60 protein-coding genes and 1 tRNA gene (1 of these 61 running past the window's edge) are annotated in these 57671 nt (G+C 36.9%); 28 read left to right on the top strand and 33 right to left on the bottom strand.

Annotation, left to right across the window (positions count from 1 at the left end; all coding sequences use genetic code 11):
• Window positions 1-113 precede the first annotated feature (113 nt).
• From dnaA to gyrB, 4 genes are read left to right on the top strand one after another with little or no spacing between them, the layout of a single operon-like run.
• Window positions 114-1475 carry a chromosomal replication initiator protein DnaA gene (gene dnaA / locus M9C83_00005; GenBank protein ID URQ67414.1) on the top strand — a complete coding sequence of 454 codons (1362 nt, stop codon included), beginning with the start codon at window positions 114-116 and terminating at the stop codon, window positions 1473-1475.
• A gap of 7 nt (window positions 1476-1482) precedes the next feature.
• The gene (gene dnaN / locus M9C83_00010) at window positions 1483-2583 is read left to right on the top strand and encodes a DNA polymerase III subunit beta (GenBank protein URQ66619.1); all 1101 of its coding nucleotides are present in this window, start codon (window positions 1483-1485) and stop codon (window positions 2581-2583) included.
• On the top strand, window positions 2583-3653 hold the full coding sequence (recF, locus tag M9C83_00015; protein URQ66620.1) for a DNA replication and repair protein RecF: 1071 nt from the start codon (window positions 2583-2585) through the stop codon (window positions 3651-3653). Before dnaN ends, recF begins: the two co-directional genes overlap by 1 nt.
• Before the next feature lie 20 nt (window positions 3654-3673).
• On the top strand, window positions 3674-6154 hold the full coding sequence (gene gyrB, locus M9C83_00020) for a DNA topoisomerase (ATP-hydrolyzing) subunit B (protein URQ66621.1): 2481 nt from the start codon (window positions 3674-3676) through the stop codon (window positions 6152-6154).
• A 6-nt stretch (window positions 6155-6160) separates the two neighbouring features.
• Here gyrB and M9C83_00025 read toward each other — a convergent pair whose 3' ends face one another.
• Genes M9C83_00025 through def form a run of 8 tightly spaced genes read right to left on the bottom strand, consistent with a single transcriptional unit; the run spans window position 6161 to window position 14008 of the window.
• Window positions 6161-6817 (bottom strand): 1-acyl-sn-glycerol-3-phosphate acyltransferase, encoded by a 657-nt coding sequence (locus M9C83_00025; protein URQ66622.1) that lies wholly within the window; start codon window positions 6815-6817, stop codon window positions 6161-6163.
• Between the two features lie 35 nt (window positions 6818-6852).
• Complete coding sequence (gene gmhB, locus M9C83_00030) at window positions 6853-7401, bottom strand: D-glycero-beta-D-manno-heptose 1,7-bisphosphate 7-phosphatase (protein ID URQ66623.1); 549 nt, start codon at window positions 7399-7401, stop codon at window positions 6853-6855.
• Window positions 7402-7407: 6 nt separating this feature from the next.
• Entirely contained in the window at window positions 7408-8757 is a 1350-nt protein-coding gene (locus M9C83_00035) for a glycine--tRNA ligase (GenBank protein URQ66624.1), read from the bottom strand.
• A gap of 29 nt (window positions 8758-8786) precedes the next feature.
• Window positions 8787-9650 carry a lysophospholipid acyltransferase family protein gene (locus M9C83_00040; protein URQ66625.1) on the bottom strand — a complete coding sequence of 288 codons (864 nt, stop codon included), beginning with the start codon at window positions 9648-9650 and terminating at the stop codon, window positions 8787-8789.
• Window positions 9651-9670: 20 nt separating this feature from the next.
• Window positions 9671-11080, bottom strand: a complete 1410-nt coding sequence (locus M9C83_00045) for a TrkH family potassium uptake protein (GenBank protein ID URQ67415.1) — start codon at window positions 11078-11080, stop codon at window positions 9671-9673.
• Window positions 11081-11124: 44 nt separating this feature from the next.
• Window positions 11125-12492 (bottom strand): Trk system potassium transporter TrkA, encoded by a 1368-nt coding sequence (gene trkA / locus M9C83_00050; protein URQ66626.1) that lies wholly within the window; start codon window positions 12490-12492, stop codon window positions 11125-11127.
• Between the two features lie 58 nt (window positions 12493-12550).
• The gene (fmt, locus tag M9C83_00055) at window positions 12551-13501 is read right to left on the bottom strand and encodes a methionyl-tRNA formyltransferase (protein ID URQ66627.1); all 951 of its coding nucleotides are present in this window, start codon (window positions 13499-13501) and stop codon (window positions 12551-12553) included.
• Between the two features lie 3 nt (window positions 13502-13504).
• Complete coding sequence (gene def / locus M9C83_00060; protein URQ66628.1) at window positions 13505-14008, bottom strand: peptide deformylase; 504 nt, start codon at window positions 14006-14008, stop codon at window positions 13505-13507.
• Between the two features lie 48 nt (window positions 14009-14056).
• Between def and purE the strand changes: the two genes are divergently transcribed.
• The 7 genes from purE (at window position 14057) to M9C83_00095 (ending at window position 20256) form a co-directional block, all read left to right on the top strand.
• Window positions 14057-14551 carry a 5-(carboxyamino)imidazole ribonucleotide mutase gene (gene purE / locus M9C83_00065; GenBank protein URQ66629.1) on the top strand — a complete coding sequence of 165 codons (495 nt, stop codon included), beginning with the start codon at window positions 14057-14059 and terminating at the stop codon, window positions 14549-14551.
• 4 nt (window positions 14552-14555) lie between these two features.
• Window positions 14556-15089, top strand: a complete 534-nt coding sequence (locus tag M9C83_00070; GenBank protein ID URQ66630.1) for a Sua5/YciO/YrdC/YwlC family protein — start codon at window positions 14556-14558, stop codon at window positions 15087-15089.
• A gap of 2 nt (window positions 15090-15091) precedes the next feature.
• On the top strand, window positions 15092-15907 hold the full coding sequence (aroE, locus tag M9C83_00075; protein ID URQ66631.1) for a shikimate dehydrogenase: 816 nt from the start codon (window positions 15092-15094) through the stop codon (window positions 15905-15907).
• A gap of 124 nt (window positions 15908-16031) precedes the next feature.
• Window positions 16032-17180: a cytochrome c oxidase subunit II gene (gene coxB, locus M9C83_00080; GenBank protein ID URQ66632.1), complete on the top strand. Its 1149-nt coding sequence runs from the start codon at window positions 16032-16034 to the stop codon at window positions 17178-17180.
• A 12-nt stretch (window positions 17181-17192) separates the two neighbouring features.
• Window positions 17193-18779 carry a cytochrome c oxidase subunit I gene (ctaD, locus tag M9C83_00085; GenBank protein URQ66633.1) on the top strand — a complete coding sequence of 529 codons (1587 nt, stop codon included), beginning with the start codon at window positions 17193-17195 and terminating at the stop codon, window positions 18777-18779.
• Window position 18780: 1 nt separating this feature from the next.
• The gene (locus tag M9C83_00090; protein URQ66634.1) at window positions 18781-19329 is read left to right on the top strand and encodes a cytochrome c oxidase assembly protein; all 549 of its coding nucleotides are present in this window, start codon (window positions 18781-18783) and stop codon (window positions 19327-19329) included.
• A gap of 12 nt (window positions 19330-19341) precedes the next feature.
• On the top strand, window positions 19342-20256 hold the full coding sequence (locus tag M9C83_00095; GenBank protein ID URQ66635.1) for a cytochrome c oxidase subunit 3: 915 nt from the start codon (window positions 19342-19344) through the stop codon (window positions 20254-20256).
• Between the two features lie 4 nt (window positions 20257-20260).
• Here the strand turns inward: M9C83_00095 and M9C83_00100 are convergent, their stop codons facing one another.
• Entirely contained in the window at window positions 20261-20458 is a 198-nt protein-coding gene (locus M9C83_00100; GenBank protein ID URQ66636.1) for a DUF2909 domain-containing protein, read from the bottom strand.
• A gap of 42 nt (window positions 20459-20500) precedes the next feature.
• Here M9C83_00100 and M9C83_00105 point away from each other — a divergent pair, with 42 nt between their 5' ends.
• The 8 genes from M9C83_00105 (at window position 20501) to M9C83_00140 (ending at window position 27441) form a co-directional block, all read left to right on the top strand.
• On the top strand, window positions 20501-21193 hold the full coding sequence (locus tag M9C83_00105) for an SURF1 family protein (GenBank protein ID URQ66637.1): 693 nt from the start codon (window positions 20501-20503) through the stop codon (window positions 21191-21193).
• 2 nt (window positions 21194-21195) lie between these two features.
• Window positions 21196-21780 (top strand): hypothetical protein, encoded by a 585-nt coding sequence (locus M9C83_00110; protein URQ66638.1) that lies wholly within the window; start codon window positions 21196-21198, stop codon window positions 21778-21780.
• A gap of 2 nt (window positions 21781-21782) precedes the next feature.
• Window positions 21783-22760, top strand: coding sequence for a COX15/CtaA family protein (locus M9C83_00115; GenBank protein ID URQ66639.1), 978 nt, complete (start codon window positions 21783-21785; stop codon window positions 22758-22760).
• A gap of 3 nt (window positions 22761-22763) precedes the next feature.
• Window positions 22764-23639 carry a heme o synthase gene (cyoE, locus tag M9C83_00120; protein ID URQ66640.1) on the top strand — a complete coding sequence of 292 codons (876 nt, stop codon included), beginning with the start codon at window positions 22764-22766 and terminating at the stop codon, window positions 23637-23639.
• Window positions 23636-24262, top strand: a complete 627-nt coding sequence (locus M9C83_00125; GenBank protein URQ66641.1) for an SCO family protein — start codon at window positions 23636-23638, stop codon at window positions 24260-24262. Before cyoE ends, M9C83_00125 begins: the two co-directional genes overlap by 4 nt.
• Window positions 24263-24283: 21 nt before the next feature.
• Window positions 24284-24562 carry a hypothetical protein gene (locus tag M9C83_00130; protein URQ66642.1) on the top strand — a complete coding sequence of 93 codons (279 nt, stop codon included), beginning with the start codon at window positions 24284-24286 and terminating at the stop codon, window positions 24560-24562.
• A gap of 43 nt (window positions 24563-24605) precedes the next feature.
• Window positions 24606-26855 (top strand): TonB-dependent receptor, encoded by a 2250-nt coding sequence (locus tag M9C83_00135; GenBank protein ID URQ66643.1) that lies wholly within the window; start codon window positions 24606-24608, stop codon window positions 26853-26855.
• Window positions 26856-26985: 130 nt separating this feature from the next.
• The gene (locus M9C83_00140; protein URQ66644.1) at window positions 26986-27441 is read left to right on the top strand and encodes a regulator; all 456 of its coding nucleotides are present in this window, start codon (window positions 26986-26988) and stop codon (window positions 27439-27441) included.
• Between the two features lie 17 nt (window positions 27442-27458).
• On the opposite strand, the gene M9C83_00145 is transcribed toward M9C83_00140, so the two are convergent.
• The 16 genes from M9C83_00145 to yihA form a co-directional block, all read right to left on the bottom strand.
• Window positions 27459-27902 carry a DoxX family protein gene (locus tag M9C83_00145; protein URQ66645.1) on the bottom strand — a complete coding sequence of 148 codons (444 nt, stop codon included), beginning with the start codon at window positions 27900-27902 and terminating at the stop codon, window positions 27459-27461.
• Between the two features lie 28 nt (window positions 27903-27930).
• Window positions 27931-29130: a saccharopine dehydrogenase NADP-binding domain-containing protein gene (locus M9C83_00150; protein URQ66646.1), complete on the bottom strand. Its 1200-nt coding sequence runs from the start codon at window positions 29128-29130 to the stop codon at window positions 27931-27933.
• A 9-nt stretch (window positions 29131-29139) separates the two neighbouring features.
• The gene (locus tag M9C83_00155; GenBank protein ID URQ66647.1) at window positions 29140-29433 is read right to left on the bottom strand and encodes an antibiotic biosynthesis monooxygenase; all 294 of its coding nucleotides are present in this window, start codon (window positions 29431-29433) and stop codon (window positions 29140-29142) included.
• Window positions 29434-29579: 146 nt separating this feature from the next.
• A complete protein-coding gene (locus M9C83_00160) occupies window positions 29580-29846 on the bottom strand; it encodes a metal-sensitive transcriptional regulator (protein URQ66648.1) in 267 nt (88 codons plus the stop codon).
• Window positions 29843-30208, bottom strand: a complete 366-nt coding sequence (locus M9C83_00165) for a hypothetical protein (protein URQ66649.1) — start codon at window positions 30206-30208, stop codon at window positions 29843-29845. Before M9C83_00165 ends, M9C83_00160 begins: the two co-directional genes overlap by 4 nt.
• Complete coding sequence (locus M9C83_00170) at window positions 30208-30612, bottom strand: cation transporter (protein URQ66650.1); 405 nt, start codon at window positions 30610-30612, stop codon at window positions 30208-30210. Before M9C83_00170 ends, M9C83_00165 begins: the two co-directional genes overlap by 1 nt.
• Window positions 30613-30620: 8 nt before the next feature.
• Window positions 30621-31133, bottom strand: a complete 513-nt coding sequence (locus tag M9C83_00175) for a hypothetical protein (protein ID URQ66651.1) — start codon at window positions 31131-31133, stop codon at window positions 30621-30623.
• Between the two features lie 188 nt (window positions 31134-31321).
• On the bottom strand, window positions 31322-33106 hold the full coding sequence (typA, locus tag M9C83_00180) for a translational GTPase TypA (protein ID URQ66652.1): 1785 nt from the start codon (window positions 33104-33106) through the stop codon (window positions 31322-31324).
• A gap of 46 nt (window positions 33107-33152) precedes the next feature.
• Window positions 33153-33614 (bottom strand): sel1 repeat family protein, encoded by a 462-nt coding sequence (locus M9C83_00185; protein ID URQ66653.1) that lies wholly within the window; start codon window positions 33612-33614, stop codon window positions 33153-33155.
• A gap of 6 nt (window positions 33615-33620) precedes the next feature.
• Complete coding sequence (locus tag M9C83_00190; protein URQ66654.1) at window positions 33621-34613, bottom strand: NADPH:quinone oxidoreductase family protein; 993 nt, start codon at window positions 34611-34613, stop codon at window positions 33621-33623.
• 55 nt (window positions 34614-34668) lie between these two features.
• Window positions 34669-36225 carry a glutamate--cysteine ligase gene (gshA, locus tag M9C83_00195; GenBank protein URQ66655.1) on the bottom strand — a complete coding sequence of 519 codons (1557 nt, stop codon included), beginning with the start codon at window positions 36223-36225 and terminating at the stop codon, window positions 34669-34671.
• A 6-nt stretch (window positions 36226-36231) separates the two neighbouring features.
• A complete protein-coding gene (locus M9C83_00200; GenBank protein URQ66656.1) occupies window positions 36232-37761 on the bottom strand; it encodes a phosphoenolpyruvate carboxykinase in 1530 nt (509 codons plus the stop codon).
• Between the two features lie 43 nt (window positions 37762-37804).
• Window positions 37805-38326 (bottom strand): disulfide bond formation protein B, encoded by a 522-nt coding sequence (locus M9C83_00205; GenBank protein URQ66657.1) that lies wholly within the window; start codon window positions 38324-38326, stop codon window positions 37805-37807.
• Entirely contained in the window at window positions 38323-41004 is a 2682-nt protein-coding gene (polA, locus tag M9C83_00210) for a DNA polymerase I (protein URQ66658.1), read from the bottom strand. Before polA ends, M9C83_00205 begins: the two co-directional genes overlap by 4 nt.
• Complete coding sequence (locus M9C83_00215; protein ID URQ66659.1) at window positions 40997-41653, bottom strand: FkbM family methyltransferase; 657 nt, start codon at window positions 41651-41653, stop codon at window positions 40997-40999. The genes polA and M9C83_00215 overlap by 8 nt, the downstream gene beginning before the upstream one ends.
• A 328-nt stretch (window positions 41654-41981) precedes the next feature.
• A complete protein-coding gene (gene yihA, locus M9C83_00220) occupies window positions 41982-42581 on the bottom strand; it encodes a ribosome biogenesis GTP-binding protein YihA/YsxC (GenBank protein ID URQ66660.1) in 600 nt (199 codons plus the stop codon).
• A gap of 81 nt (window positions 42582-42662) precedes the next feature.
• Between yihA and M9C83_00225 the strand changes: the two genes are divergently transcribed.
• The 7 genes from M9C83_00225 to M9C83_00255 all read left to right on the top strand — a co-directional run bounded on the left by M9C83_00225 (window position 42663) and on the right by M9C83_00255 (window position 49059).
• The gene (locus M9C83_00225) at window positions 42663-43259 is read left to right on the top strand and encodes a c-type cytochrome (GenBank protein ID URQ66661.1); all 597 of its coding nucleotides are present in this window, start codon (window positions 42663-42665) and stop codon (window positions 43257-43259) included.
• Window positions 43225-43914 carry a thiol:disulfide interchange protein DsbA/DsbL gene (locus M9C83_00230; protein ID URQ66662.1) on the top strand — a complete coding sequence of 230 codons (690 nt, stop codon included), beginning with the start codon at window positions 43225-43227 and terminating at the stop codon, window positions 43912-43914. The genes M9C83_00225 and M9C83_00230 overlap by 35 nt, the downstream gene beginning before the upstream one ends.
• A gap of 17 nt (window positions 43915-43931) precedes the next feature.
• Entirely contained in the window at window positions 43932-44753 is an 822-nt protein-coding gene (locus M9C83_00235) for a CoA ester lyase (GenBank protein URQ66663.1), read from the top strand.
• Between the two features lie 7 nt (window positions 44754-44760).
• Window positions 44761-45279 (top strand): MaoC family dehydratase, encoded by a 519-nt coding sequence (locus M9C83_00240; GenBank protein URQ66664.1) that lies wholly within the window; start codon window positions 44761-44763, stop codon window positions 45277-45279.
• Between the two features lie 118 nt (window positions 45280-45397).
• A complete protein-coding gene (locus M9C83_00245) occupies window positions 45398-46747 on the top strand; it encodes a carotenoid oxygenase family protein (GenBank protein URQ66665.1) in 1350 nt (449 codons plus the stop codon).
• A gap of 13 nt (window positions 46748-46760) precedes the next feature.
• A complete protein-coding gene (locus tag M9C83_00250) occupies window positions 46761-48389 on the top strand; it encodes an acyl-CoA synthetase (protein URQ66666.1) in 1629 nt (542 codons plus the stop codon).
• A gap of 10 nt (window positions 48390-48399) precedes the next feature.
• Window positions 48400-49059 (top strand): nitroreductase, encoded by a 660-nt coding sequence (locus tag M9C83_00255; protein ID URQ66667.1) that lies wholly within the window; start codon window positions 48400-48402, stop codon window positions 49057-49059.
• A gap of 4 nt (window positions 49060-49063) precedes the next feature.
• On the opposite strand, the gene M9C83_00260 is transcribed toward M9C83_00255, so the two are convergent.
• Window positions 49064-50704: an amidohydrolase family protein gene (locus tag M9C83_00260; protein URQ66668.1), complete on the bottom strand. Its 1641-nt coding sequence runs from the start codon at window positions 50702-50704 to the stop codon at window positions 49064-49066.
• Between the two features lie 101 nt (window positions 50705-50805).
• Window positions 50806-50880: transfer RNA gene (locus M9C83_00265), tRNA-Arg, on the bottom strand.
• Between the two features lie 87 nt (window positions 50881-50967).
• Here M9C83_00265 and M9C83_00270 point away from each other — a divergent pair.
• Complete coding sequence (locus M9C83_00270; protein URQ66669.1) at window positions 50968-52149, top strand: acyl-CoA dehydrogenase; 1182 nt, start codon at window positions 50968-50970, stop codon at window positions 52147-52149.
• Between the two features lie 73 nt (window positions 52150-52222).
• Window positions 52223-52810, top strand: a complete 588-nt coding sequence (locus M9C83_00275) for a pseudoazurin (GenBank protein URQ66670.1) — start codon at window positions 52223-52225, stop codon at window positions 52808-52810.
• On the opposite strand, the gene M9C83_00280 is transcribed toward M9C83_00275, so the two are convergent.
• From M9C83_00280 to argH, 6 genes are all read right to left on the bottom strand, one after another.
• Window positions 52807-53499 (bottom strand): HAD family hydrolase, encoded by a 693-nt coding sequence (locus M9C83_00280; protein ID URQ66671.1) that lies wholly within the window; start codon window positions 53497-53499, stop codon window positions 52807-52809. The genes M9C83_00275 and M9C83_00280 overlap by 4 nt on opposite strands.
• A complete protein-coding gene (gene xerC, locus M9C83_00285) occupies window positions 53489-54400 on the bottom strand; it encodes a tyrosine recombinase XerC (protein ID URQ66672.1) in 912 nt (303 codons plus the stop codon). The genes M9C83_00280 and xerC overlap by 11 nt, the downstream gene beginning before the upstream one ends.
• The gene (locus tag M9C83_00290) at window positions 54401-55063 is read right to left on the bottom strand and encodes a DUF484 family protein (protein ID URQ66673.1); all 663 of its coding nucleotides are present in this window, start codon (window positions 55061-55063) and stop codon (window positions 54401-54403) included.
• A complete protein-coding gene (dapF, locus tag M9C83_00295; protein ID URQ66674.1) occupies window positions 55063-55854 on the bottom strand; it encodes a diaminopimelate epimerase in 792 nt (263 codons plus the stop codon). Before dapF ends, M9C83_00290 begins: the two co-directional genes overlap by 1 nt.
• 6 nt (window positions 55855-55860) lie before the next feature.
• The gene (gene lysA, locus M9C83_00300; protein URQ66675.1) at window positions 55861-57084 is read right to left on the bottom strand and encodes a diaminopimelate decarboxylase; all 1224 of its coding nucleotides are present in this window, start codon (window positions 57082-57084) and stop codon (window positions 55861-55863) included.
• A gap of 108 nt (window positions 57085-57192) precedes the next feature.
• Window positions 57193-57671, bottom strand: the 3' portion of a protein-coding gene (gene argH / locus M9C83_00305) for an argininosuccinate lyase (protein URQ66676.1). 928 nt of this gene lie beyond the right edge of the window; only the last 479 of its 1407 coding nucleotides appear in the window; the start codon falls outside the window, past its right edge — the gene reads right to left on this strand; its stop codon occupies window positions 57193-57195.

Genomic DNA, 57671 nt, shown 5'->3' on the forward strand with positions numbered 1-57671 from the left:
TAAGACAAGCAAAATAATTAAAACAATATATTAACAAGTTATCCACAATAAAAATCTGTGTTTATACTGTGGATAACTTTATCAATCTATATATAATCGAACTCATGACCGAATTGCACTTTTGGGGAGAATGTAAGAAAACTTTAGAAAGAGATTTGCCTATCGAGGAGTATTCTACATGGATTGCACCACTAACTTTAGAACAAAACAATGGTTCAAACCCGCTTTCTTACAGTGTTTTAGCTCCAAACAAGTTTATATCTGATTGGGTTGAAGATAATTATGGAATAACCATCAAAGAAAGATTAAGCGCCATTACTAGCAAGAGTGACCTTAATCTTAATTTTGAAATCTTTGTTGACTACCACGACAAGCGCACCGATGAGGATCCAGAAAGTGATAGTGTTACACCTAAAATAACGACTAGATCGGCCAATTCTGAAGAGGCGCCTAAAAAAAGCAATTTAATTGACAGTTTCACTTTTGAAACATTTGTAGAGGGTAAGTCAAACCACATCGCATTGGCTGCTTCCAGACAAATAGGCGATGGTCTTAAAAATTCATATAATCCTCTTTTTATATATGGCGGCGTGGGACTTGGAAAAACTCATCTGATGCATGCAGTGGGAAATGAGATTTTGAAACAAGATCCAAAAAAGAAAATAGCTTATGTTCATTCAGAGAAGTTTGTGAGTGATATGGTAAAATCACTACAATTAGGAGCAATTAATGAATTTAAGCAACACTATAGGTCTTTAGATGCGCTATTGATTGATGACATTCAGTTTTTTGCAAAAAAGGAGCAATCACAAGAAGAATTATTTCACACGTTCAATTCTTTACTGGAAAAGGGAAGTCAAATGATTCTAACTTGCGATAAGTATCCTAAAGAAATAGAAGGATTAGAGGACAGACTAAAGTCGAGATTGGGATGGGGTTTGCCAGTCGTTATAGAGCCGCCTGAACTAGAAACAAGAGTTGCAATACTTTTAAGCAAAGCAAAGACTATGAACCATGAGCTCAATGAAGAATCTGCTTTTTTCATAGCCCAAAAAGTAAGATCGAATGTAAGGGAGCTAGAGGGAGCTCTAAAAAGAGTAATTGCGAACTCGAACTTTACTGGAAGACAAATAAGTATTGACCTTATAAAAGACTCTTTAAAAGATCTTTTAGCTATTCAGGCAAGGCAAGTAAGTGTAGAAAATATTCAAAAGACAACTGCTGAGTATTACAACATTAAAATGAGTGATATCCTCTCTAAGAGACGAAGTAGATCAGTTGCAAGACCAAGACAGATGGCTATGTTTTTGGCAAAGGAACTTACAAACTATAGCTTGCCTGAAATAGGCGAGTCTTTTGGCGGAAGGGACCACACAACAGTGATACATGCTTGTAAAAAAATAAATGAACTAAGGGCCACTAACTTGGATATAGAGGAAGATTACAGAAAGCTTTTACGGGTTTTAACTATATAATATAACAATGAAATTCATCACAGAAAAAGCACAAATAGTTGATTCTCTTCAAAATGCCGCAGCTGTAGCTGAGAGACGCCAAACAATACCTATTTTAGCAAATTTAAGGCTGAAAACAGTTAAAGGAAAATTAGAAGTAACTGCTACTGATTTAGAGATACAAATAAAAACTTATTCTGACTTAATTGAAATTCATGAGGAGGGCGAAACTACAGTCTCTGCAAGAAAAATGTCAGAATTATGTAGGTCATTGCCGGAAGGGGAAAATGTTAACTTTTCTCTATCAAATGGAAAACTGACCGTGAGTTCTAGTAATTTTCATGCTGATTTTGCAACAATTTCTTCAGATGATTTTCCTGAAATAGAGATCAATGAAGAGCAAACCCCAATTACTATCGAGTCCAGTGTTCTAAAAAGATTATTATCTAAAACGTCATTTTCTATGGCTTCACAAGATGTTAGATATTATTTAAACGGTATGCTTTTAGAGATAGAGGGCAATAAGATAAATGGAGTTGCAACTGATGGCCATAGATTGGCTTTTTCATCAGCAACAACTAATGATGCAGATTTAGATTTAAGAAATATTCTACCAAGAAAGGCAGTTCTTGAACTTTCTAAACTTCTTTCACCGAATGAGGGGACTGTAGAACTTCTAGTAGGCGCCTCCTATGTCGTTATACGTTCTGAAAACCTTAGCTTCTCGAGCAAATTAATAGATGGAAAATATCCAGACTACAATAAAGTTTTTCCAACAGGGGAGCCTCTGCCTTTAGAGATTAGCAAAGAAATCCTTCAATCCGCGCTCTCTAGAGCATCCGTTTTATCAAATGAAAAGTACAGAGGTGTAAGATTCCAATTATCTGAGGATAAACTTAAACTTACAGCTAACAACCCAGAACAAGAATCAGCAGAAGAAGAAGTAGATGTTATCTATAAAGGTTCTGAACTAGAAGTTGGATTCAATATAGGATATCTGTTAGATGTTCTAAATTCTATAGACAGTGAAACTGTTTCTTTTGAGTTCTACGGTGAAGACTCTAGTTGCATTATCAAGGAACAAAATTCTGAAGATGACGTGTATGTCATTATGCCAATGAGGCTGTAATGCCTCTTCAGAGGCTACACCTAAAGAACTTTAGGCTTTTTCACGATAAAACTTTAAACTTCTCTGATGGTATAAATCTAATATTAGGCGAGAATGGCTCAGGAAAAACAACAGTTTTGGAGTCATTAAATATATTATTAACTGGGAATTCTTTTCGAGCAAAGGAGACAAAAGAGTGTATTCATTCTGATAAAGAATTTTATAGTGTATCTGCAAAAGGTATATTTAAAGGCAAAGACCTTTCTCTTGTTGTTGAAAATAATCATAATAAAAGACTATTCTCAAAAAGAATGCTTGGAGGGCTGTCTATAAAAAAGGGTGAATTATATTTTTTGCAGGTTGTAATAGCTAAAAACCTTAAAATGATAGATGGTGAACCAGAAATAAGAAGGGAGTTTTTTAATGATCTTATGTTTCACGTGAAACCTGAGATAAAAAAGTTGCACAATGCCTATCAACATGTCCTTAAACAAAGGAATAGGGCTCTAAAGAAAAGGCTCTCTACCTCAGAAGTTTCCTTGTGGGGTAAGAAGCTATCAGCATTAGGTTTAGAACTCAGCCTGGAGCAATATAATTTTTTTAAGATATTTAAAGAGCATACAATAGAATCAATGGAGAAAAATGTCTCTGATGGCTCTTTTAATTACCTTGATAAATTAAGTTTAAATTTTTCCAAAGGTTGGGAACGTTCAAAGAAACTAGAAGAATCTTTGTTTGAAAGTCTAGAGAGAGATAAGGCATTGGGTTATACATCTAAAGGGCCGCATAGAATGGACTACATATTTACTGTAGATAATAAAAAAGCTTCCTCAAATCTTTCACGAGGACAACTTAAGATACTGATTTTATTAGTTTTTTTATCAAGCACAAAGCTTTTGAAAGACTTAATAGATACTGAAACTCTTCTTATGATAGATGATCTAGGGTCTGAACTAGATTTAAAAAACCTCACATCTATAGTTATGAAGATTCTTGAATCAGAGAATCAAATAATTTTAACAGGGATTGAGGGTGAAGAGATGCACAAATCCTTAAAAAAAATGACAAACTTTACACAGATTAATATCTAATTATGTATTAAAATATACATATGCCAACCAAGAAAAAATCTTCCGCATCAAATTCATCTAAAGCTACTAAAAAGCCACAAAAAAAAGCCACAAAAAAAGCTGAAGTTGAGTCTTATGATTCCTCGAGCATAACGGTACTGAAGGGATTAGAGGCCGTTAAAAAAAGGCCAGGAATGTATATTGGAGATACCGATGATGGAACGGGATTACATCATATGGTGTACGAGATAGTAGATAATTCAATTGATGAGGCGCTAGCTGGGCATTGTGATGAAATAACAGTAAAAATATTGTCAGATGATTGTGTCTCTGTCTCGGACAATGGGAGGGGTATTCCAACTGATATGCATGATGAAGGAATGTCTGCAGCAGAGGTAATCATGACAAAACTGCATGCTGGTGGAAAGTTTGATGATAATTCCTATAAGGTCTCAGGAGGTTTGCATGGCGTCGGTGTTTCGGTCGTTAATGCTTTGTCCCAAGATTTAAAACTAACTATTTATAGGGGTGGCAAAGTACATGAGCAAGAATACGCAGATGGTGCACCAAAAGGAAAATTAAAGGTAACAGGAAAAACTGATAAAACTGGAACTGAAGTTACATTCGTTCCATCGCCTACTACTTTTTCAGACATTATTTTTCAGTACGATGTTTTAGAGACAAAACTTCGAGAGCTGTCATACCTAAATGCAGGCCTTAAAATTATCTTAATTGATGATAGAAATTCTAAGAAAAAAGAATTTTTCCACAAAGGTGGATTAGCAGAATTCGTATCATTTTTGAACACAAAAAGAACAACTGTAAATTCTGTATTCCATTTTGTAAAAGAGGCAGCAGACGGCATAACCATTGAGGTATCACTGCAATGGAATGATGGCTATCAAGAAAACATTCAATGCTATACAAATAATATTAAGCAAAGAGACGGTGGGACTCACTTGGTAGGATTCAGGACAGCCTTAACAAGGACATTGAACAACTACATGGAAAAGGAGGGGATGAACAAAGAGAAGGTATCTACCTCCGGCGATGATGCCAGAGAAGGTTTAGTCGCTGTTGTCTCTGTTAAAGTCCCTGATCCTAAGTTTTCCTCACAAACCAAAGATAAATTAGTTTCATCAGAGGTAAGACCAGCAGTTGAGCAAGAAACCTATAAAGCCCTAACAGAATATCTTTTGGAAAATCCTGCAGAGGCAAAGCTAATCGCTACAAAAATAATTGAAGCTGCAAGAGCTAGAGAGGCTGCTCGTAAAGCAAGAGAACTTACCAGGCGTAAAGGAGTGTTCGAAGGCGGTGGCCTTCCAGGAAAACTTTCGGATTGCCAAGAAAAAGATCCTGCTAAAAGCGAAATATATTTAGTTGAGGGAGAATCAGCAGGCGGTTCTGCAAAGCAAGGACGTGATAGACATTTTCAAGCTATTCTTCCTCTGAAAGGCAAAATCCTCAATGTAGAAAAAGCAAGATTAGATAAGGTTCTATCGTCAGAAGAAATTATTATTTTAATCTCCGCTTTAGGTTGCGGGATAAAAGGAGAAGACTGGCAAGAAGAGAAATTGAGATATCATAGAATAATAATTATGACAGATGCTGATGTAGATGGGTCTCACATCAGAACTTTGATATTAACTTTGTTTTATCGTCAAATGCCTGAACTTATTGAAAAAGGCTATATCTATATAGCGCAGCCTCCTCTCTATAAACTCAAAAAAGGCAAACAGGAGACTTATGTCAAGGATGATTCGGAATTAAGAGAACTTCTAGTTGCGGAAATCTTGGATGACGCAAAGCTTGTATTAAATAAGAAAGGAGAATCAATTACAGGCCAGGCGCTTGGTAAATTTATTTCACAACACGAAAAGATACAAAGCATTCTTAGGGGCTTAACCCACATATATCCTGTAGAGTTGCTAGAAGGCGTGAAGCATACAGCCCAACTTAAGGGATTAGATGATAAAAAGGCATTAAAAAAATGGACATCAAGTATTGAAAAGTACTTAAACAAAAAAGCGGAACAAGGATCGTCTTGGAAAGTTGAAGCTATATCCCGAGAGGGCTCTGATGAATTAGAACCTAGAATCTCTTTAATAAAACATGGTACGGAGTCGGAATGGCATCTTAATAAAAGTTTCTTTAAATCTAAGGCATACAAAGACATTTCTAGTCATGGAGCAGATATGACAGATATGTTCAGTAAAGATGCTTATTTTGAAATTAATGGCAAGCAGATATACATTGATAACTTTGAACATGCTCTAGAAGAGGTTTTACAAATTTCTGAAAGGTCTTTTACAAAATCAAGATATAAAGGTTTAGGCGAAATGAATGCAGAACAACTGTGGGATACCACCATGAATCCCGACATGAGAATTCTTGGTCAAGTCACAATAGATGATGCTGCAACTGCTAGTTCACTTTTTGAGGCATTAATGGGTGATGAAGTTCAGCCACGTAAAGAATTCATAGATGAAAACGCAAAACTCGTCGTTAATCTTGATGTTTAGCTTGATCTAAGAATTTAGTTTTTTTTCTACCCACTTTCTTACATCTTTTGCTGATTGCCTTGAATCTTCAACATAAAAAGGCTCTCCAATAGTTAACGTAATTTTTCCAGGCTTTTTGATGAATTTATGTGCTGGCCAGCAATCTCCAGAGTTATGACATAATGGCAACACCATTACGCCATTTCTTTTCGCCAATTCAAAGCTACTCCTTGCATATTTTCCAACCATACCAGCTTCTACCCTGGTTCCCTCTGGGAACAATAAAACATACATTCCATTTTGCAATCTATTTGAGCCTTCCTCCAGAGTTTGCAAGATAGCCTCCTTAGGTTTGTTTCTATTAATAGCAATCGGATTTAACATTTTCATAGCCCACCCCCAAAGAGGAATGTACAGCAATTCTTTTTTCAGTAAGGTGCACATGGGATGAAAAAGATATTGCATCGAGTAGGTTTCCCACTGACCTTGATGATTAGAAACAATGACACAAGGCTCAGCTGGTAAGTTCTCTTTTCCAATAACTTCTACTTTAATCCCGCAAGATAAATGTAAAAACCAATTGGCAAACTTTGGCCACTGCGAAAAAAGTCTTAGTCTATTTTCCAGCCCTAAAAAAGGCCCGATCACACAGGCCAATAAGCTCGCTATTATTCCTGAACTCAAATAGCCAAGGTAAAAAATAGTCGATCTAACAACAATCACTTTTTAGAGTTTAAAATATATTCAGTAGCTTCAAGAAGGTCATTAAAACAATGCTCATCAGGCGGACTTATATCCGTTCCATACACCTTCTCTCCATAACCACCTGTTTTAATAAGCATAGGAACACAGCCATGTCTTCTCCCTGCCAAGATGTCCGAATCTTTATCACCTATAAAATGTTTTCCTTTGAGATCAACTTCAATAGTCTTCTCAATTTCTTCTAAGAGACCAGTCTCAGGTTTTCTACACTTACATTTAGTTTCAGGCGCATGAGGACAATAAGCGATGTGAGCAATTTTCCCTCCAGCTTCTTTGAGCAGATCCTCCATGTGGTTGTGAATTTTTAATAAATCAGCATCTGTAATAATTTTTTTCTCAATGCAAGCCTGATTAGTGGCAATCGCAACTTTAAAGCCATGTTTATTAAGAAGCGCAATAGCCTCCAAACTACCTTCAATAGGCTCAAAATCTTCCGGCTTAGTCACATAAGTCATGAGGTCAACATTAATGACCCCGTCCCTGTCTAAGACTACAACGTCATCCATTAATCTCTAAATCTTATAAGTTTGCGCTAAAAAGGTTCTAACTTCGTCTATTTTCAATCTTGTTTGATCCATTGTATCTCTATCTCTTATAGTTACCGTATTGTCTTCAAGAGTTTGAAAATCGACGGTGATACAGGCAGGTGTACCAATTTCGTCATGTTTTCTGTAGTTTTTGCCGATGTTACCAGTGTTTTCTAGAAGAACTCGTCCTTCAATTGTTCGCTGTAAGTCATTTTTTAGATCTACTGATGTCATTACTATCGAATTTTCATTTCTTTTTAGAGGAATAACAGCAATTTTTATAGGTGCAAGATGTGGTTTTAGAGATAAAACCGTTCTTTCTTTATTATTTTCAAGGCTCTCAACCTTATATGCTTCGTTGAGAATAGCTAAAAATCCTCTATCAACCCCAGCAGAAGGCTCAATTACATATGGAACCACCCATTGTTTAGTTTCTAGGTCTTGTATAGCAAGTTTTGCATTTGATTGAGTATTTTCTGCAACAGTTGCATCTATATTAAGGTCCTTTTGGCCTTTAGTATGGGATCCTAGATCAAAATCCGTCCTATTGGCTATTCCTTCCAGTTCCTCTAGACCATGCGGAAAGTTATACATAATGTCCACAGTAGCTTTAGAGTAGTGTGCCAACTCATCATCGGGAACATGATATATCTCCAAGCTCTCCTTGCTTACCCCCTGATCTTCCCACCACTGCAGCCTTAAATCAGTCCACTTTTTATGCCATTCCTCATCTTCACCTGGTTTTACAAAAAATTCGAGTTCCATCTGCTCAAATTCGCGTACTCTAAATATAAAGTTTCTTGGAGTTATCTCATTTCGAAATGCTTTACCCATTTGAGCTATCCCAAACGGAAGAGGGTGAGGGTTAGAATCTAGAACATTTTTAAAATTCGTAAAGATATTTTGAGCTGTTTCAGGTCTTAAGTAGGCAAAGGAATTTCCATCTTCAATTGGCCCAACATTCGTTTTGAACATTAAGTTGAATTGCCTTGGCTCTGTTAAATCTTCTTTCTTACAATAATCTGGTACTTGATCTGCTCTGAATCTTTCACCACAAGATTTGCAATCGACCAAAGGATCAGTAAACGTGTTTTCATGTCCAGAATATTTAAGGACAAGAGGGTTGGTTAAAATGGACGAGTCTATTCCTTCTATATCATCCCTTTCATATATCATGGATTTCCACCAAGATTTTTTTAAATTATTTTTAAGTTCAACTCCTAAAGGTCCATAGTCATAAAGGCCTTGTAGACCTCCATAAATTTCATTGGATTGATATATGAAACCTCGTCTTTTACATAAAGAGACTAAGTCTTCCATTGAGGCATTATTCATAATGTTAGTGAGTACTTACTATAGTTGAATTATATATCATATATGGAAGCTTTTTTTGTCCTCTTAAATTTCTTATACTCCCAAGCATATTGTCCAGGTAGTTTCATTATACATTTTTCAAACTCGTTATTCATTTTATCTACCCCTTCTTTGTCATCTGATGAAAAATCAATTTTGTTATGGAAATGAATAATAAATCCTTTCCCTTTTTCTTTTCTTTCACAATACATAAAGTGCGCAGCGCATTCAGTTCTTTGTTGTAATTTTGGTAAAAGATTCATGGAATAGACTTCATTATTAAAAAATATTGAGCTTATTCCGGCACCTCTTTTTGGTACTTGATCAGAAGCTACTGCTACCAATTTTTTATTATTTAAAGCTAATAGCATTTCTTTTATTCCACCTACATTTGTCTCTACCATTTTTACACCAGCGCTATTTCTTGAGTCAGTGATCACTTTATCCAAGTCTTTATTTTTTGGCGGAGTATAAGGAATCGTACAATCTGTATGCTGACCAAGAAAATTAATGATAATTTCTATATTACCGATGTGGGGCGTAAAGAGAAGAACACCTTTACCTGATGATAAAGAATTTTCAATTTCAGAAAAATTTTCAACATTTATAAACTTCTTATTTTTTTTATAATCCTTCTTGCCCCAAACAAGCCCTGTTTCAAGAAAATTCATTATGCTGTGAAACAAGCTATCTTTTAATACTGAATTAATTTGCGAGGGCGTTTTGTTAGAAAAGACTAATTCAAGATTAGCCCTAGAGATTCTCTTATGCTTATTTGGAAATAAGTATAGTAAAAGGGCCAAAACCTTACCTGTATAAAATAGTACTTTATAAGGAATTGCCTCTAAGCTTTTGATGATCAGTATGTACAGCAAATCGAGACGTGATAATTCACTTAATTCCTCCAAAAAGCTGGAGTAAATAGCAAAAGCATTGTAAATATTTCTAATCTTCCCAATAACATCGCCATGCAAAGTACTACTTTGGAGGAATCTGATATATTCATATAATTCTCAGCAACAATGCCCAGTCCAGGACCTAAATTATTCAAAGTAGCTCCTACTGCTGAGAATGCGCTTAGAAAATCCATGTTTTGAGACAATAGAAACATTAATATAATTAGAAAAGTAGCCACATAGACCGCAAAAAATCCCCATACAGACTCTGAAACCCTTGGGTCTAATGATTTCTTGCCAAACTTTATTGTCACAACTGCATTAGGGTGTATTAGCTTGGTTATTTCGCTTGATCCCTGCCTTAAGAGTATAAGGGCTCTTATGACCTTTATTCCACCACCAGTAGAACCTGCACAAGCTCCTATAAAGGCTGCAATGAGAAGCATGATTGGAACAAATAAGGGCCAATTAGAATAGTTAGAAGTCAGAAAACCAGAAGTTGTTCCAATAGAGACTGCTTGAAACACACTATCTACTATCATTTCATCATATATATTATTGCTATAGTAGAGGGTAAGATAAGTTATAAATGCTGTGCTAATTAATAGTGATAGATAGAGCTTTACTTCAGAGTCATAAAAATAGTGAAACAGCCTTTTTTTAGTCCATGCCAGGTAATGGAGAGCAAAATTTACTCCTGAAATAACCATAAACACAATCGCAGTCCATCTTAGGCTGCTGCTCTCAAAATATGCAAAATTCTCATCATGTGTAGAAAAGCCTCCAATTGAGATGGTTGAAAAGGCATGACATATTGCGTCATACCAACTCATGCCGAAATATTTATATAAAACTGAACATGATATTGTCATCAATACATAAACAAACCATAATGCCTTCGCTGTTTGAGTAATTCTGGGAGTAAGCTTCGCATCTTTAAGCGGTCCAGGAGTTTCAGCTTTGTATAGTTGCATACCTCCAACTCCCAATAAAGGAAGAACCGCAACAGCTAGGACAATAATGCCCATGCCTCCCAGCCACTGAAGTAAATGGCGGTAGAAAAGTAACGACCTTGGCATTTCATCTAAACCGACCAAAACTGTCGCCCCTGTTGTTGTTAAGCCTGATATCGACTCAAAAAGTGAATCTACATATGAAACTCCTTCTAAATCCGCTAAAAAGAATGGAATTGATCCGAAAAACCCTAGTACAGTCCAGAAATAAATAGTTATAATAAAACCATCTTTTGTTCTTAGATCTCCATCCTTTTCTGAAGACAAGAAAAAAAGAAAACATCCAATAATAAAAGTTATAAAGCCTGTAAAACCAAAGTTATAGATAAATTCGTTCTCTTCCAAGAAGTAAGCGAGAAACGCCGGAAAAAAAAGAGCAACTCCGCTAAATAGCATCAAAAGCGCTCCTAAAATACTAGTTGTGTATGGAAACTTCATTTCTATAAAGGAGAGAATGTTTCCTTGACTTGTTTTATGACTGATTTGTCCGTTAAAAATACGATAACATGATCGTTCTCCCTTAAATGTACGTGATCATGAGCTATCTTTCCTTTACTATCTCTTATTAAAGCGCCAATTGTTGCTCCTTCTGGTAAGGAAATTTCTCCTAACTCTTTACCGATACTACTTTCCTTTCCAGAAGGCGATTCTTTAGCTATTGCTTCGATTGCTTCAGCTGCTCCTCGGCGTAATGAGTGTACCTTTACTACATCTTTTCCCTCAATTTCTGCAATAAAAGTTCCAATTGTTATTTGGGAGGGAGCAATAGCAATATCTATACCCTTATCTTGAACAAGATCGACATAAGCTGGATTGTTTATTAGCGCTACAACTTTGTGTGCTCCCATGTCTTTTGCTAGAAGACATGACATAACATTTGCTTCGTCGTCATTCGTTACAGCTGCAAATACGTCGGTCCCTTCAATATTTTCTTCATGAAGCAAATGCTTGTCGCAAACATTGCCCTCTAGCACTATAGTTTGTTCCAACTTTTCCGATAATCTTTTTGCTCTCTTGTGGTCAGAATCAATGATCTTTACTCTGTGATTTTTTTCAATTCTTTTCGCCAGTCTACTGCCTATCTTGCCTCCACCAGCTATTATGACATTTTTATATGGATCCTCTTTTTTGCGCATTTCATTTACAACCTTTGATGCTTCACCTTTTTTTGATATGAAAAACACTTCATCTCCAGCACTTATAGTTGTTTGCCCTGTGGGCACAATTGATTGACCATCTCGAAAAATGGCAGCCACTCTTGAATCAACTTTTGGCATGTGTTTTTTTAGATCCCCAATTTCGTGTCCAATCATAGGGCCTCCATCTACGGCTTTTACGGCTACTAAATTTAGTTCACCTTGGCCAAATTCCATGACCTGTAAGGAGCCGGGAACTTCAATGAGACCTTCAATATGATCAGTAATGAGTTGCTCTGGGCTTATGTGTATATCCACTGGAATTTGGCCTGATTCCATAGCCTCTTTAGTTTTGCCTTTTAGATATGAAATTTCTCTGACTCTTGCAATGGTCTTTACGGAATCATTCAATACTTTAGATATCATGCAAGACACGAGATTGATCTCATCACTTCCTGTTACTGCGACAACCATGTCAGCTTCTTTAATTCCAGCTGTAACCTGAATGTTTGGGAAAGATGCACTGCCAAGGACTGTTTTTATATCTGCTTCTTCTTCTAATTTGTGCAGCTTGACAGGATCATTGTCTACAATGGTGAGATCATTTTCCTGAGACAACAGATCAGCGAGAGTGCTACCTACAGCTCCGGCCCCCAAAATGACTATTTTCACTAGTTTATATTAGACAACTTTTGTTCGATTATAATCCTATTTTTTCAATAAAGAATAATTATTGAATAGTAAGTTCGAAATTTCCATTTTTCTTAATCAGATCTAAGTATCCAGCAATAAAATCTTTGCCCGAAACTTTATTTTTTCCCTCCATTTGTATCTGCTCAATCAATATTGAAGAAGCATCCTTACAAAATACAACTAACTTATCGTCTTTCACGCTTATATATCCTGGATCATGTTTTATCCCTGATTCAATCCTCCTGGCCCTGTGTATCTTGACCCTTTTTCCTCCCAAAAAAGAATGAGTTCCATATTTGGAGCCTAAGGCGTTTATTTTTCTAATTATTTCTATTGAAGAATCCCCTTGCCAATCGATCTGTAAGAATTTCTTATCAATTTTAGGAGAAAATGTTGCTTTGTTTTCATCTTGAGCTTTATGCTTGATAGAGCCAGATTCGAGATTATCCAAAAAAGAAACTAAGTATTTTTCACTTAGTTGAATAAACTTTTCTTCAACTGTATGAAGTGTATCGTATTCTTTAAGTGAACATTCATGCATTTCATAAACTGGACCTTCATCCAAACCTTCTGACATTTCCATGTAACTTATCCCAATATTTTTGTCTCCTGACATAATTGCATGCTCCATTGGTGAGGCGCCTCTCCATCTTGGCAGAAGGGAGGCGTGAATATTTATGCAGCCATACTTGGGTAACTCTAATATTTTTTTTGGTACTAGCAGTCCATATGCAACTACTAATATAAGATCTGGAGTTATATTTTTTAAATCACTAAATACCTTGTCTATTCCAAGAGATTCAGGTTGATGGATACTTATGCCATTGTCTAAAGCGGTTTTCTTTACTGGACTAAAATTTATTTTTTTCCCTCGACCCGATTTCCTATCTGGTTGTGTCAGAACACTCAAGACTTCATGCTCAGACTGCAAGACTATCTCTAAATGTCTGGCAGCAAATTCAGGAGTTCCTGCAAAAATAATTTTCATGAGCTACAGTCCTTTAGCTTTTAAGAGCTTTTTTCTAATCATTTCTCTTTTGATGTTAGAGATAAAATCAACCATCATTTTTCCATCAAGGTGATCCATTTCATGTTGAATCACTACTGCCAAAAGGTCATTTGCCAAAAGTAAATTATTCTTTCCATCAATGTCGAGATATGAAATTTCTACTGAACTGGGCCTTTTTAGCTCTTCGTAAAATCCTGGAACGGAAAGGCATCCTTCAGAAAATATTTTTTTATTCGGATCAATAATTTTTATTATTTCGGGATTTATTAATATCAATGGCTCGTCTTTAGACTCACTTATGTCCAAAACAATAACTCTTTTGTGAACATTGACCTGAGTAGCTGCTAAACCTATACCTGATCCTTGATACATAGTTTCTAGCATGTCTTGGGTAAGTTTCTTAATGGAATCGTCAACTACCTCTACAGTTTTAGCAACTGTACGTAGACGGGGGTCAGGGAAAATTAGTATTTTTAATAATGCCATTATTTAATTTCAATATATTAGTATACAATTTTTGTTTTGGAGAAAACTGTGACTGTAACCGTATCAATACTAATAGGGTCCGAATCAGACTTGGACTTAGCAAATAAATGTTCTGAAACTCTGGATTCACTTTCAATTTCAAATTCAATTCAAGTTCTTTCGGCTCATAGAACCCCATCTCTTCTTGAAACTCATATAAGAGAATGTGAAGCAGGCGGTACTAAAGTCTTTATTGCCATGGCCGGATTGGCAGCGCACCTAGCAGGTGCTGTAGCTTCTAAAACAGTTCTCCCTGTCATAGGAGTTCCAGGTGATGGGGGCCCCTTAAGCGGCATGGATGCTCTTTTATCCACCGTACAAATGCCAAAAGGTATTCCGGTAGCAACCGTAGCAATAGGTTCCGCTGGAGCAATTAATTCTGCCTATTTAGCTGCACAAATGTTGGGTATGGAGTCTGCTGAAATGAGAGCAGCATTGTTGAAAGTAAGAGAAGACGGCATACAAGCAATAAAAGCATCAAATAAAAAGCTAGAATCTTCTTAGCAGGATGAGCTCTCTTGGCTCTGTTCTTGAACACTTAGAGTGCGGAAAAACGATTGCTTATCCAACAGAAGGAGTGTGGGGCTTGGGATGCGACCCTCAAAATCAGGATGCAATTGAAAATCTATTAAAACTTAAGGCGCGTTCTCACGAAAAGGGCTTAATTTTGATTGCTTCAAAATTTGAGCATTTCCTGAATTTTGCTTACGTAGAAGATTACAAAGATAAACTACTAACTAAATGGCCCGGACCCCATACTTGGTTAGTCCCATCAAAACCAAATTTGAGTCCTCTTATTAGGGGCAACAATGAGAAGGTTGCTTTAAGACTTAGCAATCATGAGATTGTATGTAATTTATGTGATGCTTTTGCTGGACCAGTTGTTTCAACTTCGGCTAATAAAGAAGGGCAACCCACTTTAAATGGACCACATGAGATTTTAGAATATTTTCCTGAAGTTAAAGTGCTAAATGGCAAATTAGGAGGCCTTGAAAAACCTTCTACCATTCAAGATGTCGTCACGGATATAATTCTCAGGTAGTTATGACAGAATTAAAAAAGTTTGCAGTAATAGGCAGTCCAATCGATCACTCCCTTTCTCCCAAGATACATTCAATTTTTGCAAAAGAATTAGGTATAGAAATTACTTACGAAGCAATAAATGTTGAACCGATGCATTTCGATTCCTCTGTTACTAGACTTTTTGAAGAGGGGTATGCAGGACTAAATGTTACTTTACCGTTAAAAGAATTAGCTTTTAAACTTGCCGATGAATTAAGTGATGAGTCTAATTTGTCCGGATCGGTCAATACCCTTTGGAAAGAAGATGGCATTATTCACGGTGATAGTACAGACGGAAAAGGCCTTATTAGAGACCTTCAAGAAAAGAAAATAAATCTCAAAAATAAGGAGATAGTCATTTTGGGAGCTGGTGGATCCGCAAAAGCGATTATTCCAAGCTTGCTTAAGGAAGATCCACAAAGAATAAGCATCGGTAATAGAACGGTTTCAAAAGCTGAGGAACTCTTAGAGAGCTTTTCCTCTTTCAGAAATAAAATGAATCTTTTTCAAATGACCGATAATTTAAATTTTAAGCCTGAAATTCTTATAAATAGTACTTCTGCGGGAATACAGAATCAAAGTCTTGAATTACCTTCGGATATACTGACAAAAGACATGTGTATTTACGATCTTTCTTATTCTTTTGAAGACACACCTTTTCTAAAGTTAGCGAAGTCTAAGGGTATAGAAAATTACCATGACGGAATAGGGATGTTAGTTCATCAAGCTGCACTAAGCTTTAAAATCTGGACCGGGCAAACGCCTATTTCCAGTATAAATAAAGCCGAGCTTTTATAGCATTTTTCTTGTTTATAAACTTTAAATAAGTTTAACTTTTAACTATTGTTTGAGGTATCTGATTGGTTTAGAATACGCTCGCTGTTCGGTACGCCCACCTACAAAAATAAATATATAAAATTTAATGGCTTATATTAGAAAAGTTTTCACAGGGTTTATCTTTGTATTACCTCTCATATTTTCATCGCTTATTTTTTCCGAAAGTTCAGATTACAACATGCCGATTGGTGTGACTGATGTTAGTGAGAGTATCTTTGGTCTCCACATGCTCATATTTTGGATATGCGTTGTTATTGGAGTAATAGTTTTCTCGATAATGTTCTGGTCCTTATGGAAGTATAGAAAATCCAAAGGAGCAGTTGCTGCAGATTTTGACGATAATTTTTGGTTGGAAATAGGTTGGACTGTAGCTGCAACCCTAGTTCTTGTCTGGATGGCTGTTCCATCTACTCAGGTAATGGTTGAAGCGTATGATGATGCTGAAGGTGAAATAAACATACTTATAACGGGTCATCAGTGGAAATGGCATTATGAATACCTAGAAGATGAGGTCGGTTTTTTCAGCAACTTATCTACTAGCCAAGAGCAAATAGATGGGGAAGTGCCAAAGGGAGAGTTTTACTTAAGAGAGGTTGATGAACCTTTAGTTATTCCAACAAATACGAGAGTTAGATTTTTAATTACTGGAAATGATGTTATCCATTCATGGTGGGTACCTGACTTTGCAGTAAAACAGGACGCAATACCTGGTTTCATAAATACAGCTTGGACAAATGTACCCGAACCAGGAATTTTTAGAGGGGCCTGCACAGAACTCTGTGGTATTAAACATGCTTTCATGCCTGTTGTGGTAAGGGCTGTTGAAAGAGAAGAATTCGATGCATTTATAGCTGAGAAAGTGGCCTTAGCTGAAGAAGAAAGGATGCTTACCTCAAAGGTTTGGACTAAGGACGAGCTTATGGCAAGAGGTGAAAGTTTTTATGCCACAAATTGTGCAGCTTGCCATCAGGCCAATGGACAAGGTATACCGCCAGTATTTCCTTCTTTAGTGGGCAGCCAAATTACTATGTTTGACAGCAATAAACACATTGAAATATTAATGGAAGGAGTGCAAGGGTCGGCAATGGCAGCCTTTGGGGAATCATATAGTGAAGTAGATATAGCCTCAGTTATAACTTACACAAGACAAGCTTGGTCTAATGGCGAAAAAGGAGATGGTGTTATTGTTACTCCACAAGATATCGTCGCATACAAAAATAGAATTGATTTATAAAGGAAATAAATTATGAGTACAGTAGTAGAATCACACGACCACGGACATCACGGTCCGGCAAAAGGCCTTTCTAGATGGCTTTTTACAACAAATCATAAAGATATAGGTACTTTGTATTTATGGTTTAGCTTTATCATGCTCTTTATTGGCGGTGCCATGGCAATGGTAATAAGAGCTGAGCTTTTTCAACCAGGACTGCAGATAGTTCAGCCTGAATTCTTTAATCAAATGACCACTAACCATGGTCTGATAATGGTTTTTGGCGTAATCATGCCAGCTTTTGTAGGACTTGCTAACTGGATGTTGCCTATGCAAATAGGAGCACCTGATATGGCTTTACCAAGATTAAACAATTTGAGTTTTTGGTTGTTGCCAATGGCTTTCGGTATATTAATTTCAACCTTGTTTATGCCTGAAGGTGGACCAAACTTTGGATGGACTTTCTATGCACCTCTTTCAACAACTTATGCTCCCTCTACCGTTAACTTTTTTATTTTTTCAGTTCACATAATGGGCGTGTCATCGATATTAGGCTCGATAAACATCATTACAACTATCTTCAATATGAGAGCGCCTGGAATGACTTTAATGAAAATGCCTCTTTTTGTTTGGAGCTGGTTAATAACAGCTTATTTGCTAATAGCGGTTATGCCAGTTTTAGCAGGTGTTGTAACCATGATGTTGATGGATATAAATTTTGGTACAAGTTTCTTTAATGCTGCCGGCGGTGGTGATCCAGTTTTATTTCAACATGTCTTTTGGTTCTTTGGTCATCCAGAAGTCTATATCATGATCTTACCAGCTTTTGGTATTGTTTCTCATATCATTGAGACCTTCTCTAGAAAGCCAATTTTTGGATACTCTTCTATGGTATATGCCATGGCTTCAATAGCCATTTTATCTTTCGTTGTCTGGGCTCACCATATGTTTACAGTCGGTATGCCTCTAGCAGGAGAGTTATTCTTCATGTACTCAACAATGCTAATTGCTATTCCTACCGGTGTGAAAGTTTTCAATTGGGTTGCAACAATGTTTAGAGGCTCAATTACATTTGAAACACCAATGTTATTCTCAATTGCTTTTGTGGCTTTATTTACAATTGGCGGATTCTCAGGATTAATGCTTGCAATAGTACCTGCAGACTTCCAGTATCATGATACTTACTTTGTAGTAGCACACTTTCACTATGTTCTAGTGCCGGGCGCACTATTTGGAATAATAGCAGCTGCATACTACTGGCTACCTAAGTGGACAGGAAATATGTACGACGAGACTCTTGGAAAATTACATTTTTGGCTAACATTTATATCTGTAAATGTTACTTTCTTCCCAATGCATTTTGTTGGATTAGCTGGAATGCCTAGACGATATCCTGACTATGCACTGCAGTTTGCAGACTTCAATGCTTTAATAAGTGTTGGCGCCTTTATGTTTGGCTTAACTCAGCTTTTATTCTTATTTATTGTTATTAAAACAATCAGATCAGGTAAACAAGCCAAGCCTGAGGTTTGGGAAGGTGCAGGAGATTTAGGTCTGGAGTGGACGTTAAGCTCACCTCCTCCTTATCACTCTTTTACAGTTCAACCGCAAGTAAAATAGTTTGGAAGCAACAAAAACATTACGTAATCTAATAGGTATCGTCGTAGGTATGTTTGCCTTCGGTTGGTTGCTCGTCCCCATGTATGACGTGTTTTGTGAGATTACTGGATTGAATGGAAAGGTAACTGGCCCGAGTTCTTTGAGTCAAGAATCACTTGCAATCACTGAACAGAGAGAACTCCTAGTTCAGTTTATGACACATAACAACGAATCTATGCCTTGGTTCTTTGATTCAGAAAAATCTCAGATGAGAGTCATCACTGGAAATCAATATGAAGCTACTTTTGTTTTCCACAACACAACCGCAAAAGAGATGGTTGGGCAGGTAATTCCGAGTGTTTCACCGGGTAGAGGCGCTGAGTATTTCCATAAAACTGAATGTTTTTGTTTTGAGAGACAAGTTTTAGCTGCAGGAGAAAGAATCGAACTGCCTGTAAGGTTTATAATCGATCCTGCCCTGCCTGAAGAAATAGGATCTTTGAGCCTAGGCTACACACTATTTGATATAACAGACAGAGTGCAACCGGAAAAAGAAATAGCTAAATTATAAAAAGGGGAGATTATGTCACAACAAGCTTATTACGTACCTGAATCTAGTAAATTACCTTTTGCGATGGCTATAAGCCTACTTGTGTTTATCATCGGTGCAGCGAAGACAGTTATAGATGCCGGAACGGATTCCAACTCATACATGATACTGCTTCTTTCATTCGCAATGATATGGGTAACAATGTATTTCTGGTTCAAACAGACGATTATAGAAAACCAAGCTGGGTTAAATAACCCTATGCTCAAGGATTCATATGTATATGGAATGGCTTGGTTTATTTTTTCAGAGGTAATGTTCTTCTTTGCTTTCTTTTTTGCTTTAGCTTACATAAGAAACTTTGCCGTTCCATGGTTGGGTGGCGAAGGAGAAAAGGGTCTAGCGAACATGTTATGGCCTGGATTTGAAGCAAGTTGGCCTTTGATGATAACTCCTGATCAGGCAGTATTTGCTGGCCCTGAAAAGGACATGTCTCTCGCCACTGCATATGCCTCTGGCGGCTTAGGAGGTGTTTTAGGGTGGTTACCATTATGGAATACAGTACTTTTGTTAACTTCAAGTCTGACAGTTCACATAGCCCATTTAGGACTAAAGAACGGAAACAGGAAACAATTTAATCTTTGGCTTGGTGCAACTTTAGTACTTGGCTATGCTTTCGTAGTAGTACAGGGCATTGAGTATTATGAGGCCTATACCCATTACGGTTTAACACTTAATACGGGTATTTATGGAACCACATTCTTCATGCTTACAGGCTTTCATGGTTTTCATGTATGTCTCGGTGCAATAATTTTAACGATAATGCTTTTTAGGAGTTTAAAAGGACACTTTTCTTCTGATGATCATTTCGGTTTTGAGGCCGGGTCATGGTACTGGCACTTTGTAGACGTTGTTTGGGTTTGCTTAGTCGCTTTTGTATACGTAATGTAAAACGTTAAACACCAGGTCCAATTTGCCCAGTTATAAAACCATAAACTAGAGTTATAAATAGAACTACAGCAATAGAAACTCTGACGCCCAAGCTATGAACGGTTCTTTTGGAAGATCCTCCATCTTTTATTAGAAAGAAGGCACCTCTGAATAGACTAATAAACATAGCTACGATTAGGAATAATATAAAGTATTTGATCATCTGAAAGGACGTGAATTATACACTTAGGATGACGAAAAAAATATGAGTAAATTTAGTCCAGGAAAATTAATGACTGCATTTGTAGTATTTTTTTTCCCTATCTTAATCTACTTGGGTTCATGGCAAGTAATGAGAGGGCTAGAAAAAAAAGACATAGTTAATCAACATTATGAAAATAAATCTTTACCAGTTATCAGCGAAAAAGAAATGGCTACTTTAAATTCTGAAAACCTGATTTATCGAACGGTGAATCTTGAAGGAGAATATCAATCTGAGTCTTATATATTGGACAACAGACTATATAGGCAAGAAGCAGGTTATGAGATTTTTACTGCCTTTGAAACATCCGAAAAGAATCTTTTTCTTATTAACAGAGGATGGGTTTCAAAAGAAGATTACGAGAATGGAACGGAGGAAGCTGAAGGAAAAGTCACTATTCAAGGAGTTCTTTCACCGTTCAAGAGATTTGGATTAAATTTGGTAGATCAAATATATCTAGATGGCTGGCCAAAGCTTGTTCAGCAGGTGGATTATGAAACAACAAAAAATGATATAGGCAATTCAATAAATGAATCTGTGATTCAATTATCTGCGGCCTCAGCTGGGGCTTTTGAACCGATTTGGAAACCAGTTGATTTAAAACCATCCAGGCATTTTGGATATGCACTGCAATGGTTTGGATTGGCATTAGTTTTAATTTGCTCATATTTTTACTATGGATATAAAAAGGATTAAGTATGATCATTAGTAAACAAAATTCCGGAAGAATAGTTGCATCCTTAATTTTTCTTACCCCTATAATTGTACTCTTTGCTAGTTCGGCTTTGTTCTATAGCGGTTATTCTCCTCAAGGAACTGTCAATAAGGGGACATTGCTCGAGGACCCAATACAGCTAAGTGAGCTGAAGCTTGATATTGATTCTGGGCCTTTGAAAGATGAGTTCCCAGGAAAATGGTCAATCGTACAATTTGTTTCAGGGGACTGTTTAGGAAAATGCTGGGATACACTCTATTCTTCAAGACAAATCAATATAAGACTTGCGAAGAATAGCGATAGAGTGGTCAGATATTTAATAAATATCGGTACTAATAATTTGTCCAGCCAATCTATTGAAAAGATAACTGAGGAATACCCTTTACTCAATACTGGAACAATTCACCCAGAGCTATTGCCCTTATCCGTCTCGGAAAAATTACAAGACTCTCCTTATATCTTATTCGATCCTCTAGGGAATGGGATACTCATTTATGACTCCACCTTACCTAGTGGCGAATTATTAGAAGATATTAAGAAAGTCCTTCAAAACTCAAAAATAGGATAAAAATGGAACGAATTAAAACACTTTCGCTTTGGTCGGGTATTCTCGGCTTTGTAGTCGTTGCGCTTGGTGCTTGGACTAGGCTTGCTGATGCTGGATTAGGATGTCCTGACTGGCCCGGTTGTTACGGTTTTGTAACAATCCCTGTCAGTCCTGAAGAGATTGACATTGCTAATGCCAAATTTCCAGACACTCCCTATGAGGTAGCTAAAGCCATTCCCGAGGTAGTCCATAGATATTTTGCAGCAGCACTGGGTTTCATGATTCTTTGTATTGCATTTCTAGCTTTTCGCTATAAAGATTTACCTTCGGATGTAAGAAAGCTAAGTTTCTTCTTAATCGCTTGGGTGATTATGCAAGGAACTTTTGGTTATTGGACAGTTAGCCTGAAGTTATGGCCACAAGTTGTAACGACACATCTTATGTCAGGCTTCTTAACTACTGGACTTTTATGGTTGCTGTATTTCAAAACAAAGGATCGTTTACAAAACAGAGCAACATGGGATTTTAGTGCAACAACAAAGAAATTATTTAATGTCTCTATCGTATTAGTGGCAATTCAGATATTTTTAGGAGCCTGGACAAGCACAAATTATGCTTCTTATTCGTGCGTAGACTTCCCTTTATGTCAAGGACAGGTTCTGCCTGAATCAAATTTCAAAGAAGGATTTAATTTTTTTCAAAGCATTGGTCCAAATTATCTTGGAGGACAATTAGATCATGAGTCTAGGGTGGCCATTCATATTACGCATAGATTTGGAGCAGTTATAGTCACTGCTTTCCTCTTATTCTTGAGTTATCACCTATACGTAAGAAGGTTTGCTCTTCTTTCAGTTGGACTTATAAGCTTTTTGACTTTGCAAGTACTGCTTGGAATCTCAAATGTTATTTTTGCGTTGCCACTATTAATAGCTGTAGGTCATAACCTAGGTGGGTTATTATTGATAACTTATCTGGGAGTCCTACGACTTAGAGAAACATAATTTATGACGGGAGTTTTATCAAATTGGAGAGGATACCTAGAGCTTACTAAGCCAGGTGTACAAGCGCTTTTGTTCGTATCTTGTGCAAGTGGGATGCTCATAGGTTCCGATTTTAGACCTCCAATAGAAGTATTCTTTTTCGGATTGATCGGAATAAGCTTCTTGGCAGCATCCTCCGCTGTAATAAATCATTTTTTTGACAAGCAAATAGACTCAAAGATGATGAGAACCTCAGAGAGGCCTTTAGTCATGGGTGATATTACAGATAAGGCAGCCATAAGCTTTTCTGTCATTTTATATGTGGTTGGTGCATTCATGCTTTTGTATTTCACCAACTTCCTGACATGGATCTTAACAACTCTGACCTTTATATTTTATGGGTTTATTTATACAAAATATCTCAAATTTATGACAAGCCAAAATATTGTCATAGGAGGTCTTGCAGGGGCGATGCCGCCATTGCTTGGATGGACTGCAATTTCCAATACGATAGAACCAAACGCTTTATTGCTTGTTCTCATTATAATGGTTTGGACTCCTCCTCATTTTTGGGCTTTGGCTGTTTATAGAGTTGATGATTATGCTGATGCGGAGGTTCCTATGTTGCCTGTACAAAAAGGAGTTCCTTTCACAAAACAACATATACTTCTTTATACCGTACTTCTTATCGTCGCCACTATGCTTCCATATACTGTTCAGATGTTTGGTGAAATTTATTTGATTTCAGCACTTCTACTGGGATTAATTTTTTTAGTTTATTCTTTAAGGCTATACAGAGACGATACTAATGCTCTTGCCATGCCTACCTTTGCTTATTCCATATTTTATTTAGCTGCTTTATTCGCAGCGATGCTAATAGATCACTTTATCTACCTATGAGTAGAGGAATATTTATAACCGTTGCAAGCTGTCTTGGATTGATAGCATTAATATTGGCCTTATTCTTGTCTAGATTTTATACACCAAGAGAGCTGACTCAGGACGAATACAAAATGCTGGGGGCATATTTTATAGATCCACCAAGACAACTTGCAGAATTTCAGTTAGTCGATGATGAGGGCGCAACTTTTCTGCCTGAACAATTTAAGAATAAATGGAATATTCTATTTTTTGGTTTTACTTATTGTCCTGATATTTGTCCTTTAACTATGAAACAAATGTCTGATGTGAAAGAATCATTAGGTGATAATGCGGAGAAAATAAGAATCTTTCTTGTCTCGGTTGATCCAGATAGGGATAAACCTGAGAACTTAAGAGTTTATCTTGATAATTTTGATAATGACTTTATTGGCCTTACTGGCGAAATTGATCAGATTTATAGGTTTTCAACTCAAGTAAATGCCCCTTTCTTTCCAGTAGTTAATAATCCTGAGCCTAACTACACAGTAGACCATTCAGGAAGCTTAGTCTTGATAAGTCCTGATGCTAAATATGCCGGTTTTTTTAGAGCTCCGCATGACACAGACAAGATAATAAAAGCTCTTGCTTCTGTCCTGAATTAAATTTATATTTCGAAATCTAATATGAACTTGAAGCAAAAACTTGCACTTATCCTTGGATTATTTTTTGTAATCAGCTTATCAGCTGATCCAATTATCCATTCCTTCGTTGAAGATGAACATCATCATGAAGTTCATGAGTCCTCTGACTGCCAAGTTTGCGAGACAGAATCTTTCAAAGCATATGCTCTTAAGGTTATTGAAGAGTATGCTTTAATTACAAATATTTCTATCAACTCAGAAAAAGATCATGTTTCTCCTTTTTCTGCAGATTTTAGTGCGAGGGCACCACCAAACTCTTAAGTTTATTTAAAAAATATTTTTTAATTTAAATTTAGGAGAAAACATGAAAGTTTCCTTTTATATGCTCATGGCGATGAGCTTAATAGTAACGCAAATAAATGCCGATGAACCGACACCTCTTGATACAGAGAAAGTAGACGAAGTCGTAGTTACTTCTTCAATACTTAATACAAGCAGGATATTAAATCCTCTATATGTTATCGATGGCGATGAAATAAAAGATGACGCAACTACTTCACTAGGTGAAGCAGTTGATAGTTACTTAGGTGTTTCAATTGCCGATTATGGTGCCGCAGTTGGTCAGCCTATCATAAGAGGTATGTCTGGACCTCGAGTGAAAATTCTAAAAAATGGAATGGTAAATAGAGATGTCTCAGGACTTGGTGTAGATCACTTAAATGATGTTGATTTACATGACATCGAACAAATTGAAATCATCAAAGGACCATCCTCTTTACTTTATGCCAATGGAACCATTGGTGGAATTATCAATGTTGTAAACAATACCATTGCTAGGGAGGATTTTGATGGTCAAGAAGTTAATGCAGGATTGGAAACTCAATCCGCAAACGATGGTGATATTCAAGAGTTCAATTACAAAAATCTTCTAGGCGGATGGCTTAATTTTAGTCTGGGCTATAAAAATACCGAATTAGGCAATTTTGATATACCTGATGGGGCTGTAGTTCACGAAGAAGAAGATCATGGTGATGATGATCACGATGAGCATGAAGAAGAAGCTCTTTCTTATGTTGAAAACTCTGATTTTGCTTCTGAAGCAAAGCAATTCGGTGTTTCAAGAACAGGAGAATGGGGATATTTCGGAATGAGTTATGAAAATTTAGAGAGCTTATATGGAATACCTTTTCACGGAGACGAGCACGGAGACGAGCACGGAGATGAGCACGGAGACGATGATCACGATGATGAGCACGGAGACGATGATGATGAGCACGGAGATGAGCACGAAGGAGAGAGAATTTTCTCTACTACTGACCAAACGAGCTATAACTTAGCCGGCTTATACAATATTAATGGAGGTTTAATTAATTCTATAAGCTATAACTGGAGAGACACAGAGTACTCATTAACAGAAGCTCATGCAGAAGAAGAAGGTCATGATGATCATGAAGAAGAAGAGCATGAAGAACATGCACCAACTGTCTTTACAAATGATGCAACTGAATACGGCGCTATCTTTGATCTATCTTCAGACTCATTTACTCAAAAAGTAGCATTAAATTTCGTTGATGAAGATTCCGCAATTGTTGGTGAAGAAGCTTTTATGAACCCTGCTAATAGTGAAGAGTTCACTATTGGTTATTTTGTCAGTACAGACTTTGACCTATTTTATCTTGATGCAGGTTTTAGACTTGACCAAATAGAGAGGACTGGAAGTGTCACCGATGAAGATCATGGAGATATCGACTACTATAAGGTAGATGATGACACTAATAGTTTCGCTCTTACTCTCGGCAGAGATATAAGTGACAGTCTGGATATAAGCGTAGGTTTTGCTAGCGTTGAAAGATTGCCTTCAGTAATTGAGCTTTTCATGAATGGTCCACATATGGCAACTGGAAGACTTGAAACTGGTAATCCAAACCTTCAAAGCGAAACATCTGATAATATTGATATAACATTAAACTTTGATAATGGTAATTTTTACGCATCAGCAAGTTACTACATAAATGACGTAGATAATTACATAACACTGCAAGACGAGCTCGATGATCATGACGAACACGGAGATGACGACCATGGCGATGATGATCATGACGAACACGGAGATGACGACCATGGCGATGATGATCATGCAGCACATGCTAATTTGATTCACGCTAATTACATTCAAGAAGACGCAGAATTCAAAGGTTATGAATTTGAGATCGGAACAACTGTGAGCTTAGGATCCGGTGATTTAACATTCTCTTTTGGAAGAGATGATGTCACTGCTGAATTTTCTGATGGACATAATGTACCTAGAATAAATCCCGCAAGAAATATCTATTCTTTGACTTATGTTGAAAACGATTGGGTTTTCAAAATGAGCTTGAAAGATGTTGATGAGCAAGACGAAATAGGTGAGGGAGAGACTGTTACTGAATCCTATCAATTGCTAAATGCCAGATTAACAAAAACCTATGATCTACCTGGTTCAGCTGAATTAAAAGTTTCTATCTTTGGTAGCAATTTGCAGGATGAGGTTGCAAGAAATCATTCATCATTTGTTAAGAATGCAGTGCCTCTAGCTGGTAGAAATTATGGTGCTAAATTTAACTACAAATTTTAGTTAGAAGAGCTTTTACAAGGCTAGCTTTTTGTACTAGAGGCATTACAGTAAAAAGGGTCAAGATACGAATCTTGACCCTTTTTTTAAAAAAATAATATAATGATTTAAAGGAATATTTTAGGAGAATACTATGGAAAATTTAATTCAATTCAATGAGTCTGAAATAGACTGGAAACCTGCACCCGGACCAGATGGAGAACCCTTGGATCATGTGTCGCTGTCCTTTTTGAATGTAGATGAGAACGCCAAAATAGTTGATCTCTTATTTAAATTCTCTGCTAATGAAAAAATACAAATGCATAGACATTGTTCTAACTACAGTACTTTTACGGTTCAAGGCGAGTTAAAAACCTACTATCCTGACGGAAGCTTGAAAAGTGTTCGTCCTGCAGGAGTATTTAAGGCAGGCACTCCTGGAGAACCTCACACCGAAGGTGGCGGAGATGAAGATGTGATTGTTTATTTCAGTCTACGTCCTTATACAACTACCGATCCAATATATGAACTTTTGGACGAAAATATGGAAGTTGTTCAGATGATGAATTTCGAGGCTTTGCAAGAACTAAATGAGGAATACTCAGCTTAAGCTACAATCTTAAAATTTTAGTTATTGCCCTTGATAGCGTAGAAAGTTCCTAATAGCAAAAGAAACAATTGCTCGCTGGCAAAGAGAACAGATCCTCTCTCTCCGAAGAATATTCCCCAATCCGAGTGGGCAATTAACAAAGCGAATATCATTATCACCCCTATTGCTCCACCAGATACTCTAGTTACTAGGTGGCCAAGCTGGACCATTGGTTTCGCCAAAATCCCGCCTACTATTATTCCCAATCCAGCCAATATTTCCCCCCATGCAACTAGGTAAGCAGCTGCCTCTGCCAGAGGAACTCCCTTAGAGTCTAGATAACCTATAAAACCATCAGAAATAGGTAATTTTCCATATCCATGTAAAAAGAAAGCTATGCCAAGGCCTAGCCTTAAAAGCCAATCAGCAATGCCACTTAAAGGCGCTGCGATTCCGTCAAAAAAGTTATTTATTTTTTCCATTTGTTTACTTTACATTCTATAAATTTAATTACCAACTTCTAAATATATTTACCATTTCTGGTCCATTTGTATTTATATCTTCATCGAGATCCAGAGCATCACTCATACCATTTAGTTCTTTAAAAAAATCATAAGGATTTATGGCTCCCTCAGGAGCAAAAACTCCTTTTTTTTGAATCTTTTCATCTATTAAAAGCTTTAAGCCACAAGCCAGGGGGATACCCGTAGCTTCACCCATACTTATCAGGCCGGAGGATTTGAATGTTGCCGTGCATGCTGCCTCTTGACCGTCTTTCTTTCCTGAGGCTACCGCATACAGAGGAGGAGGATCTTCAGAATTTGCGCCACTTAGATCAATCCCATTTTCCGTTCCCGCCTCCTCAAGTTCTTTCCTTTTATCTGAAGATAGATTCTGGACGATACTTGCAGCTTTTTCTACAGAGATAATTTTCCAATCCACAAGTTTCATAATCCATTTGAGTAAACTGAAGCCACTACCATGAGCTAAATTAATGCTATTTTTGATCGAGTCAAAGTGATGAGGAAAAGTAATTGCTTCTGGATGCCCAAAAATACGAGGTTTAAATTTATTAAAACCAGGTAAATCGACTTCAATCTCTTTCAATGGCTTGACCATCTTTGCCTCACCCTTATCTTGTATTCTGACCTTTCCAGTCATTTGCTGAACGGCATGAATCATGGCGGCATTCAGTCCAGATTGGGATGATTCTTCCTCTGGCGCAGCACCATCCATAGTCCAGCCCGTATAAAGTGTCTCAGTTTCATCTAATTCTTGTATCGCAGCAGCTCCAAGCATATTTGTAAGACCTGGACTAGCACCCATTCCAAGAATCGCTGTTATTGAGTTTCTTTCTGCCTTTTCGTGTAACGCAAGCATTTCTAAGGTCGGCTCCCAGTCGTCATTTATATCAAGATAGTGGCAGGATTTATCAATAGCAGCTTCTAAAATCGGAGGTCCATATTTATAAAAGGGGCCTACGGTATTTATAACCACATCTACTTTTTCCATTTGCGCTTTAAGTGCATTTGTATCCGTTACATCCAAACCAATACCTGAGACCTTTTCATTCATAGATGTTGCAAATGCTATTGCAGCATCGGCATTAATATCGGCAACAATTACCTCATTAACATTATCAAAATCCATAAGGGTTGCGACGGCAAATCTACCCATTCCGCCACTACCACCCAAAGCCAAGACTTTCATAGACAGGCTTTAGGTTGGAATAATGTCAAATATTCTAATTGAAGGAGCATCTTCACATAACGAAGCAACAGCATCTAGAGTTCCGTCTTCGGTTCTGAATTGTAGATATTTCTCATAATGTTGCTTAGAATCCCAGACTTCTGTAAAGATCCAATTTTTAGGATTTTCTGTATTGTAAGTTAAATCAATTCCCTGACATCCATCAAAGGCCCTCGTGACCTCAAATGCCTTTTTACATATCCCAGTAAATTTTTCTATTTCTCCATCTTTTAGAGTCCCTTCCAATATCACACTTACTGTCATAGTTACCTCACTCCTTTAAACATCTTAATACATAAATATTAACAGACTAGTGTCTTAAATGCCTGATGTCGAGGAAAGGTTAATGCTGCCCGTAATCCCCAATCCATATCCTGAGATACAATATTGTGGCAATTTAAGGGAAGTAATTAAGTTTGCCTTTTTAGTGTTTTTAATATTTCTTCAACCTTATCATCAAAATCCTTTTCGTCACTTAATGCTTCTCTAACACATTCTTTCATGTGTTTTTTTAATATTCTTCCTTCAACACCCGCAATAGCATTTCTAACTGCTTTGATTTGATTGAGTATATCAATGCAATATTTATCGTCATCAATCATGTTGGCAATTCCACGAATTTGCCCCTCAATCCTGTTAAGACTAGGAATTTCTTCTTTATGGCATGGATTTTTCATATGAATACAGGAATTATATAAGTAAATATCGTAGCAAAAACGAACAATACAACTGAAATGTAATAGACGTATCTTGATCGTTTTCTTGTTTGCATGCATAACCTTCCTAACTCGGGATCTGAGGGACAGGGCATATGATAGGTTTTATAGTTGGCATAACCGGCTATTATCACCATGACAAGTGCAAAAATAGTTATTTGTGTCTTGTATTGAGACAAGGTAATAAGAAAAGGTAAATACGTAAGTAGTGAAGCAAAAGAAGCGCCAGCACCTAAAGCAACAAACATTGCAGGTAGGGCGCAACATATCAGCGTTGATGAAGAAGCAAACAGTGATAGAAAGTTTACCGATCTATCTTCCATTAATTTATATTAATAATTTTTAAGCCAGTAGCATTCTGGCCATTAGCTAGAATGTTTTGCTCTATTTCTTTATATTCAATAGCTTTATCTTTTGAGTAAGCAATTAAAACTTTTCCTTTGTTAAGGTCCACATCAATTTTTTTTACGTTTCTATCTTTCTCGAACGTCTTCTCTAGACCTTGGGCGCAAAAATCACACACCATGCCAATTACACTAACTACCGCAATTTGGCAGTCTTCAAGATCTTTAATAAAGTTTTGGTACCTATCAGGATCTACATCAAGATCTGTTCCATCAATCAGTTCTCCGTGAACATGACCTTTATGGTCATGATTCATATCATCCGTAGCAGACAAAAAATGAGAAATCATAAAACTATAGACAATAATCAAAAATTTATTCATATCATTTCCTAAAATCTATAGATCAAAAGTGAGTCCCATTCAGTCTTGTCATTATATCCAAACTCAATTAAAAAATTTCCTTTGAAAAATTTAAGTACGGGAAAAGTTGACCAATTCTTCAAAAGATCATTTTTTTTTGATTTCACCATAATCCAAGTATGAAAGTCTCCATAATCGCCCAAATAGGGTGCTAAACCAATTTGCAAGTATTGATCTTCAAAATCTATAATCTCATTCTCTACTTTTTTGTAACTAAAACCAACAAACCACCGTCTAGTTTCCCAATCTCCATGAAGACCGTAAAATTTATCCTCAATTCTTTTGGTGCTTACACCAGATTGAAAATATAGGTTTCTCTGAGAATATTCAGTGTTTTTTCTATTCAAAAGGTAAGTGAGTCTGAAATATGAATAGTTGGAGCTTAAAAAATCATCTTTTACAGCCTCTAAACCTAATGAGTACTTATAAGTTGGTGAATAGTGTAGATATAGAGAATCACGCATGTTATCTGAGTGACTCATTAGTGTTGAGCCTCCTGAATAAGAGATGGGTCTTGCTACTGCTACACTGCTTACAGCAAGAATTAGAAATAGTAGCCTCTTTATACCCACGGGGGGTATTTTAGCATAAACAGCAAGGTTAAAAGCATTCTAAAAAAGGAGACGATACTTCCTTTTTTATAGAAGGAACCTTATTCTCATTTGTAAGATTATCTTATATCTTTTTTCCTTAAGCGGATGGATGTTGGTGTAACTTCAACAAGCTCATCGTCCTCCACAAATTCTAAGGCTTGCTCTAAGGTGTGTTCAATATGAGGTGTAAGAATAAGGTTTTCATCCGTACCGGCAGCCCTGATGTTGGTTAGCTGTTTGGCTTTAGTAGGATTTACTGGCAAGTCATTATCTCTTGAATGAAGGCCTACTATTTGACCTATGTAAACTTCGGTTCCATGACCAAGAAACATCCTGCCTCTCTCTTGCAAATTAAATAGTGAATAAGCAAGCGTTTTGCCAGCCGCCATAGAGACCAGCACCCCATTCTGTCTTTTGGCCAATTCACCTTCCTTTGCTTTTCCATAATGATCAAAAACACTAGTCATAATTCCTGTACCACTGGTCATTGTTAAAAAACTTGATCTAAAACCTATCATTCCCCTTGATGGTGCTAAGAACTCTAACTTAATTCTTCCTTTTCCATCAGGTTCCATGTTTTGCAAATCAGCTTTCCTTTGTCCCATTTCTTCCATTACAGCGCCTTGGTGCTGATCTTCTATATCAATTACTATTTGCTCATAAGGTTCATGTATTTCACCGTTCACTTCCTTTTGAATAACTTCTGGCTTGGAAACACCTAATTCATAATCTTCGCGTCGCATATTTTCTATCAAGACTGATAGATGCAGTTCACCTCGTCCAGAAACTTTAAATTTATCTGGAGATTCGCCTTGTTCCACTCTTAAAGCGACATTATGAATTAACTCTTGTTCAAGTCGTTCTTTCAAGTTTCTTGAGGAAATATATTTCCCTTCTCTTCCTGCAAAAGGAGAATTATTTACTTGAAAGGTCATACTCACCGTAGGTTCGTCAACACTAAGAGGTGGCAAAGCCTCAATTTTTTCGGGGCTACATATAGTGTCAGAAATATTGAGTTTATCTATTCCTGTAATACAAATAATATCTCCTGCTTGCGCTTCAGGCACTTCAACTCTTTCAAGTCCGTTATAGCCCATAACTTGTAAAATTTTGCCTCTTCGCTCTGAATCATTGGAATCTATTACAGCAACCTGTTCGTTAGGTTTTATTTTCCCTCTTTTTATTCTGCCAATTCCAATCACACCGACGTAGCTGCTGTAATCAAGAGCACTAATCTGCATTTGAAAAGGGCCATCGTTGTTTACCTCTGGAGGATTGACCTTCTCTATAATAAGATCCATCAAAGGAGACATATCTTCAGACATCTTTTCTTCATCTAAGCCAGCAATCCCATTAAGGGCTGAGGCATAAATAACTGGAAAATCTAACTGATCATCATTGCCACCCAGTCTATCAAATAGATCAAATACTTGATCTAAGACCCAGTCTGGTCTGGCCCCCGGTCTGTCTAATTTATTTATAACTAAAATCGGGTTAAGCCCTTGGTCAAAAGCTTTCTGAGTCACAAATCGTGTCTGAGGCATTGGCCCATCCACTGCGTCAACAAGTAGCAAAACAGAATCAACCATTGAAAGAACTCTTTCAACCTCACCCCCAAAATCAGCATGACCCGGAGTATCTACTATATTTATTCTGTGATCCTTCCACTCAATAGCAGTATTTTTTGCAAGAATAGTAATCCCCCTCTCTTTTTCTTGATCATCGGAATCCATAATTCTTTCAGAATCCATATTTTTTCTATCAAGAGTTCCTGACTGCTGAAGTAATTTGTCAACCAGGGTAGTTTTCCCATGATCTACGTGGGCAATAATAGCTACATTTCTGAGTTTTTTAGTCGACATCGCTTTCGGAAAGCCGCGATTATAAGCTTTTATATAGAATCTTCTATTAGTTTTTTGAGATCATTGAGTGACTCAAAGGCTCAGGACAGCAAAATTTTAAAAGAGCCTCTTTTAGATCAAGATTATCAGCTTTTCTAAGCTTATCTAAAAATTCTTTTGCATGCTTATTACCCCTTTTTTCTGCAACTAAAAAATACTCTAATGCAAGCTCAGGATCGGGATCGGTATTGATACCATCTACATAAAATATTGCTATATTAAATGGAGCTTTAGAATGGCCTTGCTCATTAGCACGTTGGTACCAATACACTGCTTTTTCAACGTCTTTATTTATGCCTCTTCCAATTGAGTAATTTACGCCTGTGTTGTACTGGGAGACAGAAATTCCTTGAGTTGCAAGTGAAAGGTCATAAACAAAATCATCTTTATCACTTACTGCTATTAGCTGAAGACAAAAGAAAGCTAATAGAAAAAAAAATGTTTTTTTAGAGTGCCCTTTTTTTAACAAAAGCCTTTATTCCATAGACACGACAACTTTTCCTAGAACTTTTCTATCTTCTAAAGTTTTTATAGCTGTTGCTGATTCATCAAGTGTATAGGTCTCAGTGACAAAGGGTTTAATTTTTCCCTCCGCATGAAGGTCAAATAGTTCTTTAAAGTTTTGTTGGTTCTCAGCATATTCTACTCCCGCAAACTGACCCCAGAAAACACCAACTATTTGACACTCTTTTAACAAAGTAAGATTCAAAGGCATTTTTGGAATACCAGCTGTGAAACCTATAACAAGATATTTTCCATGTCTTGCAATCGCTCTCAATGCAGGCTCAGCATAATCCCCGCCTACAAGATCATAAATCATATCAACGCCACCACCAGTTACTTCTTTGATTTGATCAGAGAATTTCTTTTGAAGATCTCTGTCCATTTCCCTTTCATAAATGATTCCTTCATCTGCACCTTCTTTTTTGCAGAGGTCAATTTTCTCTTGAGAAGAAGCTGCGGCAATAACTTTTGCTCCCATTGCTTTTGCAATATGAATTGCAGTAATACCAAGACCGCCACCAGCTCCAAGAACTAAAACTGACTGTCCAGCTTTAAGCTCACCTCTTTGTTTGAAAGCATGGTAAGTAGTTCCATAATTAAGTGGAAACCCAGCCGCCGTATTGAAGTCCATTGTTTCTGGTAAAGGCATCAATTGTTGTTCGAGATAAACCCCTTTTTCTCGTAAACCTCCTGATCCTATGCTGCCCATTACTCTGTCTCCTTCCTTGTGCATGGTTACGCCTTCGCCAACGGAAGATACAACACCTGAAATTTCACTTCCTGGGCTAAAGGGAAAAGGGGGTTTAAACTGGTACAAACCTTGAACTATAAGCACATCAGGAAAGCTTATTCCTGTTGCCTTAATGTCAACAACCACCTGTCCAGGGCCGGCAATCGGATCATCAATCTCTTCAACTTGATGTGAGTCCACTGGTCCGAACTCTTTACATAAAAATGCTTTCATAAAATGGTCCTTATTAAATATCTAGTTGATTAAATTAACGCTAAAATAAAAAACGTCAAGAAATCTTATTTAAAAAATCTTTTAAATAATCTTCGAAGTTTTCTTGATTACTCTCTTCAATTTTTTTAGCTGCTTCAAGAGAATCCTGAGAGGTTGTCGTGAAAAAGTACTCATCATCTGTTGCAAGACTATCCATATGTTCTTTATGAAGAAGTGACATCTTCATTCCGTATTCTTGTAAGGTCATATCATTGGTTTGGATCTCTTCTAACAAGGATCCACTTAAAGATTTATCAAGACTATTTATAACTTCTTTTTGATTAGAAAGAGTATCAGTCCACTTACTATCACCTTGAGATACTTCCTTACTCATGAATTCAGCGATGTCTTGCATTCCATCGAGTATTCTCACAGCCTCTTCTCTGATGCCTATTTTACCTTTAAGTGTTGTAATAGATGCCTCAGAACTTCTTCCTTCATTTACGATTGTTTTGTGAGTCTTAAACAGTTCATTTGACTCAGATTCTGTTATATCTGGGCTATCGGAAAGTAAGCAAAACAATATTAATAGATCTAAGAAATATATTTGTTCTTCAGATATACCAACAAAGGCTTTTGGGTTGAGGTCTATGCATCTTAGTTCAAGATAATCTATTCCTTCATTATTTAAAACATTTATAGGCCTTTCTCCAGTTGGGCAAACTCTTTTTGGCCTAATCGTACTGTAATATTCATTTTCAATTTGAATAATAGAATCATTCAATTGAATTCTTTGGTTGTCCCTAAACTCGCCAAGTTTTTTATAGTCTTCGTAGGGAGTTTTCAAAGCATTTTTTAGATCTAAGGTATATTGATCTATAGAGTTGTACGAAATGTTGAGGCTATCCTGAGCATGACTTATATAGCCTAGGTCTCCCATTCTTAAAGAAGTGGCATGAGGCTTGAAAAAATCTTCAGTATTAAGATCATCCATATTATGATTTCTATTTTCTGCAAAAGACTTGTTTGCTATAGGAGAAGATCCAAATAATAGAAGATATAGCCAGCCATATCTTCGGAAGTTCCTTGCAATACCTAAATAAACCTCATTTTTGAATTTTTTTAAATCAACGGAATTGATATCAGCAAAAATTTGCAAAAATTTATCTGAAAATGAGAAGTTATAATGAATTCCCGCTATAGCCTGCATCATACTTCCATATCTATTAGACAAACCTCTTCTGTAAATGGTTTTCATCATACCTTGATTAGAAGTCCCGTAGTTTCCAATAGGTATATCGTCCTCAGAATCTATGAAACAAGGCATGCTTAGGGGCCAAAGGGATTCACCTTCTAGGTTTTGATTCACAAAAATATGTAAATCACTTAGAAATTTCAAACATTCTGAAGCACTATTGAAAGTCGGGGTAACTAATTCCAGCAAAGCTTCTGAAAAATCAGTTGTTATATAAGGGTTAGTTAAAGCTGATCCTAATCCTAATGGATGAGGGGTTTGAGAGATTTTTCCAGATGAGTCAACCCTAAGGCTCTCCCTCTCTATGCCCCTATTTATGAAATTGAGTTCTGAGGATACTTTTGATTTCTTTATCTCATCTAAAGAAAATCTGATCATTTGATCTTACCTTGGTCCAGCGTCAACTATAGATTGTGATACGTCAAACTTCTTAAAGTTTTCTTTAAATTGATTTACTAGTTTACTTTCATATTCTGCATAAGATGATGGGTCTTTCCAATTTTTTATGGGATTGAGAAGCGTGCTATCCACTCCCTCAACACTCAATGGGACATCTAGATTCATTCCTTCTATGGTTTCAGTATCAGCACCAATTAAATCACCTGATTGAATTGCAGAGATAATTGATCGAGTTACGGGTATATCGAACCGGTTACCTATTCCATACGGCCCCCCCGTCCATCCTGTATTGACTAAATATACTTTACTATCAAATTCTTCTATCCTTTTCATTAGAAGGTCAGCATAAACACCCGCGGCTCTAGGAAAAAAGGGAGCTCCGTAGCAAGTGGAGAAAGTGGTCTTGAACGCCTCTGTAGAACCTACTTCTGTTGATCCAATTGCAGCTGTATACCCGCTTAAAAAGTGATAAGCAGCAGCCTCTTTGCTTAAGATTGAAACGGGAGGTATTACTCCAGATAAATCACAGGTAAGGAATATAACTGCATTAGGTTCTCCACCTGAATTTTCATCTGCTCTTTTTTCTATGTGTTCTCTTGGATAAACAACTCGAGTATTTTCGGTTAGGGATGAATCAGAAAAATCTGGATCTTTTGATTCCGTATCGATGACCACATTTTCCATTACGCTACCTCTTTTTATAGCATCCCAAATGACAGGTTCATTTTTTTTGGTGAGGTTAATGCATTTAGCGTAACAACCTCCTTCAAAATTGAATACTGTACCTGGCCCCCATCCATGTTCGTCATCACCGATTAAGTTCCTTTCTGGATCTGCTGAAAGAGTTGTTTTTCCGGTACCCGATAAACCAAAGAACAAGCAAACTTCTCCGTTAGATCCAACATTAGAAGCACAGTGCATCGGAAGAACATCCTTTTCAGGTAGTAAGAAATTTTGAACTGCAAACATAGATTTCTTCATTTCTCCTGCATAAGGCATTCCCGCCAACAAGACCTTCTTTCTTGTGAAGTCTAATAAAACGACGCCATCACTATTGGTGCCATCTATTTCTGGATCGCATTCAAATAAAGGTGCACTCATAATCTCCCAGTTATCTTTACCTCCAGGGTTAAATTCTTGAGGCCTTATGAACATTTGTTTACCAAAAAGATTATGCCATGCCCATTCCGTCCTGATTTTGACTGGTACATAGTAATCAGGATGCTCACCAACATGCAAAGAGCTAACAAATGTATCTCTTTGGTTCATGTATTCCTCAACTTTATTCCAAATATTTATAAATGCTTCGCTATCGAATGGTTTGTTGACTTGTCCCCAATCAACAGAATTGATCGTTGTATCATCTTTAACTATAAATCTATCAAGCGGACTTCTTCCGGTTCTTTTACCAGTTTTTACAAGCAGCGCACCATTAGAAGCTATTTCTCCTTCACCTCTTTCAAGGGCGGCATTAATAAGTTCTTCGACGGTTAGATTTTCGTGAATTGATGACATTAAGAATCCTTTTTAAATAGCGGAGTATTATATAGATTATATTTTAATTATGAGAATGAATTTCATTTACCTTTTTAAAGATAAATACACAGTAAATCAATAAAAAACTGAGTGAAATTAATACCCAACCAGGAATGCTGATACCCATAAAAGTCCATAAAATTTCAGCACAATTTCCATCACCTGTAAAAGCTAAGATTAATATTTCTAAAAAGGGTAATGTAGCAAAAAGGTACTCCATATCGGGTGCGCAGCTCGGGACCAGATCTGCTGGAAGGCTTTGCAAGTAAAGCTGTCTAATTGAGAGTAATGCGCCACTAAGAATGGATATAAAAATTGAATAAAGGATAATTTTATAGGTCAAGATTTTCTTTGGGTTAATTATCATTCCAAAGGCGGCAAGGATACCAACTATAATCACAGAACCTCTTTGCATGTAACAAAGTATGCAGGGCTTCAGTCCCAGATAATGCTCCATATATAAGGCTACTGCAATCATTCCTGCAGACGCCATTAAAAAAAGCAAGAATGTCCTTCTTGGATTTTTGGTAATTAGTTCTATCAATGCGCCTGATCCCAGTTATCTCCAATTCCAATATCTATTTCTAGTGGGACATCCAGATTTGCTGCTCCCATCATAGAATCCGTTACTAGACTTACGATCTTATCTATTTCATCTTTTGGAGTGTCTAATATTAGTTCATCATGAACTTGAAGAATTAGTTTTGCCTTACTTTTTTGTGTTTTTATAGCCTTATGCATATTTATCATGGCTATTTTCATTATGTCTGCAGCAGTTCCTTGCACGGGTGCATTTATAGCTGCCCGTTCTGAAGCTTGTCGTCGCATTGCATTGGTTGCATTAATATCTCTTAGGTAAAGTCTTCTACCAAACAATGTTTCTACATAACCATTCTGACTGGCAAATTCTTTAGTTGATTCCATATATTTCTTAACATCTGGGTATTTTTCAAAGTACATCGCCATATACTCGGCGGCTAAATTTCTAGAAATACCTAGCTGTTTTCCTAGACCAAAAGCAGATATCCCATAGATTAAACCAAAATTGATTGCTTTAGCATTTCTGCGAAGATCTGATGTTACGTCTTTGATACCGACATCAAATACTTCACTTGCGGTCTTGCTATGAACATCCTGTCCTTCTCGGAAGGCTTCTAGAAGTCCTTCATCTTTCGACATGTGAGCCATCACACGAAGCTCTATTTGAGAATAGTCAGCTGATATAAACTTATTACCTTTTGAGGGTTCAAAGGCCTGCCTGATTCGCCTTCCATCTTCTGTTCTTATTGGAATATTTTGTAAATTAGGATCTGATGAAGATAATCTCCCAGTTGTAGTTACAGCTTGATGAAATGATGTATGCACTTTACCGGTGGACAGAGATACCTGATTAGGTAGCTTATCGGTATAAGTTGATTTAAGTTTGCTTAATGTTCTGTGTTCCAAGAGAACCTTGGGCAATTCATATTCCTCAGCAAGTTCAGCAAGCACCTTTTCGTCTGTTGATGGTTGACCTCCGGGTGTTTTCTTTATGATTCTGTACTTTAATTTTTCAAAGAATATTTCTCTGAGTTGTTTAGTGGAGCCGAGATTGAATTCCTCACCTGCTATTTGATAAGCCTTTTCTTCTAACTTCTTTATTCTACCTTCTAGATCTTTAGATTGAGAGTTAAGAATCTTTGAATTTAATATAGCGCCGTTTTGTTCCATTTCGGATAATACTTCTATCAAGGGAATCTCTATTTCATCATTGAGTTTATTTAGAGAGGTCTCGCCTTCTAATCTAGGATTTAATTCTTCGTACAGTCGCAGAGTTATATCTGCATCCTCTGCCGCATAATTTGTAGCTGCCTCAATAGGGACCTTATCGAAGGTAATTTGCTTTACACCTTTGCCAGCTACATCTTCAAAAGTAGAGGTTTTATAATTTAGATAATAGGAAGACAAAGCATCTAGATTATGTCTCGTCGCTGAAGCATCCAAAACATAGCTCATCATCATGGTGTCATTTTTTATCGAAGCAATATCAACTCCATACTTTGCTAAAACATTCTTATCAAACTTTATATTTTGACCTATGATCTTATTTGAAGAACTTTCAAGAAGAGGTCTTAACTCTTTAAGAACAATATCCAAAGCTAGTTGATCTACTGAATCATCGTCATGATTTAGTGGAATATAGTAAGCTTCACCTGCTTGATAACTTAAAGATATGCCAACTAACTCAGTATCCATATAGTCTAACCCAGTTGTTTCAGTATCAAGAGCAATGGTTTTAGCCTTCGAAGCTTTTTTTATTAATTCTTTTAAGGATTTCTCAGTTGAGATACAAACATATGAAGAATTGACCTCTGTTTTAACGATTTTTTCAGGGACTTCTTGTAGCCAAGAATTAAATTCTAACTCTTTATAAACTTCAGAAAGTTGTTCTGCATCGGATTCTGAAACTGCTAGATCTTCTATAGTTATTTCTAAAGGTACATCTGTTTTTATTTTTACTAACTCGTGAGCCAGATCAAGGGTCTCTATAGAAGACCTAAGATTCTCTCCAACCTTACCGCCTATAGATTCAGCATTCTTTTTTATACCTTCAATATTCTTATATTCATTAAGCCATTTAACCGCAGTTTTTGGTCCAACCTTATCAACTCCAGGAACATTATCAGACTTATCCCCTATAAGTGCCAAGTAGTCAGTTATGAGCTCTGGTCCAACTCCAAATTTATTCATTACGCCATTTTCATCAAGCAATTCACCTGACATTGTGTTTACAACGCTCACATTGTCACAGACCAGTTGAGTCATATCTTTGTCACCGGTAGAAATCACAGTATTCAATTTTTTTTGTCTTGCTTGTTCGGCGAGTGTTCCAATAACATCATCAGCCTCCACACCCGGAATCATAATAAGCTTTATGCCCATCAACGAAATGATGCGATGAATTGGTTCAATTTGTTGGACTAAATCCTCCGGCATAGGAGGCCTATTTGCTTTGTATTCAGAGTACATGTCATGCCTAAAAGTTTTTCCTTTTGCATCAAACACCACTGCTAATGGACTATCAGGATGATCTATAAGCACTCTTTTTATCATGCTTATAACGCCCTTAATCGCACCAGTAGGTTGATTTTTACTTGTCGTTAGAGGTGGCAGTGCATGATAAGCTCGGTATAAATATGAAGAGCCGTCTACAAGGATTATTGGATCTTTCTCTTCACTCATTAGAATATTTTCTCAAGTAAAGTCTGTTTCTTCTGGAGCCTTTATTTCTCCAACTTAATTCTTCTTCAAGTCCCGCCATAGAAAAGATATTTTCTATCTTCTCAAGATTTTCATCAAGATTGATGCCTTCCATTTCAACTAGGATACTATTGATTTCAGACAAAATATTCGCAGCGCCTTCCAGTATTTCAAGTTCTTTGCCATCAACATCAAGTTTTATATGATTTGGGGAAGGAACTCCATCAATTCGATTAAGATCGTCTAGTTTAATTGCGATTACAGATTGGAATCCATTGACGTCAAACTCTCCAAATTGATTCGAACTTGATCCGATACTATTGTGCGATGCGCCTGCACTCGTATCTTTCATGAATAGATTCAGTAAATTAGTTGTTTTACTTCCTGCAAAGCAAAGAGCTTGTATATATTCTTCTAATCCATTCAATCTTATATTGGCATTCAAAGTAGCATATGACTCTGCAGAGGGTTCTAGGGATAAGACTTTATTTTTTTTTTCTAAAGCGGCATAAAGACTGAAAACGCCTATATTAGCCCCTATGTCCCATAAAACTTCTTGATCTTTTAATGTAGTTCTAATCCACTCAAATGTTTCAGGCTCACTTCTATTGGATCCGGGATCTTGAGGCACTGATCCTGGTGAGTCAATTCTAAACTTCAGGACACCTCGATCGGTAATAATTTCTTGAGTCTCCTTAAAGGACTCTACAAGTCTTGCATTGGTTTTTATTTTAGTTCTCTTGTTTGCGCCTAATGTTAGGAGGGAACTAAATTTCTTGACGATTTGTGATCTTGTTTTGCTGATATCAATTTCCTTTTTCTAATTTTACCTATAAAGAAGTTAAAAAAAAAATTAAAAAATTTGAACTTTAATAAATTTTTCGTGTCTTAAAGATATTGGAATAATTAATCCTGACTTCCATAAAGCTTCGAGCAACCCCAAATGTTCGGAGCTTTTTTTAATTCATCTCATTAATTTTTTCAAGAAGAAGGTTTATTCCTGTCTTCTTAGTTGCAGAAACTGGAATTATAAAATGTTTGGTTGATAATTTATTTAAGTCTTTAGTGGCTTTTGATACAGTCTGGGCAATCTGACTCTTTGATAATTTATCTGCTTTATTTAGTAATAAGATCATCGGAAGATCTTTACTTTCGCACCAATCTATCAGGCTTTCATCATCCTCTTTAAGTGGATGCCTTATATCCATTATGATGCATAGTGCACTGAGACATTTTCTGGTCATTAGATATCTTTCTATTTCTTGACCCCAAGAAGCCCTCATTTTTTTAGATACTTTTGCATATCCGTAACCAGGTAAATCTATAATCTTAAATTCAGAGTTTGATCTGATCTCAAAAACATTTATTGACTGAGTCCTGCCTGGTGTTTTACTAGTTTTTGCCAGTTTTTTATTATTGGTGAGTGCATTTAGTATGCTGGATTTCCCACAATTAGACCGTCCACAAAATGCAATTTCGGACCCTTGATCTGCTGGAAGATCTTCTGTATTGGGATAACTACCAATGAATTTTGCGTTATTAAAATATGTCTTATCCATAGGGGTTTTTAATTTAGTATCGCCAGATTCCTTAGTATATAATGTCGGCGCGCCACATCATATTTAAAGATAAATCCTTAGATGAGATTAAAAAATTTAATAATTACAACTACAGCAATTCTGCTCTTTGGAGCTGGAGATCCTAATGCTGGAAAGGATAAAGTCGCAGTCTGTGCAGGTTGTCATGGACTAGATGGCAATAGCCTTGTAGGTATCTGGCCTTCTTTGGCAGGGCAGAATCAAAATTATCTTTTGAAGCAGCTTAGATTAGTAAAGACAGGCGAAAGAGAAATTGCTTCTATGATTGGACTATTGGATAACCTAGACGATTCTGATCTTCAAGATATTGCCGCTTTTTATGAATCAAATGTTAACACGGTGGGTACGGTAGACGAGGATAAAGTAGAGCTAGGAAGAAAATTATATTACGCAGGCAACCTTGAAAAAGGGGTCCCCGCTTGTTCAGCCTGTCATTCCCCTAAAGGTTTAGGAAATGCACCTGCTGCTTACCCTTTACTAAGTGGGCAGCAGCCCGAATATGTAGCCAAGGCGTTAAAAGATTACAGATCAGGAGCAAGAATTAATCAAGATCCTTCAAAAATTATGGCTGCGATTGCTTATAAGTTAGATGATGATGAGATAGATGCATTATCTAGTTTTGTCCATGGTTTATACTAATAAAATGTTTCGTAACCAGTTTCTTCTTTTTTCCCTCTTAATTGCTTTACTAAGTTGCTCTAATGATGATCAAGCAACTTACGAGTCTGGCAGTGGAGAGAGGTTTAAAGCAGGAGTGCACTATGAACTGTTAGATAATCCTACAAAAGTTCGGGATCCATCCAAAATAGAAGTAACAGAAGTATTCTGGTTTGGATGTAATCATTGCTATGCTCTCGAGCCCTACATAGCAAGATGGAAAAGAGAAATGCCTCTTGATGTAACTTTCATAAAATCTCCTGCCACTTGGAATGACATGTTGAAAACTCATGCAAGAATTTATTACACGGCTAAAGCTCTAGGCATTGAACAACAGTTTGTTCCAGCTGCCTTCAATACTATTCAGAATGAAGGAAGAATGCTTACAGGTAATACTGAGCTTGAGTATTACTTTAGAGGATTCGATGTGGAGAAAGATCGCTACAAAGCAGTTTCTACCTCTTTTGGGGTAAGGAACGCGGTTGATCAGGCAGATAAAAAAATGAAAGATTGGAAGGTTACTGGAGTGCCGTCACTTGTGGTAAATGGAAAGTATAAAGTCTCTGCATCCAGGTCTGTTCGTACGGATGAGTTGTTTGATGTTGTAGATTTTCTCATTGAAAAGGAAAGAAATTAAAATCTCTCCCCCTGAAATTGAACAAATTCCCTATCTCTCCGCTCTTTATTCCTGCCAACAAACTTGATTGGATTGAGAAAACTTTTCAAAAAGGTACTGATAGCATCATTATAGATCTAGAGGACTCTATATCAGAGAATCAAAAAGATCAGGCAAGGGAAGATCTATATTCTCACCTTAAAAAAAATAGTCATATCGGCGAGTTAATAATAAGAGTTAACCCAGTTGATGATAAGTTTGGTCAAGAGGATATAAAATTACTTTCAAGCACTGATCTTTCAGTGAGTGCCTTTATGCTTCCAAAAATTGAAGACTGCTCTTTGCTAGACAATCTGCCTGAGATCAACATTATTGCATTATTAGAAACCCCAAATGCAATAAATAATATCTCTCTAATAGCTAAAGATAAAAAAGTTAAAGGTTTGGCATTAGGTGGTGCTGATCTTAGTGCTAGCCTGGGTTCTACTATGGACTGGGACTCTCTTTTGCATGCAAGATCAAAAATAGTACTAGAATCAGCAATCAATAACCTATTTTCCATTGACAGTCCATTTATGGATATTGATAACCTGGATAAGTTGCAGGAAGAAAGCAAAAAATCCAAAGCACTAGGCTTTAATGGAAAAGCAGCCATACACCCCAATCAACTTGATGTTATCAAGAGTTCTTTTCTACCGGATGAGAGAGAAATATATGAGGCTAAGGAAATCATAAAAGCTTTTAAAAAATCTTCATCTGCTGTCATGGCTTTTAATGGCAGGATGATTGATCAACCTATAATATTATCTATGGAAAAAAGATTAAGACTTGTAGGCATTGATCCAAAGAATATAGACTAAAAATATTATGGTAAAAAAAATGAAGGAAATATCACCAGGCCGCTATAGGGAATCGTTTGGTAGATATTATGAAGAATTTGTTGTTGGAGATATCTATGAGCATAGACCCGGTAGAACAATTACCCAATCAGATAATATTTGGTTTACTCTTTTAACAATGAATCAACATCCTTTACACATTGATGATGAGTATGGAAAGGGTACAGAGTTTGGCAAGACCTTGGTAGTCAGTCCTTTTACAGTTGCTTTGATGGTAGGAATGAGCGTGAGTGATGTCAGTCAAAAAACAGTAGCTAACTTGGGCTGGACAGATATTAAAATGATTCATCCCCTTTATGTGGGCGATACCCTTTATGCTGAATCTGAAGTTATTGAAAAAAGAGAGTCTAAATCAAGACCAGATGAAGGAATAGTTACTGTCAAAACAATTGGTAAGAACCAAGATGGAGTCGAAGTTGCTTCATTCATAAGATCAGCCCTTATTCCAAAAGATGGAAAAGCAGTTGAAGACAAAATTGACTACTAAATTTATATTGAAAGACTCTCATGTCTTTCTCAATTTTTGCGGAAATTTATAAAAAGAATTCCCTATAATAAAGTACTTTTTTTTGCTATAACTATCTTCAACTTACAGGGGAAAAGTTATGGGAGATATTGCTAGTACAGAAAAAAAATTACATTGGCATCTTAAAGGTAATTGGGCACCTGTTGAAAAAGAGATAACTGAGTTTGAGCTTCAAGTAAAAGGTGAAATACCAAAAGATCTTTCAGGTTTGTTTGTAAGAAATGGTTTTAATCCTGTATCTGGATATAGCGATCATTGGTTTTTCGGGAATGGCATGCTTCATGGAGTTTATCTTGAAAATGGTAGGGCGTCATACAGAAATAGATATGTTAGAACTCCTTATTACGAGAATGATCTAAATGTGATGTCATCATTTGGAGACCTCGCCGCCTCTCCAGCAAATACACACATTGTTAATCATGCCGGTAAATTACTTGCTTTGGAGGAAACATCTTTACCTTGGGAGCTTAATAAAGATCTAGACACTATAGGTGTAGAAGACTTCAACGGAAAGTTAGACACGGCTATGACAGCTCATCCAAGAGTATGTCCTGAAACAGGAGAGATGCTTTTCTTTGGTTATTCTATGTTTAGTGAGCCTTATTTAAATTATTACAGAGTTAGTAAAGATGGTGCTTTAGTTCAATCCGAAGCCATAGAACTGCCTAGACCGGTAATGATGCATGATTGGAATATTACAAGAAACTACGTTGTTTTCATGGATCTGCCCATAGTTGCAGATATGGATTTAGCTGCCACGACAGGATCTCCATTCGGTTTTAGACCAGAATGTGGAGCACGATTAGGAGTTATGCCTAGAGCTGGTAATAATTCAGACGTTAGGTGGTTTGATATAGATCCTTGTTTCGTTTTCCACAGCTTCAATTCATTTGAGATAGACAATAAGATAGTTTTGTATGTATCTAGACAACAAGAAGCAATGGTTGGTGGTTTTAAAGATATTTATGGAGGCGAAACCACGGTTGCAAGATTATGGCGCTGGATAATAGATCTAGACGAAGGGACTGTATCGGAAGAACAATTAGATGATGGAGCATGTGATTTTCCAAGAATAAATGACGATCGAATTGGTCTTTATTCTGAGTTTGGTTATTGTATGGAGTTAAAAACTGATGTAAAAGACCTTACCTTTGGTGAAAATTTATATAAATATCATCTTGAAACAGGAAAAAGGATTGATCACCATTTAGGTGACAATGTTGCAGGAGGAGAACCAGTGTTTGCTCGTAAACCTGGAGCTACCGAAGAAGACGAGGGCTGGATACTTTCTTTGGTTCATGAAAGAGAAACTAGGAGATCCAAACTTATAATCATTGATGCGCAGTCGTTTGACCAACAACCGGTCGCGGAAGTTATAATTCCTCAAAGAGTTCCTTACGGTGCTCATGGAAGCTGGATTCAGAACTAATTAGGAGGTTATTTTGGAAGTACAATACGCATCCGTTTGGGAGAGAAATTCTGATGTCATACCCGATAAAATTGCTCTCATCTGTGGAAATAATGAGGTCACATGGAAAGAATACGATGACAGGGCCGCAAGACTTGCTTCATTATTGTCTGAAGCAGGATTAGGAGATGATTCAAAGGTTGGACTTTATTTGCATAATTCCAATGAATATCTAGAGGCTCAGTACAGTGTTTTTAAAATTAAAGGTGTTCCAATAAATGTGAACTATAGATATAAGGAAGAAGAGTTAGTTTATCTACTAGACAACTCAGATTCAGAGGCTGTTTTTTATCAAGGTTGCTATGCAGAACAAATTAAGTCTATAAAAGACAAATTACCTAAAGTTAAACTTTATATACAAGTTGATGACGGAACTAATGAAGTTTTAAGTTTTGCAAAAGATTATGAGTCAAGCATTTCGACTTGTAATCCCATGGATAGGATAGAGCGCTCAAGTAGTAATATTTATATGCTCTATACAGGTGGAACGACTGGTATGCCAAAAGGTGTTATGTATGAGCACGAAGGCCATTTAACTGGCATGTTGAACACAGCTGGAGCTTGGGGACTGATCCCGGTTCAAGAAAAGATAGATATTGATTCTGTTGCGAAAGAAGTAAAGAAATTAGCCGACGAAGAAAGACTTCCAGTAAGCATACCAGCATGTCCATTGATGCACGGAACAGGTATGTGGTTAGGAGCAATCATTCCACATCTTGTAGGTGGTACAGTGGTAACACTGCCTCAACTGGGATTTGATCCTGATAACTTATTGAAAGAGGTAGAACGAACAAATGCTAATAATGTTGTAATAGTTGGTGATGCCTTTGCAAAACCTATTATGGACGCTTTAGATAAAGCTGAAGCTGAAGGTAATCCTTATAATCTAGAATCAATAAATACAATAATATCAAGTGGAGTAATGTGGAGTTCCGAAGTTAAACAAGGACTTTTAAAGCACCATGACATGGTTCTAGTTGATGCAATGGGTTCTACTGAGGGAGGAATGGGATCCTCAAGAGCTTCGAGAGATAATCCTGCCGAAACTGCTAAGTTTGTTCTTAATCCAGGCGTTATTGTTATTACCGATGATGGTGAGATTGTTGAACCAGGATCAGAAAAGATGGGAAAAATAGGCACAAGTGGATTGGTGCCACTGGGATACTTCAAGGACGAAAAAAAGTCTGCCGAGACTTTCAAGGAATTCCAAGGTATTCGTTATAGCTTTCCAGGAGATTATGCAAAAGTTGAAGCTGATGGGACTATTACACTTCTCGGGCGTGGCAGTAATTGTATTAATACTGCTGGTGAGAAAGTTTATCCAGAGGAGGTTGAAGAGGCGATTAAGCGTCATGATGATATATATGATTGCCTTGTTGTGGGACTTCAGGATGATAGATTTGGTCAGAGAGTAGTTGCGCTAGCCTCCTTTCAGGAAGGAAAAGAAATTGGAGAGCAAGATCTCATCTCTTACACTCGAGAGCACTTAGCGGGTTATAAGCTTCCTAAACAAGTTTTATTTGTAGAAGAAGTTATGCGTGCACCAAATGGTAAAGCTAATTATAAGTGGGCAAAAGAAACAGCTGAAAGGGAATTAACATAGGAGAGTGTAAATGGATGTGAGTGAAGCGGTAGATTCTAGGCTTTCTGTAAGAGAATTTTTGAAAAATCCTGTAGAGGATTCTTTGATAGCTGAGTTGTTAGAAAAGGCCTCTAGATCTGCTTCTGGAGGTAACTTACAGCCTTGGAAAGTCTACGTCATTAATAATGAAACTATGCAATCATTCCTTAAGTTTCAATCAGAATGGTCTGAACCTGAGACTCCTGCTTATGCAATATATCCAGAAAAATTAAGTGAGCCGTATAGGACTTCACGTTTTGAGGTTGGTGAACAAATGTACTCCATACTTGGTATAGAACGTGATGATAAGGAAGGTAGATTTAAGCAAATGCTTAAGAATTATGAGTTTTTTGGTGCTCCAGCGGCATTCTTTTGTTATGTAGATAGACAAATGGGCACTCCACAATGGTCTGATCTGGGAATGTTTCTACAGACTTTTATGCTTCTTGCAATAGAAGCTGGACTTGATACTTGTGCACAAGAAGCTTGGTCACTCAAACAAGAGAGTGTGACAGCTTTTGTAGAAGCACCACAAGAGGAAATGCTTTTTTGTGGTATGGCTATAGGTTACAGGGATACCAAAGCATCTATAAACAAACTGAGAACAAATAGAAGACCAGTCGAAACTTGGGCTCACTTTCTTAAGAAGTAGTATCCTAGGCTGAATGTCTTAACACTTGACCTGCACGAGCATTCGTAGGCTCTCCATCGAGAACATTAACTTGTCCATTGACGATCGTTGCTTTGAAGCCCTGTGACTTCTGTATATATCGCGGTGCATCACCCGGAAAGTCATTTACTAATACAGGTTGTAACTCACTCACCTCTTTAGGGCAAAATACATTTATGTCTGCCTTCATACCTATTTTTAAAGTGCCTCGATCCTTAAGACCAATCACCGCAGCTGGATCAGCTGTCATACGCTTGATAGCTTGAGGAAGGGTAAATACACCTGTTTTACGTACATAATGAGATAGTATGAAACTTGCCCATCCCCCATCCATAATTTGAGATACATGTGCGCCGACATCACCAAGTCCAGGAATCAGGTTTTCGCTAGAGAAAAGATCTCCTTGCTCTTTAAGGTTGGTACTAAACATGCGCCAGTTGAAAAGACCACGTCCTTGACTATCTTTTGTCAAACGTAAAAAAGTTTCAGCCCAGTGCTCAGAAGCAGATTTTGATAATTCGATCAGATTCTGTGAGGAGTTATGATCGGGTGTATCTTCTAAGCCAAGAAAATAAACTTTTTGTAGAGGAATTTGACAAGATTTTGGTTCGCGAGCTTCTGCTACTAATGCTTCACAAAAAGTCTCATCATTGATGGCTTTTAATCTACCATCAAAATCTTTTTCTCGTAGAATATCCCATGTTGGGCCTTGAATAGGCAGCCCAGCCTGAAGACCAAACATATAACCTGATCCACGTGTATGACTGGTACCGGTGATATTACGCCCCTCTGTATTCATTTCATCAAGATGCATTGCAGCCTTAGTTCCCGATCCTTCTTCTCCCGAACAACCATAGCTAAATAAAACTCTACTACCTTCTGTCTCAGCCACTGACTTCATTACTTCAGCATCTGCACCAACAAGCTGCATTAAGGCATCTCGAGGTCCTACAACCTTTGCAATTTCAACAAGTTCAGAACACTCTGCAAAGGTTCCTGGAATTGAACGTCCATCTGGAGCTTTGTGCGGTTCGTAACGATTAGTTGAAAATCCAACAGCACCATCTTCTATTGCCTTTTCTACAATATCAGCCATCTGCTGCTTTTCAGCATCAGTCGCTTGCTCATCAAAAGATCGATCACCCATAACGTAATAACGAACAGCACAATGACCAACGAGACCAGCAACATTCAGAGAAGGTTTAAGTTCTTCCAACATATCGAGGTATTGACCATAGTGCTCCCAATTCCACGGAAGTCCGGAGAGAATGGCTTGCTTAGGAATATCTTCTACCGTTTCCATCATACCAGCTAGAATTTCCGTATCTTCAGGCTTACAAGGAGCAAAAGTAAGTCCACAGTTGCCAATCAAAGCCGTAGTGACGCCGTGCCAGCAAATTGGGGTCATTTGAGGATCCCAGCCAATTTGGGCATCCAGGTGAGTATGGATATCAACAAAGCCAGGGGAAACTGTCATACCTTCAGCATCAATAATCTCAGCTGCCTCTCCATTTACCTCCCCAATTTCAGTTATAAGTCCATCTTTGATTGCGATATCTCCAGAATAAGCATCCGAGCCAGTTCCATCTATGATATTTCCATTTTTTATTATTAGATCATGTTGCATAATTTATCCCTCTAAAACATAGTATATACAAAGAAAGTAAACTCACTCCAGCAAAAAAAAAGTAAAAAACTAACTTTTTTAAACAGTTAATCATCATTTAATGGGCTAGACAGGATTTGAACCTGTGACCTTCTGCTCCGGAGGCAGACGCTCTATCCTAGCTGAGCTACTAGCCCAGAATAGATTATATATCTATCTCAATATCTATTTTATTAATACACCAGCCCTGATATTATGCCCCTTCTTTTAGTCGTGGAGTAAATATGGCAAGTAATTCTTGGCAATCAATTAATTGGAAGGATCCTTTTTTGCTTGAGCAGCAGCTGTCTGATGATCAAAGAATGGTGAGAGATACTGCTAATCAGTTCGCTCAAGAAAAACTTTTGCCAAGAGTAAGAGATGCTTTTAGAAGTGAGGAAACTGATCCTGGAATATTTAAAGAAATGGGCTCTGTAGGCTTATTAGGTTCAACTATACAAGGCTATGATTGCCCAGGTGTTGACTACATGAGTTATGGGCTAATTGCGAGGGAGGTAGAAAGAGTTGATTCTGGATATAGATCTATGATGAGTGTTCAATCCTCTTTAGTTATGTATCCAATTTATGCTTTTGGCTCTGAAGTACAAAAAGAGAAATATTTACCATCCTTAGCCAAAGGTGAAAAGATTGGTTGCTTTGGTTTGACAGAACCAGACTATGGATCAGATGCTGGCGGTTTAATAACAAGAGCAAAGAGTGTCGATGGTGGATACTCATTAACTGGTGCAAAAATGTGGATATCAAATAGTCCTATAGCAGACGTTTTTGTTGTTTGGGCTAAGGATGATGAGGGAAAAATAAAAGGATTTATTCTTGAAAAAGGGATGGAAGGACTTAGCGCCCCAAAGATAGAAGGAAAATTGGCATTAAGGGCCTCTGTTACCGGTCAGATAGTTATGGACGAAGTGTTTGTTGAAGAGAGTCAGATGCTTCCAAACATTGAAGGTCTCAAAGGACCATTCAGTTGCTTAAATAATGCAAGATACGGAATTGCTTGGGGAGCTCTAGGTGCAGCCGAAACTTGCTGGCATACTGCTCGAGATTACGTAATGGATAGAAAACAATTTGATAGACCACTTGGCTCCAATCAAATTATCCAATTAAAGTTAGCTGATATGCAGACTGACATAAGTATTGGATTACAAGGATGCTATCGCGCAGGCCAACTAATGAATGACAACAACATCTCTCCAGAATTAATTTCACTTATAAAACGCAACTCAACCGGAAAAGCACTTGAGATAGCTAGAAAATCTAGAGATATGCTTGGAGGAAATGGAATATCAGATGAGTATCCAATTATGAGGCATATGGTAAATTTAGAAGTTGTAAATACTTACGAGGGAACTAGCGATATTCACGCCTTGATTTTGGGACGAACACAAACAGATATACCTGCGTTTTAGTTCTATTTTTCAAGACTACCTAGTTTTATTGTTTTATAATGCAGCCCGCTCGATCTTCAGAAATCTATAATATATGAAAAATTCAAAATTCTTCTTGATACTAACAATCGGTTTTGTATTGAGCCTCAGTGCCTCGGAAGCGCAAAAAGCAATTGAAATGAGGATTGCTCCTGTAGGATCTATTTGCCTAGAGGGACAGGATTGCGGCTCGGCTGCTCCTGCAGCGTCTCAAGCGATGGCCCCTGTAAATGATTTACCCAAAATAGAGCTTTCTGAAGGATCTGAACATATTGTTAAAATGTTAAATTCAGGTGTTGATGGAACTATGGTTTTTGAACCTGCTGTGATCAAAGTCTCTGTAGGCGACACAATTCACTTTAAAGCTACTGATCTTTCTCATAATTCTGCTTCTATGCCTGGGATGATTCCATCTGGAGCTGATAGTTGGGCCGGCGCTCTGAGTCAGGATATTTCAGTAAAACTAGATAAAGAGGGAATCTATGTGTACCAGTGCGATCCTCACGTAATGATGGCTATGGTAGGTGTTATACAAGTTGGTGAAGCTGTTAACATGGCAGAAGTGAAAGAGGCGGCTTCCAATCAAAAAGCAACCTTTATTATGAACGGAACGAGGCTAGATCAATATCTTTCTCAGCTTTAGATAGTTTTCAGCAGGGCAGGTAATTCTCTCCAATCAGAAAAGCTAGGTACCTGAATATCTAATTCTAACTCTCCTTCATTTTCATTGAACCATACAGGCTTGCAGCCGAAATCATAACTAGCCTGCACATCATTGATTGGATGGTCTCCAATATGACATATTTCTCGTGCCTGCAGACCGGTCGCTTCTAGTGCTGCTTCAAACATTTCTGGATTGGGTTTATGAGTATTTAGCTCTGCCGGGGAAAGAATGTAGTCGAAATAATCTGATATCCCGATCATATCAAGATCAGCATTTCCATTTGTTATGACTCCTAGAGAATATTCATCTTTTAATATATCTAGAGTTGAGATCACATGATCATAGAAAGTTACATTATTTCGTCCCTTAAAAAATATTTTGAAAGCACCTTCAGCCATACTTTGCGATTCACCATCAGTATATCCAGATCTAATACTTGCATCATAGAATATTTTTTGTCTAAGCTCAGATAGTCTATTGATTAGACTTGGATCAGTTCTTAGAAGTTTATCTCTTATTTCAATACTCGCTTCTCTGGTTAGGGAGTTTAGGACCCCTGGATAATTATCTTTAATCCAATTCCTAGAATTTTTTTCAGCCTCCATAATGGTCGGCATAAGAGGCCAAAAAGTATCATCTAGATCAAAAGATATTGATTTAATTGTCATTTTTAGCTCCTTTTTTTGCTCGTGGGTGGGCTTTGTCATAAATCTTTGAGAGATGTTGAAAGTCCAATTTTGTATATATTTGCGTAGTACCGATATCTGAATGGCCGAGCATTTCTTGAACTGCTCTTAAGTCTCCACTTGATTCGAGTACATGACTTGCAAAAGAATGTCTTAACATATGAGGATTAATTCCTGGAAGGCCCCTTTTAAGGCATAATTTTTCAAGTCTAAGTTGAATAGACCTTGCAGAAATACGGCTTCCCTTATTATTTAGAAATATTGCATTTGTCTGAGTCTCTTTAGATTCCAACATTTCATTTCTATAAATAATCCAATCTCTTAATGACTGAACAGCTTTTGTTCCAACTGGAACAATACGAGTTTTATTTCCCTTTCCAGTTACTACACATGTTCTCTCTTTAAGATCAAGGTCCTCAAGGTCCAATTTACAAATTTCTGATAAACGTAGTCCAGAAGAATATAAAAGCTCTGCGATGGCCTTATCTCTTATTTCTATCATTCCTTTAGGTTTAAAGTCCAATAGTCTTTGAACTAAATCAGCATCCATTGCCTTAGGCAGAAGCTGGGCTGATTTAGGTGAAACTATATTTTTTGCAGGATTCAACTTAATTTTTCCTTCGGCGAGTAAATATTCATAAAAAGTTCTACACGAAGACAATAATCTCTGAATACTCCTAGGGCTTAAACCCCTTCGCCTTTCATTATTGATAAAGGTTCTTATGTCATGTTCATTTACATTTTTCCAATCCTGTCTGTCATTGGTGGAAAGATATTGGGATAGTTTTTCTAAATCTCTTTGATAACCTTTAAGAGTGTGCGGTGAATATTGTTTTACCGATTCTAAGTAAGATAGAAAAACTTTTATTTCAGTACCAAGCATTTAAAAATTGTTTCTATCGATAAGCTTGGATAGAGTTTCTGCTACAAATTCTAAAAATAATGAATCATTTTCCTTTGAATACATATCTTCATTTTTAGAACCCAATGCAAGCATTCCAGGGCAATCAGTATTTTTGATGGGAACTAAAACACAATCTTTAATTTTTGTTTTTTTGTCAAAAATATAGTTTGATTCTTGTTTATCCAAGGGGCCGCAATATATATCTGAAGCATTATATTTTTTTCCAATTTGTTTATGCGCCCGTTTGGCATCAAGAATTCTACCTCTAGGTAAGTTAGGATTTTCTTTAAAAAATAGAACTTTACAGGCATCTGCTTGAAATTTTTTTGAGAAAGAATTTTCCGTTGTTGCGATTACATCCGTTAAGTTTTTGCACACAATTAAATCTAAGATGAGTTTTTTAGTTTTTTCGAAAATACCTTCATTAGCTTTTGCTATTTCAAGCAATTCAAGTAAGTTTCCGGAGGTCGATTCGTAGTTCTTTCTAAGAACTTCAACTTGTTTTTGAATCAAAGAAACTGCTCCTCCAGTTTTATGAACTATTTCTATTGAATCTAATATATGGGAATTGTTCGAAAGGAAGTCAGGGTTTAGGACCAGAAATTCTTCTACTTGCTTTGCATCAATGGATTTTTTTGGCATTAAATTTCGATTTCTATTTCTTCTAAAAAAGTTGCAGAACCTTCAGCATATATTTTCCTTGATCCTATCTTATAGTCTACCAAAATGCTTCCTTGTTTGAAGTTTACCTTTACCGGTGATGACATTGCTTTATTTGATATGCCTATTACAGCAGCGGCGCAAGCCCCACTGCCACATGCCAAGGTCTCTCCAACACCTCTTTCGTAAACTTTTAGATTGATCTCATTATCATTAACTTTATTTGCTAAACCAAAGTTAACCCCATCCGGAAATAATTTATTAGTTTGTAGCTTTTCACCCATAACACTGAGATCTACTTTAGAGTCTCTATCTACAAATGTTACTCCGTGTGGATTTCCAAGTTCTATACATTCTAGAAATAGCTCTCGCCCTTCAATATTCAATGTAACCTGATTGATTTCTTCTAAAATCTCAAAAGAAGCTGAAAACCTATCTTCACTCAATGACTCTAGGTACCAGATACCTCCATCAGTATTAACTTTAACTTTCTTTGAAGCACATAAAGAGTGATCTTCTAAAAATTTAGAAACACACCTTGCGCCATTGATGCAATTTGACGCAATAGAACCATCGTTGTTGTATATTTTTGCATCGAAATCATTTTTCGGTTCTTTTGGAGGCAATACCAATATCAGTTGATCAAAATCTATTTTGTGATTTTGATATATTTTAAGTACATCTTCTGAATTGATAGAAATATCATTTCTTAAAGAATCAATGATGGCAATGATATTCCCAAGCCCTGAGTAAATATATAAGTCTATTGGCATGACTGATTATGATTCTAAAGCTATGAGATCTTCAAATGTTTCTTTTCTTCTTATGACTTCAATTTCATTGCCCGTGACAAGTAACTCCATAGGCTTAAGTCTAGAATTATAGTTTGAGCTCATAACAGAACCATAGGCACCTACATCCATGAAAGCAACATAGTCATTTGGCAAAATTTTCAGATTCCGGCCTTTAGCAAGTATATCCCCAGTCTCACAAACTGGACCCGCTAAATCGTAAGTATCAGATGATATTTCTCTATTTTCTAATTCTTTTACCTCATGCCATGCGTCATATAACGAAGGCCTAATCAAATCATTCATACCTGCATCAATAATTGCAAATTTTTTCCCACCTGCATTTTTTATGTATTCTATCCTTGTGACAAGAATTCCAGCAGAACCAATGATTGATCTACCAGGCTCTAGTATTATCTTATACTCCTTACCTGCTAATCTATTTTTTACTCCTGCCATTAAAATTCCTGGATCTCCTTCTTTTTCGTCTTTGTATTGGATACCAAGGCCACCACCAATATCTAAAAATTTAATGGCATGACCATTTAATGAAAGATTATCTGCAATTTCACATATTACATCCAAGCTTTTCAGAATTAGATTTTCATCAGAAATCTGAGAGCCTATGTGACATGCGACAGAAGCTATATTTACGAGCTTATTATCTCTCGCTTCGTCTGATATTCTTTCAACTGCTTCACTATCTAAACCAAATTTTGAAGTTTTTGAACCCGTTTCAATGTATTTATGAGAGCCAATGGCTATATCGGGGTTAACTCTTAATGCACAATTTACAGATTTATTAAGTTGTTCAGAAATTTTTGCTATTCTCTCAAACTCACCATATGACTCTATATTGATAGAGAGGATTTCGTTTTCTACCGCAAATTTTATTTCCTCATTTGACTTCGCTACGCCAGAAAACACAATTTTATTCTTATCTGCACCTGCCTTTAGACATCGTTTGAGCTCATTTCCAGAAACAACATCAAATCCAGAGCCAAGTTCAGATAATAATTTTAGAATGTGAAGATTAGAATTCGCTTTTACTGCGTAACAAATCAGATCATTGCTGCCAACTTCATTTTGATACTTCCCAAAGTTACTTTTAAGTTGATCTGCAGAATAGATAAATATGGGAGAACCATATTCTCTTGCTAGATTAATAACAGGAATATTTTCAATCCAAAGTTGTCCTTTAATTTCTTTCATAGTTTGAAAAAAAAGTTTCAGGATTGTCAGGTAACCTTAAAGGAACTTTATTGCCACAGGAAGACAAGTTAAAAATAAACAATAATAGTAAGATTCTCATGCAAATGTTCATGATTGCTTTCTGGTTAATTCTTTCTTGGCTTTTTTTATTTCTTTTTTAACTTGCGAGGGCGCCGTACCACCTACCTGTTTTCTGGATAAAATTGTTTTCTGAGGATCCAGGTAATTTGCAACATCTTCATTTATTATTTTTGAAAATTTTTTTAAATCAGAAATTTCCAATTCAAAGATTTGAACCTTCTTCTTTTCTGCATGAGCAACAATCTTACCAACTATTTCATGTGCTTTTCTAAATGCAATACCTTTTTCAACCAGGTAGTCTGCTAAATCAGTTGCAGTTATTTGACCAGTAAAACAATCACTTTTCATTTTTTCAATATTAGGCTGCATCCCGTCAACTATTAGTGATAGTAATTTAAGACTATCTTTGGTGAAATCAATACTAGTGAAAATGTATTCCTTATCGTCTTGTAAATCTCTGTTATAAGTTAATGGAAGATTTTTCATCAATGACAGAAGCCCCATAA

The organism is SAR86 cluster bacterium (assembly GCA_023703575.1).
GTDB lineage: Bacteria > Pseudomonadota > Gammaproteobacteria > Magnimaribacterales > Magnimaribacteraceae > Magnimaribacter.

What these genes read in the sequence shown, in the direction of transcription:
- dnaN (URQ66619.1), top strand. Translation starts at nt 1,483, where the DNA reads ATGAAATTCATCACAGAAAAAGCACAAATAGTTGATTCTCTTCAAAAT.
- recF (URQ66620.1), top strand. Translation starts at nt 2,583, where the DNA reads ATGCCTCTTCAGAGGCTACACCTAAAGAACTTTAGGCTTTTTCACGAT.
- gyrB (URQ66621.1), top strand. Translation starts at nt 3,674, where the DNA reads ATGCCAACCAAGAAAAAATCTTCCGCATCAAATTCATCTAAAGCTACT.
- gmhB (URQ66623.1), bottom strand. Translation starts at nt 7,401, where the DNA reads ATGGATGACGTTGTAGTCTTAGACAGGGACGGGGTCATTAATGTTGAC.
- M9C83_00035 (URQ66624.1), bottom strand. Translation starts at nt 8,757, where the DNA reads ATGAATAATGCCTCAATGGAAGACTTAGTCTCTTTATGTAAAAGACGA.
- M9C83_00045 (URQ67415.1), bottom strand. Translation starts at nt 11,080, where the DNA reads ATGCTATTTAGCGGAGTTGCTCTTTTTTTTCCGGCGTTTCTCGCTTAC.
- fmt (URQ66627.1), bottom strand. Translation starts at nt 13,501, where the DNA reads ATGAAAATTATTTTTGCAGGAACTCCTGAATTTGCTGCCAGACATTTA.
- def (URQ66628.1), bottom strand. Translation starts at nt 14,008, where the DNA reads ATGGCATTATTAAAAATACTAATTTTCCCTGACCCCCGTCTACGTACA.
- M9C83_00070 (URQ66630.1), top strand. Translation starts at nt 14,556, where the DNA reads ATGAGCTCTCTTGGCTCTGTTCTTGAACACTTAGAGTGCGGAAAAACG.
- aroE (URQ66631.1), top strand. Translation starts at nt 15,092, where the DNA reads ATGACAGAATTAAAAAAGTTTGCAGTAATAGGCAGTCCAATCGATCAC.
- coxB (URQ66632.1), top strand. Translation starts at nt 16,032, where the DNA reads ATGGCTTATATTAGAAAAGTTTTCACAGGGTTTATCTTTGTATTACCT.
- ctaD (URQ66633.1), top strand. Translation starts at nt 17,193, where the DNA reads ATGAGTACAGTAGTAGAATCACACGACCACGGACATCACGGTCCGGCA.
- M9C83_00095 (URQ66635.1), top strand. Translation starts at nt 19,342, where the DNA reads ATGTCACAACAAGCTTATTACGTACCTGAATCTAGTAAATTACCTTTT.
- M9C83_00100 (URQ66636.1), bottom strand. Translation starts at nt 20,458, where the DNA reads ATGATCAAATACTTTATATTATTCCTAATCGTAGCTATGTTTATTAGT.
- M9C83_00105 (URQ66637.1), top strand. Translation starts at nt 20,501, where the DNA reads ATGAGTAAATTTAGTCCAGGAAAATTAATGACTGCATTTGTAGTATTT.
- M9C83_00110 (URQ66638.1), top strand. Translation starts at nt 21,196, where the DNA reads ATGATCATTAGTAAACAAAATTCCGGAAGAATAGTTGCATCCTTAATT.
- M9C83_00115 (URQ66639.1), top strand. Translation starts at nt 21,783, where the DNA reads ATGGAACGAATTAAAACACTTTCGCTTTGGTCGGGTATTCTCGGCTTT.
- cyoE (URQ66640.1), top strand. Translation starts at nt 22,764, where the DNA reads ATGACGGGAGTTTTATCAAATTGGAGAGGATACCTAGAGCTTACTAAG.
- M9C83_00125 (URQ66641.1), top strand. Translation starts at nt 23,636, where the DNA reads ATGAGTAGAGGAATATTTATAACCGTTGCAAGCTGTCTTGGATTGATA.
- M9C83_00130 (URQ66642.1), top strand. Translation starts at nt 24,284, where the DNA reads ATGAACTTGAAGCAAAAACTTGCACTTATCCTTGGATTATTTTTTGTA.
- M9C83_00135 (URQ66643.1), top strand. Translation starts at nt 24,606, where the DNA reads ATGAAAGTTTCCTTTTATATGCTCATGGCGATGAGCTTAATAGTAACG.
- M9C83_00140 (URQ66644.1), top strand. Translation starts at nt 26,986, where the DNA reads ATGGAAAATTTAATTCAATTCAATGAGTCTGAAATAGACTGGAAACCT.
- M9C83_00145 (URQ66645.1), bottom strand. Translation starts at nt 27,902, where the DNA reads ATGGAAAAAATAAATAACTTTTTTGACGGAATCGCAGCGCCTTTAAGT.
- M9C83_00150 (URQ66646.1), bottom strand. Translation starts at nt 29,130, where the DNA reads ATGAAAGTCTTGGCTTTGGGTGGTAGTGGCGGAATGGGTAGATTTGCC.
- M9C83_00155 (URQ66647.1), bottom strand. Translation starts at nt 29,433, where the DNA reads ATGACAGTAAGTGTGATATTGGAAGGGACTCTAAAAGATGGAGAAATA.
- M9C83_00160 (URQ66648.1), bottom strand. Translation starts at nt 29,846, where the DNA reads ATGAAAAATCCATGCCATAAAGAAGAAATTCCTAGTCTTAACAGGATT.
- M9C83_00165 (URQ66649.1), bottom strand. Translation starts at nt 30,208, where the DNA reads ATGGAAGATAGATCGGTAAACTTTCTATCACTGTTTGCTTCTTCATCA.
- M9C83_00170 (URQ66650.1), bottom strand. Translation starts at nt 30,612, where the DNA reads ATGAATAAATTTTTGATTATTGTCTATAGTTTTATGATTTCTCATTTT.
- M9C83_00175 (URQ66651.1), bottom strand. Translation starts at nt 31,133, where the DNA reads ATGAGTCACTCAGATAACATGCGTGATTCTCTATATCTACACTATTCA.
- typA (URQ66652.1), bottom strand. Translation starts at nt 33,106, where the DNA reads ATGTCGACTAAAAAACTCAGAAATGTAGCTATTATTGCCCACGTAGAT.
- M9C83_00190 (URQ66654.1), bottom strand. Translation starts at nt 34,613, where the DNA reads ATGAAAGCATTTTTATGTAAAGAGTTCGGACCAGTGGACTCACATCAA.
- gshA (URQ66655.1), bottom strand. Translation starts at nt 36,225, where the DNA reads ATGATCAGATTTTCTTTAGATGAGATAAAGAAATCAAAAGTATCCTCA.
- M9C83_00200 (URQ66656.1), bottom strand. Translation starts at nt 37,761, where the DNA reads ATGTCATCAATTCACGAAAATCTAACCGTCGAAGAACTTATTAATGCC.
- polA (URQ66658.1), bottom strand. Translation starts at nt 41,004, where the DNA reads ATGAGTGAAGAGAAAGATCCAATAATCCTTGTAGACGGCTCTTCATAT.
- yihA (URQ66660.1), bottom strand. Translation starts at nt 42,581, where the DNA reads ATGGATAAGACATATTTTAATAACGCAAAATTCATTGGTAGTTATCCC.
- M9C83_00225 (URQ66661.1), top strand. Translation starts at nt 42,663, where the DNA reads ATGAGATTAAAAAATTTAATAATTACAACTACAGCAATTCTGCTCTTT.
- M9C83_00230 (URQ66662.1), top strand. Translation starts at nt 43,225, where the DNA reads ATGCATTATCTAGTTTTGTCCATGGTTTATACTAATAAAATGTTTCGT.
- M9C83_00240 (URQ66664.1), top strand. Translation starts at nt 44,761, where the DNA reads ATGGTAAAAAAAATGAAGGAAATATCACCAGGCCGCTATAGGGAATCG.
- M9C83_00245 (URQ66665.1), top strand. Translation starts at nt 45,398, where the DNA reads ATGGGAGATATTGCTAGTACAGAAAAAAAATTACATTGGCATCTTAAA.
- M9C83_00255 (URQ66667.1), top strand. Translation starts at nt 48,400, where the DNA reads ATGGATGTGAGTGAAGCGGTAGATTCTAGGCTTTCTGTAAGAGAATTT.
- M9C83_00260 (URQ66668.1), bottom strand. Translation starts at nt 50,704, where the DNA reads ATGCAACATGATCTAATAATAAAAAATGGAAATATCATAGATGGAACT.
- M9C83_00270 (URQ66669.1), top strand. Translation starts at nt 50,968, where the DNA reads ATGGCAAGTAATTCTTGGCAATCAATTAATTGGAAGGATCCTTTTTTG.
- M9C83_00275 (URQ66670.1), top strand. Translation starts at nt 52,223, where the DNA reads ATGAAAAATTCAAAATTCTTCTTGATACTAACAATCGGTTTTGTATTG.
- M9C83_00280 (URQ66671.1), bottom strand. Translation starts at nt 53,499, where the DNA reads ATGACAATTAAATCAATATCTTTTGATCTAGATGATACTTTTTGGCCT.
- xerC (URQ66672.1), bottom strand. Translation starts at nt 54,400, where the DNA reads ATGCTTGGTACTGAAATAAAAGTTTTTCTATCTTACTTAGAATCGGTA.
- M9C83_00290 (URQ66673.1), bottom strand. Translation starts at nt 55,063, where the DNA reads ATGCCAAAAAAATCCATTGATGCAAAGCAAGTAGAAGAATTTCTGGTC.
- dapF (URQ66674.1), bottom strand. Translation starts at nt 55,854, where the DNA reads ATGCCAATAGACTTATATATTTACTCAGGGCTTGGGAATATCATTGCC.
- lysA (URQ66675.1), bottom strand. Translation starts at nt 57,084, where the DNA reads ATGAAAGAAATTAAAGGACAACTTTGGATTGAAAATATTCCTGTTATT.